This is a genomic window from Geobacillus sp. CX412 (assembly GCF_027942335.1).
Lineage (GTDB): Bacteria > Bacillota > Bacilli > Bacillales > Anoxybacillaceae > Parageobacillus_B > Parageobacillus_B toebii.
This window is the reverse complement of the sequence record NZ_CP103461.1, coordinates 1,556,384-1,614,054: the sequence shown is the minus strand read 5'-3', so window position 1 is coordinate 1,614,054 and position 57,671 is coordinate 1,556,384. Positions and strand designations below refer to the sequence as shown.

The window sequence follows — 57,671 nt, the reverse complement described above, 5'->3', positions numbered from 1 at the left end:
TGGATTGTCGTTGTATTTTCCGCCGCCACAGGGGCTCTTCTTTCCTTTGTTTCGTAAAATATCCGCCAGCAAAGCCGGATTCGCTTTTAAGGGAACTCGGCTTTTTCTAAATTTAGGGTCTTCACCATTTTCTGTGATTTCTACTCAATCCTAGTACATGTTAGCTGGATGAAATAGGTTCATCAGTCAGGATCCTTCTTCCGCATACAGACCACGAAGTTGGTAGAATGGAAACAGTCAAGTGCTTTCCTTGACGGGTTCCATTCTACCAACTATCATACCGATAGCGGAAGAAGGGAGCGCTTAAGCAGCCTGACTGCCTGTAGTGTTCCCTGTACACTCCAGAAATACACGCAAACGAAACCGTTCTCGATTTCGATAGCCATATGCCCGGCGTTTGATGTTTTTGATCTTGTGATTCGTCCCCTCAATTCGGGCATTCGTATATGGGCACAAAAAGTAGGAAAGAATAGGCTCCTTCCACCTTTCAAGCGTGTTGGCTGCTTCCTGAAAAGAAGCAAAAGGGCTCTGTTTGGCTAACTTAATCCATTCTTCCAAGCGTTCCTTTGCTTCATTATATCCATCGGTTCGGTAAAAATCCCGAAACAACTCTTTCAGATAATAAGCAATGGAAAGGCCGGATACTCCTCCAAGATATCGTCTAATCGAAGCCGTTGGTCCTTACGAAGCTTTTCACAGCCTTTTAAGAGAAGATATCGAGCCTTTTTCCATGGAGAAAATTCCTTTCTTGCTTGATCCAAGGCTTGTGTCACTTTTTGAACCACATGGTACAAGTGGCAAACCCACAATGAGGGCAACGTTCCTGTGTCTCTGTTTTCTCTACATGAATCGCATAACCAAAAGAAATTCGTGTTTAATCACTTTAAATTCTGGCAATCCTAGTGATATAGAAAGCACTTACGAGACCTCCTTAATGTTTATTTCACCGCTAACATTATTGCTAGGATCTCGTCAGTGCTTTCTCTTTTTTGTCACTAAATCACAAATCTTCACCTCCATATTTTTGAATGAAAGTCCCAGCATCACGATCTCTCCCAAAGCCGTTTTGTCACCATCCGCTCCCACCACTTCCACGGCAGCACATGTTTCAAGACAATTCCTAATTTCACGCCTTTGCCAACCGGATACCGCAATTTCGGATAGGGAGACTTCGCCACTTGCACAATCTGTCGGATCACTTCATCCAGAGCAGGTGCCGTGTCGGCAACCTGATTGACATATTTCAAAATCGCCTTCATCTCTTTCGCATAAGGAGAATTCGGATGGATCGTTACCGCTCCCAACCCTTTTGACCAGATATCTGTTTTATAGGACCCCGGCTCAATCAAAACTACATGAACGCCATACGGCAGCATCTCTAAACGCAAAGACTCGCTGAATCCTTCCACCGCAAACTTGGATGCCACATAAGGTCCCATAGAAGGGAATCCGATCCGTCCGCTGATGCTGCTTATATTCACAATCTTGCCGCTTCTGCGTTCCCGCATCGACGGCAAAACAGCTTTCGTTACTGCCACCAAGCCGAAAAAATTAGTTTCAAATTGCCGCCCCCATTCTTCAACAGCAAGTTCCTCCGTGAAGCCGCCCGCTGCATAACCCGCATTGTTCACCAACAGATCAATTCGTCCGTAGCGGCGAATCACATCCTGAATCACCGTTTCCACGGCGGAAAAATCGGTCACATCCAATTGGACAATCTCAATTCGATCTGTTACACCCGCTTCTTTAGCTGCCGCTTCCAGCCGTCCTTTGTTATTCAGGTTTCTCATTGAAGCCAGCACGCGATAGCCTTCGCCGGCAAGTACCACACTTGTCAGCAAACCAAAGCCGCTTGAAGCTCCTGTAACAAACGCAACCGGTTGTTTGTCAGAAGTCTGATCCACAAGATTCCCTCCAGCTATTAACTATTTCTAACTATTGGAATTGTATCATAAAAATAATGGAATAAATTTTGCGAAATTTGTTTCAAGAAGGATAATTGTATGCGAATGGTCGAACTGTATCTTCAGTAAGAGAAGCGATGCAAATAGAGAGGTGGTTCGGATGAACAGATCTTGGATTATATTGGTAGTCGTTTATATCCTTGGCTTTTCTTTTTCGGTATACCGCTACACACAACTTCCGCTGATAGTCGAGGATTCGGGAAAATTGCTGCCAACTTCGATTAAACAAATTCGCTCGGCTACTGATGAACGGTCTCTTCAAGAATGGATTCAAGCGGCTGCCAAACAAGGAGAAAAAATTTCTGTGGCTGGCATGCAGCACAGCCAGGGCGGACATACCTATTACCCCGGTGGGATCATGATTGACATGAAATCGTACGATAAAATCTTAGCATATCACCCAGAAGCAAAAATGATACGCGTTCAAAGCGGAATTACTTGGGAAAAAATCCAACAACACATAAATCCTGATGGTTTGGCGATACGAGTCATGCAATCGCAAAATATTTTCACCGTTGGCGGTTCATTGAGTGTGAATGTCCACGGTCGAGATATTCGCTATGGCTCTTTGTTGGATTCTGTGGAATCATTCCGTTTGCTGCAGGCCGATGGTTCTATTATTGAAGTAAGCCGAACGCAACATCCGGAACTATTTAATCTTGTCATCGGCGGCTATGGGTTATTTGGGATTATTTTAGATGTTACACTGAAATTGACAGATGACGAGCTTTACCAAATGTATACCCATAAAATAGATTACAAAGATTATGCCTCTTATTTTAAAGAGAAAGTACGAGCCAATCCTGCTATTCGGATGCATATGGCTCGCATTTCCGCTGCTCCTGAGTCTTTCTTAAAAGAAATGTATGTGACCAATTATTTATTGTATGAAGACCAATCCCTTCGTGAAAAATATCAACCATTGAAAAAAGAAACGATCATTGCCTTGCCGAAATTTTTGTTAGGATTATCACGATACAGTGATTGGGGGAAGCAAATACTCTGGGATACACAGCTTGCTTATTTCCAAAGCAAAAATGGCGACCTCATTACTAGAAATAACGTGATGCGCTCCGAAAGCCAATTTATGGAGTATGAAAACTCGAACAGAACAGAAATCCTTCAAGAATATTTTGTTCCTGTTGATGAATTCGCTTCTTATATCGATGATTTACGGAAACTTCTGAAAAGAGAGGACTTGAATTTATTGAATATCACCATACGGTATGTGGAAGAAGACAAGCAAGCGGTTCTTTCGTATGCGAAAGAAGACATGTTTGCCTTAGTGCTCTTAATCAATCAGGGGCGAAGCGCAAAAGAAGTAGAAAAGACGCAAAAGGTCTTGAGGAAGATGATTGATGTTACTTTAGATCACCGAGGTTCTTATTATCTCCCTTATTATCCGTATCCAACGAAAGAACAACTGCATAGAGCCTATCCAAGAGCCAAAGAGTTTTTTGAAAAAAAACGCCAATATGATCCCGATGAGGTTTTCGTCAATCTCTTCTACAAGGAGTATGGAAAATGAATTATCAACGATTTGTAGCAGCGCAAAGTTTCGTTATGACAGCAGGCAGCATTGTGTTTCCATTTTACTTATTATTTATTCGAAATATCGGTGATAGCTATTCGCAATTCGGCTTGGCTTATGGTTTATTTGCTTTGACAGCGGCTTTATCCCATGTATGGATTGGGAAGCTCACGGACCGTTATGGCGATCGCATAATGTTGTTAGTATATGCATGGGGGATGGCTGGGTTGATGTTATTGATTCCTATTTCAACAGAAATATGGCAAATATACTTTATCCAGATTGTGATGGGATTGCTTGGTGCCGTTCAAAAAACGACAGAAAAGACCAGCCTTTCCAGATTCACTGAACCCGCTACCGCTGGAAAAACAATTGGTTACTATCATTTTTGGACATCGATTTGGCCAGCAATCGCCGTCATTGCCACCGGCTATCTCATCGATTTCTTAACGATTGGGAGTTTATTTTATTTCGCGTCTTTGCTATATATGGCAGCCGCACTTAAATTAGCATCCACTGTTAATAGAAATTAGCGATGGATGGCCAGGATTTTTGGAAATTATACTTAATGTAAGATGGTAATTTAGAAATATTTTACTTTTTGTGAACAATTTGCAAATTTCGGACGTACAGAAAACAATGGAGTAACTCGTTTATCATTGTCTGAAGAGGATAAATTAGCTTGAGATTATTTTTGTTCTTGTTGCGAAGAATTAGGTATGTCCATAAAGATCGATGATATGGGGAATATTTATGCTACTTTAGAAGGGCTTGAAAACAGGCCGCCAATAGTGATAGGTTCGCATTTAGATACTGTAAAAAATGGCGGACGGTTTGATGGAGTCTTAGGAGTGGTTGCTGGTTTAGAGGTGGTACGAACTTTATTAGAAAATAATATTAAACCACAAATCCCACTCATGATTGAACGTGTTGCAAAACGCATAACGAATGCATAAATGCACATAAAAAATCCACCACCTTGGAAATCATATATAGTGATCAAAAAAACAACTCTCCAAGGGGTGGACACTATTATGATTTCCAATTGGAACAGCGAACATGCATGGACTTATGAAATTGACCCAATTTTAGAAGCATTATTTCGGTATATCGACTCGCTATCATTGCCGGAAACACCGTATGTGACAGGAAGACCGCCGGTGTCGAAAAAATCGTTGTTGAAATGTTTCTTTTTGAAAACCTATTTTTCCATTGATTCCTTGCGAAAATTAGTGCGCATCCTGCAGCGTTTTCGCTGTTTTCAACGGGCCTGTGGGCTTGGTGAAGTCCCTCACCTTTCTACGTTTTCCCGTGCGGCGAAGTGGTTCCGGGAACAAGGATTTCCTGTTTTTCATGCACAGCTGCTCAAAGATCTAGAAGTACGTTATCCGCAAATCGTGCTGATCGACAGCACGGCCCTTCGAAGCAGTCTTTACGATTCACAGGCGAAGTGGGGAGTGTCCACCCGATATCACTGGTTTAAAGGATATAAACTCCATCTCTGCACCACCGCCGAGGGAATCATTTTATCTCATGTGTTGACCACAGCGAATCGAAATGATGCGGCAGTAGCACCAGAATTGCTTGTTTCTTTAAAGCAGTGGGATATCGAATTGGTATTGGGCGATGCCGCGTATGACAGTGAAAAGGTTCGTCAAACAGCAGAGCAGTCAGGAATCCTATTCATTTCCCCTATCAACCGCCGCAATAGCAAGGAACGAAAAGATGCCTATGGCCGGGTTCTTCCTGTCTTTTTGAAAACGAGATTTGGCCAATGGCTGTTTGGACTTCGTCGTGAGATTGAACGAGTATTTAATGAGTTAAAGAGTGACGGGTTGGAACAGCCAAGATGGTATGGATTTCATCGATATGTACTGCATGTGTTATGTTGCATCCTTATGCATAACTTCGAGTTTTTACTCTAGTTTTGCAACACCATCTTTAAAAAGAAAAAAGACTAACGACTCGAGCTGTTAGCTAACACTGTTCCGTCAACTGGTTCAGGGGTTGTTTTAATTTGGTTCGGATCGCGTTTTTGAGCATGGATCTTAAATTTTTATACTTCTTCAATAACCTCATTTTTTTACTCTCCATCTTCATTGAAAAACAACGTATATATTTCGTTGATTAGTTCATCTTCTTGCTGTATGAAGTTTATTGTTTCACTTTTGTATTCCATTGATCACTTTTTCGAAAATCGTTTTAAAATCTTCAACAAGGGTTTAAAATATTACTTATCAAATACTCTGCATCGGCACCCACTCCTCCAATAAGAGAAGATCCCCTTCGATACTGCCACGGCAATCCCAAGAAGTACAGTCCTTGTACAGAAGTTACCCCTTTGGTGAATGGGCTTTCCTCTATTGTCTAAAACATTCGGGATTTGAATCCAACTGTAATCAGAAGAAAATCCAACATCTCCGATTCGATTTTCCTTCCAACAATAGCAAACAATATATTATTTTGTTTTAGATAATATCCCATCGCTAATCCCGCTTGACCCGCACCGATAACAAGAACATCAACGTTTTGTTGCATTTCAATCAGCTCCGAAAAGGGTTAGACTTTCATTTCCCCGTGATGGATTTGAGAGGTTTCAATTTGAATGGTTGTATGCAGAATCTTAAATTTTTCTTCAATCATGTGAATAGCATCTTGTAAAACCTTTTGGCTGTCTTGATGATCTTCAATCAAAATATGGCAACTTAATGAATCCAACCCTGATGTAATCGTCCAAATATGGAGGTCGTGAACGTTAATCACTCCTTCAATACTTTCTAAGGATTTTTTCACTTCATTTTGATCAATGGTAATGGGCGTTCCTTCCATCAAAATATGAACCGTATGTTTAATCACTCCCCAAGCGCCTTTCAAGATTAATAAAGCAACCAAAACGGAAATAATGGGATCTGCCACATACCAACCAAAGATCCACATGACAAGCCCAGCAACGATAGCGCCTACGGAACCCAGAGCATCACCGATCACATGAAGATAGGCACTACGAAGATTGACATTATTTTTCACATCCCCTTTTCTCATTAACGCCCAAGCACTTAAAAGATTGGCAAACAGACCAATGGACGCAATGATCATCATAGAGCCGCTAGCTACCGTTGGTGGGTTGTAAAAACGTTCAATTGCTTCCCAAATAATAAATCCAGCGATAACAAACAAGGTAACTCCATTAAATAAAGCGGCTAAAATTTCAAAACGATAAAAGCCATACGTTTTATTGGGGGAAGCTGGTTTGGTGGCAAACCAAATAGCAACTAGACTAAGAACAAGTGAACTGGCATCACTAAGCATATGACCAGAGTCAGAAAGAAGAGCTAGACTGTTTGTGATTAAACCTCCAAAAAACTCTAACAACATAATTCCAGCGGTAATGAGAAAGGCAATCGTAAGCCCTTTTTTATTCCGTTCTCTACTGTGATCATGATGGTGTCCGTGGTGATGGTGATGACCATGGTGGTCGTGAGAATGATGGTGGTGATGATGATGCATGATAAAACGCCTCCTTAATGATGTTCAGCATGGTCAATGGCTTGTTTTAATAATGAAATAACGTGTTCGTCATCACAGGAGTAAAACAGTGTTTTTCCTTCACGGCGATACTTAACCAGTCTCAGATTGCGCAACATACTAAGTTGGTGGGAAACGGCTGATTGTGAAATTTCCAACACTTCTGCAATGTGATTGACATTGCACTCTTCTTGCGATAACAAATAAAGAATTTTGATTCGTGTTGGATCGGCTAATACTTTAAATATGCGCGATACATTTTCAATGGTTTCAGATTTTAGGAAAGAATGGTCTTCGGTCTTCATGATGATTTCCCTCACTTTATTTATTATATATGAGCATATGTCATTGTATGTATCATATTTTACCTTCATTTTTTTGTCAAGTTTAGGAAATATTTTTTCATGAAAATGGGTGGTTTAGATAATAATGAATGAGGGGGAGACTGAGGACAAACGTTCAGGTGGAAAAATCGGACTTGCAACATGCCGATTTAAGGGGATAAAAAGGACAGCAGCAAACTGTCCTTTCCTAATATCAGCATTAAATTCTTCTTCAAGTTCCCGTATGACGTTATCCTCACTACTTGTTTGTTGTGTTTGTTCCTCTTTTTTCTTAGTTTCTTTCTTGTCTTTATCCCTATTCATTAGAAACCTCCGTATGAATGCAGTTTATCGATCGATTCAAAATGACCACTTTTTATTGTTCGTTTTCGATTTCATTTTTAGCATCCTTCTTGTTACGTTCTGTATACCATATCATCTTCACATTTCAATTGTGTCACATCCGCTTTCATACTTTTAGCGATGTCTTGAGTTCTGATGAAATAACAAAAACTCCCGAAAGAACCATTTTTGGATTATTTTCTCTACACATCCGCTAGATTATTCTTTGGGATAACATACAAAAAGGCACAATTTAACATAACGGGTTCGGTTGTTGAGTATAAAATTGAAAAAAGTAATACAAAAAGGAGTTCAATTCGCATATGAATTGGACTCCTTTTATTTGTTGATATATCAATGTTTTATTGAATTTATCACCATTAATCGCATTATAATTAGCAAGTGACTGCTGACCAACAGACAGTATTCCAAATATGTGTTAAAATTGATGCTAATTGGACATAAATTCATTGATGCCTTCCCTTTATCGTGTATTTGCCAAAGAAATTCGCTTATCTAATGCCCACCATTTTCTTTGTCAAACGGATAAAACAAAATCTCGGAAACAAGCTCGTGAGGAATTTATTCAAGCAGGAGTGGATTTAATCAACTGGGGAATTAACTTTGGTTATGATTACAAGTTCTTTGCAGAAATTGGCTTTTCTGAAACTGGAAGAATTATTTCATACACACCAATTTCATAAGAAAGTCATTTCAGGTGGCAGCAGTCATTATGAATACGCTGATAATTCGATTGAACATCCACTTGCGACAATTGACAGAGGATTTCGATGAATTGATTGTACAACCAATCTTTCATCATTCGACCCAAAGGACATTGCTAATCGTGAATGACAACGCCACGAGTACCTTTATCCAGCACATTCGAAGACGGCTATCTATTTTAGAAAGACCATTGATAACAGCTCGTGGTGACGGAAAAAGCTATATCTATTCAAACTTTAACTCAAAGTATGCTCAAATGGCTCTTACCATACTTCGGACTTACTACAATTTTTGTTTAGCATACAAAACAAAGGAGACAGTAGGAACACCTGCTCAACGATTAGGCATTGCAAAAAAACAATTTGATTTAAAAGAAATAATTCTATATGCAATAACCTTAAGGGATTTGATATTTTATAGGACCAAATCAGTATACGATTTGTTTTTTATTTTTTGCTGAAATATCAATATTTTTTGACTAAATCCTTTCTAATGATTTTGGTATTTTATGTTAAATTCAATATATAGATTACTCAGAAAGTTAGCAAAGGGAAAATTAACCCATGAGGGGGAAGTGTATGAAAAAGTTTTTAATTACATTATTAGTATTAATTGCGTTAGGCATTGGGGGGGATTTTGTTACTGAACTATTTAGTGCTAAACCACCTTTACCAACCATAACTGTTGGAGAAAAAAAGGTAGAAGTGGCACAAGGTTCGTATTGTTGGAATGGATTACTTAATTCTGTTTGTGCCGATACAAGTTCTCCGCCAGAACTCATTAAAAATCAAGAACTAAAACCTGTGGTTGTACCACCAGATTCCCAATTGAAAATAGAATTCAAAGATGATCCTAAAGAAAATACATTAGTAGTAAATAGATGGCTTACAAATGAAAAAACAGAAAATGTTCCAATAAATGATAATGTGATACTATTACCAAAAGAAAAAGGTGTATATGTGTATGATGTTTCAGCGAGATGGGAAAAGGGAGATTCAAGTTATGCCTTTGTAATTGAAGTACGGTAGTAACCTTTTAGTAACAGTCTTAATTTAACAAGTCAATATAATTTTAGTTTAAAACGCTTGGAATAAACCCAAGCGTTTTAATGTGCTTTTTACTTTGTTAAATTTGGTTCGAATTTTGTGCTAATTACGCTGTTATTTGTACTGTTTTTCTTGATTTTGTACTTCTGAACCGAACCCGTTAACTTAACATGCACCTTTTTAGTAAAGTCTTTTATAGAAAAACAAGTAAAATGAAACCAATACGATTATAGCCATGATAACGCAATATATTTTTGTAAACGTGCGTAAAGCTGTTCCAAAAATTTCTTTTTCCGTCACTGAAAGCATTACCCCCATCGCCAATCAGATAAAAATTAGGGAAACCCAATATCTAAGGGGTTCCCCTTCTAGCGCTCCAGTTAATTGAAGAAAGCATAAAGAATTTAAAGTATTACACCTGAAAAATCGCCTTTTAATACTACTTTTTCATTCTGATTTTTACATAAAAAGGATGCACTAATAGCTGTTCTATTATTTTCTTGCCTTTCGTATTTTTCAATTTTAACTTCACAAATTATTGTATCCCCTGTAAATACAGGTCTTAGAAACTCAAAATTCATCGTACGAGCCAGTACGTTATAATCTCCGCCAACTTTTGTCGGCAGAGTCGCCGTTAGTAACCCTTGAACTACAAGCCTTCCTTGTTCATCTAGGGTTATATGATGAATCCCTTTATCGCCTGAAATCTCTGTAAATAATTCAACATCCTTCACTGTAAAAGTCCGTTCAAACGTAATGATATCTCCTACTTTTAAAGACATATAAATCTCCCCCCCTGAAGTTTAAATACTGTTATGGTTACTTATAATCTGAATATTACAGCAATAATAAATAATGTTCAACTATTCAGAATATTATTTCGATGATGGCTACACATTAAATTTTGATAAGATAAGAATCATATTCGTTGCGATTTGTTCGATTTTTGGAGGCAATGCTAAACATCCCTTCTCTGTATTTCAAAATCCCGTTGACAATAAAGTAAACAATAATTTATTATGGTTCATCACCAAATTTTGTGATTTAGTGACAAAAAAGAGAAAGCACTGACGAGATCCTGGCAATAATGTTAGCGGTGAAATAAACATTAGGGAGGTCTCGTAAGTGCTTTCTATATCACTAGGATTGCCAGAATTTAAAGTGATTAAACAAGAACTTCTTTCCTATATGCGATTCATGTAGAGAAAACAGAGACACAGGAACGTTGCCCTCATTGTGGGTTTGCCACTTCCTCTGTCCACGACAGACGGACAAGAAAAGTACGGGATTTGGCGATTTTCCATCAACCGGTGTACTTGTTCGTAAAGGTAAAGCGCTATCGGTGCTGGAATTGTTCCCAAGTGTTTTCCGCCTCTTTGGAATCGATTCCACCCAATCAACACTACACCAATCGATTTTGTGAGTACTTGTATGAACTTTGCGAAGGCTCCACCATTCAAGAGGTTAGCCGAAAGCACCGCATCCCATATACAACATTGGAACGCATTTATTACTCCATCGCATCGAAAAAAGCAAAAGAGCGTCAAACAGCGATAGAAGCATCTTCTCAAGAAGGAATGGTGCTTAGTTTAGATGAAATCGCTGTAAAAAAGGGACATCAGTATGAAACTGTATTGATGGATGCCAGAGCCGGATCGGTCATGGGAATGCATGCCGATCGCCAATGTGACTCCGCCATCAACTTGTTGAGCCAAAATATCCTGTCGAAAGAAATGGTCCAAACGGTGATTCTTGACATGTGGGAACCTTATCATAAGGCGGTTCGCGCCCTGTTTCCATCTGCTTCGATTGTCATCGATAAGTACCATGTGGTTCAAAAAGTGACACAAGCCTTGGATCAAGCAAGAAAGGAATTTTCTCCATTGAAAAAGGCTCGATATCTTCTCTTAAAAGGCTGTGAAAAGCTTCGTAAGGACCAACGGCTTCGATTAGACGATATCTTGGAGGAGTATCCGGCACTTTCCATTGCTTATTATCTGAAAGAGTTGTTTCGGGATTTTTACCGAACCGATGGATATAATGAAGCAAAGGAACGCTTGGAAGAATGGATTAAGTTAGCCAAACAGAGCCCTTTTGCTTCTTTTCAGGAAGCAGCCAACACGCTTGAAAGGTGGAAGGAGCCTATTCTTTCCTACTTTTTGTGCCCATATACGAATGCCCGAATTGAGGGGACGAATCACAAGATCAAAAACATCAAACGCCGGGCATATGGCTATCGAAATCTAGAACGGTTTCGTTTGCGTGTATTTCTGGAGTGTACAGGGAACACTACAGGTAGTCAGGCTGCTTAGCGCTCCCTTCTTCCGCTATCGGTATGATAGTTGGTAGAATGGAACCCGTCAAGGAAAGCACTTGACTGTTTCCATTCTACCAACTTCGTGGTCTGTATGCGGAAGAAGGATCCTGACTGATGAACCTATTTCATCCAGCTAACATGTCTCTAGGATTGAGTAGAAATCACAGAAAATGGTGAAGACCCTTTATTATTAGGTTGGTTATAATTGTAAATATATATATTTACTTTTTTTAATTAATGTAAATATATATTTACTTTTTTTCTTTTGATCTAGTAAAATGCTTTACACAAAATTTTATACATCATCAAGCAAACTTCAACATTAGTTTCTAGTTTTAACTTCTTTTCTTTTACGCCTTTCTCCAATTATACCCTGAAATCCCAAAAAACATATGCAACTGTTTTTCCACTTCATCTAAAACACCGTTTCATCAAGAGATGTTCTCTTTGTTCATCGTGTCTGATTCTTGACATAATCCCACGGTATAACGACTAAAGCGGATGGATGATGGAACAGCACATCGTTCCATGCCATGGTGACATCCCCCTAAACAGGCGTGAATGATGAAACTTCTTTATTCCTATTTCGTATATAAATATAAAGCAATCTTATTGTAAAGGAGAAGGGCATATGTTAAAGAAAATCATCAAAGCATTGTTGAAAGAACACGTGCTTCATCAGCAACACCATAAAATACATTACAATAGCAGCGGCCATTATCCAAAGCATTATGCGAATATCCATCCTTCCCACTACGGCCATAAGCATTATAAAAAGAAACATCATAGCGGTAGTTTCTTTTCGAGCTTTTTTGGAAGCTAATGATGCGTTTTTTGTATCGTCACCCGGCGCTTGCTCGCTTATTTGAACGTCCGTATCGAAAAGGGAAGGTGATTCGGCGCCGCTATCAAATTATAGCAGAGCTTGGGATGGGAAGCTATGGCATTGCTTACGTGGCCACCGACTTGCAGACAGGCAGGAAAGTCGTTGTCAAACAAAGCAGAAAAACAAAAGGGAAAGAAAGCGAGCTGTCCTTAAAGCGGGAAGCAGATATATTAAGGCGGCTTAATCATCCGCAAATTCCAGCGTTGTATGATACGTTCCTGGAAAATGGAACCCCCCATCTCGTAATGGACTATATTGAAGGAGAGACAGTTGAAGCGCTTATTTTTGAAAAGGGAAAAACGTATACAGAACGTGAAGCGTTTCAATTATTGCGGAATGTGCTCGCCGTAGTCGAATATATTCATGCCAACAACATTGTCCATCGCGATTTGCGCATTCCGAATATTTTGCTGCGCGACGGTACCGTATTTGTGATCGATTTCGGATTAGCGCGTTTTTTTGGCGAGCCCGTTCCTCATATCGAAACGTATGTACCTGAAAAAAAGCTGCGGCGCGATACTCACCCAAAAAGCGACTTTTACGCGTTAGGGCACTTTACCTTATTTTTGTTATATTCCTCGTACGAGCCGAAAATAGAGGAAGAAAAAAGTTGGGAAGAAGAGCTGTCCATTTCCGAAGACGCCCGTTTCATACTGCGGAGAATGCTGCAAATTGATCAACCATACGATCATATTTACACGCTAATAAACGATGTAGATCAGCTGATTGGAAATGGGCCAAAACGCATTATCGTTTCATAGTGCGGCAATTAACTGTATAAATGAAGGAGCGCGTGTGAACCAACTGATCCATTTAAACCTTCTTTTATCGACGGGATTGGGCAGTTTTGCCCAATCGTTTATTTATGTTGGCGCTTACTATGTGGCTGCCAACTATACATAAATACTTTGGCTTCTACTGCTATTTTGAACATAATAAAACAGAAAAAAACTTGTGTACCGAAATCGATACACAAAGTTTTGACGTTACTTTTTCACGTAGAATAAGCGGGATACCAATAGTCCGATTGTACCTAAACCAATAAATAAGACTGTTCTCACAATAATCGTAACAAACTGAAGATCCACTAACACAATCTTACAAAGAGTGAGCAACAGAAGGATAATTCCGACTAAACGGATATTTTTCTTCCCTTTCACTACCCCAAAGACTACACCTGCTGCCGCGTATAAGGCCCAAGCAAAGGATAATGTCATCATCTGCATACTAATAGACCAATTTTCTGTGATGACGCTAGTAATAGAAGAAAGGAAGGCAAGGTGTATAAGCGCATTTACCCCTAACATGAGACCGCGTAAAACTTTGTCGGTTGCGTGATGAAGATTTACTAAGCGATAAAGCGCATATAAAGAACCGATTAAGGCAAGCCAACATAGCGTTTCTATACTTAGAATTTCTCTAATTTTCTGATCTGCAATAGTGATAAGCGCCCCTATCACATAGACAACACAACCGGTGCACTTTTGGAACGTAGTTTTGAAACGGTAACCTAAATAGATAGCTAAGGTTCCTTCAATCAAATAGATAATCGCTCTGAAAGCATTGTCATCTACAAGTTGATACACCAACAACGCCGCACTTAACGTACTGATCGCTAACCCTACCGCTGTTTGTTGATGCTCTTGCTTTTTCCCTTTATAAGCTAAGAAGCCATAACCACCTGCAGAAACAAGTAAAAACAGGTCCAATAAAATAGCGGTTTTTACATGCACTTGGAAAGGCGTTAATGTTTCTAACTCGTCATAAGACAAATTGAATTGAAATCCTTCAAAAGCCCATAAAGTTGTAATCACAAAACTCGTAAAGACAATAGGTAATACCTTGATCTTCTGGAACTTGCCTTTGAATCCAAAGTAACCGATTAAGATGTGCTGTATCACCGCTCCAAAAGCAGCGGACAACATGATTTTATCAGTATCTGTATTCCGTGAGAGTGTTGCTACATAGAACAGAACCACTACATGCCATAAAACACTTGCCGTATAGAAGAGTCGTTTATAACCTTGTTTCACTGCAAATAACAATAATAACGTGTAGAAGAACGTTTCATAGGCTATAAATAGCGTAGCAGCCTTTTCATGACCCTCAATTAAAAATGGAACGAGATACCCTGCAAAAGCGGTTAATATCGCAATCACTTCGGATTTATGGCGTTTCGCCAATTGCAGGCCCGCGGCAATCCACCCAACATTTAAAATAAATGCCAGCACTCCCGGCACCATATCATATAGTACATGCATCGCAAATGTGGTAAGAATCAAAAGAGAAATCGCGCCTGATAATAAAACTTTCCCTAAATTTTCTCTTTGTTTTTTGATTTGCTTTTCTCCTAACCACACAAGTAAACCAGAACCGGCAAACCCCATCAAAATTCTGACTGGTTCCGTTAATATTCCCATTGCAGCAGCAATCGTAAATCCCCATACCAATCCGAGCAAGAGAACGAAGATAAATATTCTAGGAAGCCACACTCTTCCGATGACATGCTCCCAATCTATCGGATCGGACTCTTTCTGCTGTGCTGGCGGAGAGACTACTATTTTTCCTTTCTTCACAGGATCTATGATTTCTTTTCGCTCTTGCGCTTGAGGTGCTTTTTGCGCTTCTTGTCCCCCTTGCAATATACTTTCAACTTGCCTCTTTAATACATTCATTTCTTTTTCGAGAACAACAATCCGTTGTTCTAGCTGTTCCATACGTTTTTGGTCCATTAGCTGTCTCCTTTCATTTTCAAGCATTTTCAAACGATAACGGATTCCTTGCTTCTTCAACTTTTCTGCACCCTTAGCCAACTATGAACGGGCTTCACCACAGATGATGAAAGTTAATTCGTTCTTTCATATTGGCTTAACAGGAACCTAAAAAATTCGTCTGAAGCTCTTCTTCTATCACCTTCATCGCCTTGTTATCCAAAAAAACTTTATAAGCCTTTGCCTTTGGCCTAGAACTAATTATATTGCTTATGTTTTGTCCAATATAATGAATGGCAACTGTTTTGTCCAATATAATGAATGGCAACTCCGTCATCCGCTGCAATACCAGCTTGTATGTCTCCAGAATAAATAAGTTTATGATACGAAGGTCTTCTATCTGGCTCACCATCATAATGAGGACAATGACTGCCTTTTAGAAAGCCTAAGCATTTAATTGGTTCTAACCCCTCTCCAAATGAATCTGTGACGCCTTCCTCGAATCAACATATAGAACCAGCACTAACGCCAGCTAAAACAATCCCTTGGTTCCAAGCTTTTCTCAAAATATTATCTAACCCCCACTCTTTCCATAAAACTAATAAGTTTCTTGTATTTCTCCCACCAACATATATAATATCCTTCTCCAGTATAAATTCCTCTAAATCCCTTGTTGGCGGTCTAAATAAAGATAAATGAGAAGGTTTGCAATTTTGTTTATTAAAGAAGCTATAATACCTTGATATATAATGATCTGAATCCCCGGGCAGTGGGGATAAAACAAACCTTTGGAGTAGTTTTCTTTGCTTGTTTCAATATGTAAAGATCTAATAACGGGTTATCCGGTTCCATTGAGAAACCTCCACCGCCTAGAGCGATGATTTGTCGCATCTTATCACTTCCTTATCTAAAAAGAACTATTTTCCATACCGATAATTTCTACAAATTAAAATCAAATCCTTTTTCAACTAACCTTCCCCACATTAGCCGCCTATGCCACACTTTACAGCACTACAGATTATGCAAGAATTTCCATTCTTCCATGGAAGACAACTGCCCCATAATTGCGGCACCATCAGAAAGATAAAAAATATTCATTTTCAGGTTAACCCCACATTTCGTGCTTATAGCACTAGCGAATGATGAATTATCTCAATTGTTTGTTTAAGCGGGGGGTCGCCGCTAAATGTGCTACACTTTTTATTATCATTTTTAACTCCGCAACTTTTCCCCATCTTTTTTCAAATTAAATGTTATTGTAATAGAATTAATTTTTTATTCTACTTCTACTTTTTTACAATATTCGTTAAAATAAAGTTGTCGAAATTTAGAAGAAAAAGGAGAGGCTTCTAATGAATCTTTCTTTCTGGATTAAAAAAGAAACCAAGCCACCTCATAAGGTTGCCACCGCGCTTCAAACCGAGCCCACACCTGTTCGCGTGAAAGACGCATCGATTAACAGGCAATTGGAAATGATCGAGCTCACGCATCGCGATTTAGCCATATTAGCACAGTTAAAACCATGGGTGGAAGAAAAAATCGATTGGATTGTCGGGCGCTTTTACGAGACGTTAGAAAAAGAACCATCTTTATTTGAAATTATTCATCGGCATAGTTCCATTGAACGTCTAAAAAAGACCCTTACTATTCATGTGATTGAAATGTTTGACGGACGCATTGATGAAGCGTTTATCGAAAAGCGTACGCGCATTGCGGTCACACATTTAAAGATTGAACTGTTGCCAAAATGGTATATGTGCGCGTTTCAGCAGCTTCAGTTGTCGATTTTGGAAGCAATCGCTTCACATATAGACGATCCTTTGTTATTGATTGAATCAGTAAAATCGGTCACAAAAATATTAAGCTTTGAACAACAGCTTGTTTTAGAACAATACTGGCAAGCGCATGAAGAAGTCCGAATGCAGATGTATCAAGTAAAAAATGATCTCAAATTGCAATTACAAGAGACAGCACAACAACTTTCTGACATATCCGAAGAGGTCCATGCTTCGGTTTCTGAATTGACAACGGAAGCGATGAATATTTTGCGATCTACTGAAGAAGCTGTTTCCATTTCGAAAAAAAGTGAACATCATTCTGCCGAGGGGCAGGACAAATTGCAAAAACAACTTTCTGACATTCACCATATTCAAGCAATGATGAAAAATATCCAAATAGAAATTCAAAGCTTACAACAGTCAGCCCGTGATATCGAAAGAATCAACAGCATCGTGACAAAGATCGCCGATCAAACAAACATGCTTTCGTTAAACGCTTCGATTGAAGCGGCGCGTGCGGGAGAACACGGAAAAGGGTTTGCCGTTGTTGCTAATGAAGTGCGAAAACTTGCCTTCCAAACAAAAGAATCTCTCGCTGATGTAACAAACATTTTAAATGAATTGAATAAAAAAGTAGAAGCTACTTCTGAATCGATGAATTCAGTCCATACCTTTATTGATCGTGGGACAACCGATATGGAGAGAATCTATCAGTTTTTTGAAACATTATCACAGTCGCTCCAGCAAATTCGCACCCAAAACAATCAAATTAACGAAAAGATGAAACGATACGTCGATGTTATTGCGGATATTAATGATGCCACCAACAATGTTGCTACGTCGGCTGAGAGATTAGAGCAATTAACAAACGGCTTATAATGAACAAAGCCTTTGTTGCTTGAACAAGCGGCAGAGGAATTTCTAAATTACCAGACGTACTTTCTACATATGGGTATCTTCAATTGTGGTTCATCACTAATGTACTTGTCAAACTATTGATTTGATGTCATATGGTTGCCACTTGTTATTCGTAATCCAAGGAATTAGCATATTTTGCAGAAAGCCAAGTGCATCTTTTGGCAAAGAGCCACATATAAGGTTATTTTGAGGGATAAGCACACAAAAAAGAGAAGGCTGGCGCAAGTCCTTCTCTTTTTTCAAAAAACATTTAGCCAACACTTCTGAGTTTTCCTTCAGAACACAACCATCCATCAACACGGATCAGTAGCAGCATTTTCACAGGGGTATACTAAGTGTTTTTTACGAATCTGCCTCAAGTATCATACAGAGCTTGAAAATTGTTGTGTCATATCACTTATTCAAAATCTTAAATCCGTATTTCTCAAAGATTTGGAGGAATCTTTCGTCTGTAGGTATTGATAGAAATCTTTAGCCTCTGTTTTATGCTTCGTATCCTTAATGATACCAACCGGATAAATAATAGGATCATGCATATTAGCGGCTGCTGTGTCGACCATTTTTACCTTATCAGATATTTGTGCATCGGTTTTGAATACAATTCCTGCATCCACGGTATTTGCTTCTACATACGATAATACTTGACGCACATCCTTTGTGTACACGATTTTCCCTTTTACTTTTGTCCAAAGATTTAGATTGGTCAGTGTTTGTTTCCCGTACTGACCTGCCGGAGTAGTTTCAGGATTCCCTATCGCAAATTGCTTTACGCTGTTGTCTGCCAAAGACTGAAATCCTTTTACTGTGTCTGCTTTGTCTTTTGGAACAATTAGAACGAGTTCATTTCCTAACAAGTTCTTACTCTCTTCCTTGTTAATCAATCCTTTGTCTACGAGAGGACGAAATTTATTTTCAGCAGCCGAGAAAAATAGGTCTACTGGCGCCCCTTGCTCGATTTGCTGTTGTAATGCACCAGAACTTCCAAAGTTAAATGATAGTTTTATATTTTCGTGTTCTTTTTCATACTTTTTCTGAATTTCCGTTAGGGCATCTTGTAAACTTGCGGCTGCTGAGATGGTTAATGTTACTGTCTGTTTTGCCTCTGCCTCCTTCGATTCCTGTTTTTCTTCTTGTTTCGTACAACCGAAAATAAAGAGGAGTGAAGCACACAAAAACACACTCATGATGATGCGGATAGAATGCTTCATGCTTTCTACCCCTTCCTTTCTTTTGAATTTTATAAATTATATGAATTATTACAAACTTATTATAATTATTTATAACTAGTTTGTACAGTATATAATTACTATTATTTATAATTAATTTATATAAGATATAATTTTATATAGAACTATGAAGTATCTCACAGTTATTTGGATAGATCCAACACAATGAAAAAAGCGCTCTATGTGGCGCTTTTTTCAGCTGGCGTTCTCCAGATCATACCGCCTTTTCAATAAAAGATTATTTTTTCGCTTATGCCCCACCCTGCATATCCCTTGATCAGGTTGGGTGAGCTACTAATGATCAAAAAAGCAATAGGAAAGCATAGCTACTTTTATTTCTTAGTCTTTTTACATACGAAAGAGATCTTTTGTGAAGTTGAAAAACAAAAGCCAAAGGTTTTTCTCTATTTTTAAGAAAAAACCTCTGGCTTTTTAATCAATTTCACTCTACTAGCTAGCTTTGTTTCAGTTTTCATAAACCACCTGTCCAGTTTGGGATAAATCATAACCACCTAGTGCTTTTAAATCGTTTTTAAAGTTATCAGATCTTAAAATTTGCAGGACTTGACTAATTAATTCTCTATTCTCATCGTTCTTTAAAATCACCAAATCATACCTTTCGTTAACTAGCGGAATGAAATCAACATCTTTTACTAAGTCTGCAGCTTTTTCAATTCCTACTCCGACATCGGCATCCCCTTTAGCGACAGCGCTTGCGACGCTTACATGATTGGTTACCTCATTGTCATAACCATTAATTTCAGATATAGGTATGCGATACTTTCTCAAACTTTCATCTAGTAAAACTCGTGCACCTGACCCTTTTTCCCGGTTCACGATTTTAATATCTTTTCTTCTTAAATCCTCCCAATGCTTTATATTCAATGGATTTCCTTTTTTAACATAAAAGCCTGCCTTCCTTGTTAGTAAATGAATCACGATATACTGAAAATTAACTAATATCTTGCTTATATATGGAACATTATATTCACCTGAAATTCCTTCGATTAAATGGGTGCTTACAATGTCTGAATATCCTTGATACATTGAAATTAGACTTTCTAAGCTTCCAACATAAGAACGTAATGGCCGGAACCTTTTCGAGGATTTTTCTAAGTAGTTAGCCAAAATATCTAAACTTATGTCTTGGCCGCTGATGATCAATTGCCTAACTTGCGAATACCCTTGTGCTTCACTCGTTGTTTCTTTGCTTAATAACTGTGAGGAGCTTGGCTGTAACTCTCCTTTTGACCTTTTTATATACTCTTCTAGATCGGAAGGATCAATTCTCATTTGCCGTCCGACACGATAAGCAGGTAATAAACCTTTTTTTACTAAATCATATACGGTTAGTTTTGAAACCTTTAATATGTTTGCGACTTCCTCGGTTGTATAAGAATGATTTTTTTCCATACTACTTACTCCTTCATTAGAAAATTTCGTTATAAGTAATTAAATTTAATTTTATATAATGTATTGATAGGTACCGTCAAGAATTTTGTGTAATGTAAATGGGGTAGGGTTTCTCTGAAATGGATTTGAATTGATAGGGGACTGATTTTCTCCACACAGGAGACTGAATATTCAGTCTCTTGTGTGGAAAGGGAGAATCCCCTTATCGTATTGGTTTGATATTTACATTATTTGGTTAATTGTAACGTTCTTCAAATATTCGCTCGAGGGCTTCCTGTGCTTCGGCAAATCCTCTTAACTTTCTCCCTGCCCATTTCTCATTAAAATCTTGAATGGTCAAATACACGATTTTTTCAGCGGCTTCTAAACTATTCAAACTGTTCATCGGTTTTAGGCGTTTCCGAATCTCCTTGATCGTTCGTTCGATGGCATTCGTCGTGTAAATCACACTTCGAATACTGCTTGGATAATCCATAAATGTAAGGAGGACATCCAACTCATTGGCCCAAGATTGAACTTCTCTCGGATACTTGCTGGACCATTTCGACTCAAACTGTTGAAACATTTGTAACGCCATCTCCTTATTCGGCGCGCGATAAATCAGCTTGAGATCCTCGGCCACTTCGAATTGGTCTTTTTTCCGAACACGGCTGAGGGTGTTGCGGACTTTGTGAACGACACAGCGCTGCACATCGGCTTTCGGATACACCGCCTTAAAGGCTTCCTCCAGCCCCGGTAGTCCATCGAATACGCCCAGAAGCACTTCCTTGACGCCTCTTTTGTAGAGCTGTTGGAGAATCTCCCGCCATCCATAGGCGCTTTCTTGTCCTCCCACGAAGAAATCCAGAATTTCGCGATACCCTTCTTCATTCACTCCTAACACCACATAAATGACTTCTTTCTCTACCGTATCGCGGCGAAGTTTCACGTACAAGCCGTCCAAATATAAGACAGAATAACGTTTGGATAGTGGACGATGGTGCCATTTCTCGATGTCTTCTTTCACGACATCGGTAATCCGGCTGATCGTCGCTGGAGAATAAGCATTTCCTAGAATTCGTTCAATAAACTTGCCAATTTCCCGTGTACTCATGCCACTTTGATACATCCTAATGATTGCTTCCTCCAGCCAGCCCGTGTGGCGTTGGTAAGGAGCGAACAATTGGGTTTGAAATTCTCCGTTTCGGTCTCTAGGGACCAAAAGACCTTCAATCCGGCCATATTGTGTATCTAGATTTCGTTGATAGTAGCCGTTTCTCATATTTGATGTTCCGGCCTGTTCTATTTCGAGGAAATTCTTGATTTCTTCCCGCATGATCAGTTCTAATTTTTCCTTTACAAACTGACGAATGACATTTTCCAGTTGATTTGCCCAGTCGACATTCGGTATACTTCTTTTAGACATAGGTAGGGTACTCCTTTCTCTAAGATTTTTGGTCCAATCAGAGAATACCCTACCTTTTTTCTTTTGGTCTAGCAAAATGCTTTACACAAAATTTTATACATCATCTATTGATAACCTCCATATCATGATTTATATTTAATTATAAATAAAATTAATTATATTTCTATTAAGTAAGAACTGGTTATGTATGAAATAGTTTATATTTAACCTTATTATATCATGTTTTGTTCGGCTCTTTGTTGTATATGATTCATTGTCTACACAGAAACACCTCAACGTTTGTATGTTGATTCTTATTTTATCATTGCTTCTGTTCCAAAGTTAATATAAGCAATAATTAAATATAACCATTTATAATGAAAAATAACCAATTTTACGAAAAGGTGAATGGCAAATATGAATTACTCTCCACTTATACTCTCTTTTAAAACTGCTACCATCTCAACGCTTATCGTATTTATTGCCGGGGTTGTGTTGGCACGATTGATCGGCCGTAGTTCCTTTCGAGGGAAAAGTATTATAGAAGCGATTATTTTACTGCCGCTCGTGCTCCCGCCTACAGTTGTAGGTTTTGGTTTATTGTATGTATTCGGTAAAAACGGCTTTATTGGTCGATTACTGCTCGACTGGTTTGATTTCCAGATTGTTTTCACTTGGTATGGTGTTCTGATCGCAGCAATAGTCGTATCCTTTCCTTTAATGTACCAAAGTGCAGCTGCAGCGTTCCAGCAGTATGACCCAAATATTGAAAATGCCGCTTATACGATGGGAGCATCTAAATGGAGAGTGTTTTGGACGATATCATTTCCACTTGCATGGCCAGGACTGTTATCTGGCTTAGTTTTATCCTTTGCACGGGCGTTAGGAGAATTCGGTGCCACCCTCATGATCGCCGGCTATATTCCGAATGTCACCGACACCATTCCTCTAGCCATCTATTTTGCGGTGGAGTCAGGTAATATGGAGGTGGCAAAATTTTGGGTGATCATTATCGTCGCCCTTGGCTTTAGCGCTATTTTATGGCTTAATTGGTGGAGCAAAAAGAACATGATGAAACATGTACACAAATGAAATCAATATATACAGCTTATTTGTGTGCGTAAAGGAGTTTTTCATATGCTTATTGTCGACATCCAAAAAAAGCTTTCCCATTTTGAATTAAATGTCAAATTTTCGGTAGCCAATGAGATTGTTGTTCTTTTTGGCCCTTCTGGTTCTGGAAAAACGACAATCTTAAATTGTATTGCTGGAATAAGCAAACCTACTGCTGGCATAATCCGATTAAATGACACCATTTTATTTGAAGATAAGAAGGTATTTGTTCCTATACAAAAAAGAAACATCGGCTATGTATTTCAGGATTATGCGCTTTTTCCCCATATGACCGTTTGGAAAAATATCGCTTATGGCATGAAAAACGAAAGCTTTGCAAAAGAATTAATGAAAGAGCTGCGAATTGAACACCTTAGAGACAAATATCCATCTGAAATTTCAGGTGGTGAAAAACAACGGGTAGCCATTGCACGAGCGATTGCAACCGAGCCGGATGCCTTGCTTTTAGATGAGCCATTTTCTGCTTTAGATGATCAAACACGGGCAAAAGGCCATGAGGAATTGTTACGTATCCATAAACTTTGGCGCATTCCAATTATATTAGTAACACATCATCATGAGGAAGCAAAAAAATTAGGGGACCGAATTTTATATTTACACGAAGGAAAAATTCATGACAATGAAATCCATCTGTGTAACATAAAAGAGATGTAAAATTGGTCGATGATTTCACGTTTAGTCCACCCTTCATACAAATATTTCTTCACCACGTCTAATTTATATTTACTGTAAAGTTTTTCTGATTTTTTCATAAAAAATATCCCCTTATAGTAAACAGTACATCGCTTTCTGTCTACTATGGGGATAAATATCATTACTACCCTTCCATTGTTTCAATCATCTAATAATTCCGGCAGTTTCATACAAATACCTTCCAGCTATTGTCGATTGCACGCTATCGATTAATGGGTGCTTCCCAACAGGCGTCCGACGCCGTGAATTTTCTCAAGAATCAGGATCAGCACCACCGAAATCAGAATCACAACACTTGATACAGAAGCGACGATTGGACTGTACGCATCCTGCATGTTCGAAAAAATCTCAAGCGGCAGTGTTCGCATATCGGAAGATACCATAAACAGCGAGACAGTTACGTTATCGAACGAAGTCAAAAAGGAAAACAGAGCCCCAGACAGAATTGCAGGCCGGATCAGCGGCAGCGTCACCCGCCAGAAAACGGTGACCGGACTGGCGCCGAGAATCGCTGCCGCTTTTTCGAGAGACGGATCAATGTTGTACAAACTGGTGGCAATGGACAAAATCATAAACGGCATATACGCGTTCGACAAACCGATGACAACCCCTGCTTCCGAAAACAAAAGTTTCAGCGGCGACTCGGTGATGCCAAGGCCTGTCAACAGTTGATTGACCGTGCCGTTGGGCAGCAGAAGCAAATACCAGCCAAAATTGCGAACCACGATGCTGATCAAAAGCGGCGATGCCACCAACAGGGTCAGCAATCCCCGGACGCGTGGAGAGCATTTTGCCATCGTCAGCGCCACTGGATAACCAAGCAGTAACGACACGATTACCGTGTACAGGCTCACTTTGATCGTCAGCCAGAGAGAATGCAAGTAATAGGAATCGGTGAAAAACCGGACATAGTTGTCAATGCTGTAAACCGCATTTGTCCCGCTCAGTCTTTCCGTGTCAATAAAGCTTAGATACAGGATATAAAGCATCGGAACCACAAAGAAACCGATAATAAACAGCAACAATGGCAGTAACAGCAGTACGGCGGCCAGATGTTTTTTCCAATTCCTGCGTTTTCCCAATACAGCCGGCTGCAACCGCAAGCTGGCTATTTCTTGACGATCATCATGTCTGACGGGTTCCATCCGACCATCACCTCAGTTCCTATCGTCCAGCCTGCTTCGATTGAGGGATGCAACACCTGCATCCGTTCACCTAGCAGTGACACTTCAATTTCCCAAGCAGAACCTAGATAATTCATCTGGACAATGGTGGCAGTGTGTGAATTGTAGTTGGAAGTCGGATTTTCCAACGGTTGGATCATCAACTTTTCTGGGCGGATATAGAGCTTGACCGCATCCCCCACCGTACAGGTGCGATCCGATCCCATCACATTCTCCGCTTCGACCAGTACCTGACCCCCGTCCGAGAGTTCCACACTGATCATTCGGCTGTCGAGCGATTTGACCCTGCCATTTAATTGGTTTGATTTTCCGATAAATTGAAAGACAAATTCGGTGCGCGGATGGGCATAGATTTCAGTCGGCGTTCCGACTTGTTCAATTTTCCCCTTGTTCATCACGACGATCCGATCGGACATGGAGAGCGCTTCCTCCTGGTCATGAGTGACAAAAATCGTGGTGACACCCACTTCTTTTTGCAATCGTTTGATCTCTATCCGCAATTCATGACGCAACTTCGCGTCAAGATTGCTCAATGGTTCATCGAGCAACAACAGTTTCGGTTGCACCACCAGCGCCCGGGCTATGGCAACGCGTTGCCGCTGACCGCCGGACAGTTCGCGTGGATAACGTTCTTCCAGCCCAGTCATTTTCACCAGTTCCAGCGCTTTCTGGATGCGCCGTTTTTTCTCGTTTTTCGGCACTTTGCGCAGGGACAGGCCAAAATCGAGATTTTCATACACAGTCATATGTGGGAACAATGAATACGTCTGGAACACCATTCCCAAATCGCGCTTGTAGGCGGGAACGTCATTCACCCGCCGCCCTTTGATAAATACATCTCCCTGATCGATGTCGAGAAAACCGGCAATCACGTTGAGCGTTGACGTTTTGCCGCAACCGGAAGGGCCAAGCAAGGTGAGCAATTCACCTTGCTTGACCTCTAGATCGATACCGTCTAGGATCACGTTTCGGCCGATTTGTTTGTAAACGCCGCGTATTTCCACGTCATTCGTCAACGCCTGCATCTTTTCGCCTCCTATCCCCCTATTTTTTCACTTTTTTTCCAAGTTCCGGTGTGACTTCTTTAGTCCATCTGTCCGTCCATTGCGCCCGAATCTCGGACAGTTTCTTCACATCCGGACGGAAGACAGGATCGCTGTCTTTCAAGCCGATCGATGCTTCATATTTAGGAGCCGCTTTCATTCCTTTCAGAACCGGATAGAACCCTCTTTCCGCAATCTGCTTTTGCGACTCTTCGCTAATCAGAAAATTGATAAAATCCATCGCCGCTTTTTTATGAGGGGCATTTTTCACAACCGTCGCACTGAACGCTTGCAACGGCGCCCCTTCTTTCGGGATCACCATTTTCAACGGTACACCGGAATCGATCAGTTCGGCGATCGCGTAGCTGCCCATCACCGTTACGTCGGCTGCCCCCTGTTGCATAGCCGGCATCATCTGGGTGGAGTTTTTGTAGAACGTATCCGAATACCTGGCGAGTTCTTTCGCCTTTTTCAAACCAGGTTCCAGATTGTCAAGGCTGCCGCCGTTTGCGTTCGCAAGGTTATAGAGCAGAGCGAATCCCCAGTCGTTGGCGATGTCGGCGAACGCCGTCTTTCCTTTGTAATCGGGACGAATCAGATCGTTCCAAGACGTTATCGGCGCCCAGCCGTTCTTCTCAAAGGTTTTCGTATTGTATGCAGGTGCGATTACCAATCCGAATACGGGAACTCCGATATTATCCACTACGACAAACCGCGGGTCAACCTTAGACATGTTGGGGATCGCCGCTGGATCCAATTGCTCAGTCAATCCTTTATCGGCCGCTCGCTGCACGTCAATCGGTACGTAAAACGCAACGTCATATTGAGGAGCGTTTTTCTGCAATTCGACTTTTGACAGGATTTCACCCGACAACCCTGGCACAAAGTTCACCTTGCACTAGCCAGTCCAGCAATAATGAATGATAAGATAACCGCAGGTCCCGAGTGTTCAGCTGCGGCTACACCTATTAACACAAAGATACCTACCCCAATGATGCCGCCTAAGCCAATCGCGGTAAGTTGCCATAGTCCTAATACTCTATTAAGCCCAGTGTTTTTAGCGCCATCTCGTTGCAATTGCTCAATAGATTTCTTTCTGAAAAAAGCATTCATAGATGTCTCCTCCCTACTTAATCCCCTTATAGCCTGGGGAGTTTTAAGATTTAGACTATTTTAGAATAATGGGTATTTTTGCATAATTGTATTATATGGAAGTTTATTCGCAAGCTATTGTGTTAGCCGCCTAACTAGTTATCAGATTTTCGTTGTCGATTCCAGAAAATTAGAATTAAAAAATATGTCGAAAAAAGTAGAAATATGATATAATAGCAAATTGCTTGGCGTTTTAAACTAATTGCATAAGAGAAGAGAGAGGAGACGTCATGAATTTACTTCAAAAAAAGTCAATTACTCACTTGTTAAGTCAAAAGAAAACATTGCAGAAGACATTAGGTGCCTATGATTTAATATTGCTTGGTATCGGGGCGATTGTTGGGATCGGCATTCTTGTGTTGACAGGTGTCGCAGCAGCAAATGATGCAGGTCCTTCGATTATCTTTTCGTTTATGCTGGCGGCATTAGTGTGTGGATTTGTAGCGTTTTGTTATGCGGAAATAGCATCTGCTCTTCCCGTTTCCGGAGGCGTCTATACATACGCGTATGTAACAGTCGGGGAAGTAGTTGCGTATTTAATAGGATGGACACAACTTTTAATTTATGTTTTGTCCGTTGCAGCGGTGGCAAATGGATGGTCTGCATATTTTCGCTCATTGTTGGAAGGATTTCATTTGCATATCCCGAAAATGCTAAGTGCAGTACCCCAGCAAGGCGGAATGATAAACTTGCCGGCTGTCTGCATTATTTTACTTATGACATGGGTGCTGTCAAAAGGTGTGCAAGAAAGTAAGAAAGTGAATAATACGATGGTTGCCATCAAATTATCTATCATTTTATTATTTATTATTGTCGGAATATTCTATGTTAGACCGGAAAATTGGGATCCATTCATGCCGTTTGGATGGAAAGGGGTTCTCGCGGGAACTGCTACGGTGTTCTTTGCGTTTTTAGGGTTTGATGCAGTTGCAACTGCGGCAGAAGAAGTGAAAAAACCGCAGCGTGATTTGCCAATCGGCATTGTTGTTTCTTTAGTTGTGTGCACTCTTTTATACGTTATTGTTTGCTTAGTCTTAACAGGAATGGTTCCATATCATTTATTAAATGTTTCGGACGCAATGGCATTTGCGCTTCATGCAGTCGGACAAGATTTTGCTGCAGGGGTTATATCAGTTGGAGCAATTGTCGGCATCACAACAGTTATATTTGTTTATCTTTACGCAACAGTGCGCGTTCTGTTCTCTATGAGTCGCGATCGTTTACTGCCAAAACCGTTTTCAGTAGTTCATCCACACTCTCAAGCACCTGTTTTTTCGACACGGATTGCAGGATTTACTGGAGCGGCAATTGCTGGATTTATTGATTTGAGAGCATTGTCCAACTTAATCAATATTGGTGCTTTGTTAACCTTTGTGATGGTGGCCTTATCCGTTATGGTACTGCGCAAAACACATCCAAATCTGCAAAGAGGGTTTAAGGCGCCGCTTGTTCCGTATCTTCCAATATTGACGATCGCGTGTTGTATCTTCTTAATGACTCGCCTTGCTCTTGAAACGTGGTTGTATTTCTGCATTTGGATGATTATAGGCTTGAGTATTTATTTTATCTATAGAACGAAGCGCCAAAAAGATTCTCACCAAGAGCAAGCGTATATGGTGAAAAAAGCAAACTAGAAAACAGAATAATCATAAGGTTATAAATAGGATGCTGATACAAAAATTTTGATGCCATTTATCAATCATAAGAATAAACAAACAGCCGAGCGCTTTTTCAAGAAAGCCTTGGCTGTTCTCATATTTCATATTTGTAAATCTAGTGTCGTCACAGTAGATAAGAATCTGGCTTGCCCTGACTAGACGAATACAAAAAATGTTTGTACAATTCCAAAAAAGTCGTTTAATTTTATTACTTTTAGCAGGCATGTCAACGTTAGATTTAACAAAAAAAGTTATTATTTTAAAAGGTCTTGCGCCATTCTTTATCATCTAATAGTACACCTTTTTTAACATAATTCATGGAAACCGTTCCGTGTTTTAATCCAGCATCCTTTTGAATAAATGATATGATCTCGTTAAAAATTTCTTCGTCCTTTTTATCCAGCTTTCTAGGTATAGATATCTGAATAAAAGGTGCCGCATCGTACTCTTTATAGCTACTTGGCTTATTAGGATTAACGTTATATGTTATTCCGGTTCTTTTATCGTATTCTACCCAAAATTCATCCAACGCTCCAAGCTTTTGCTCAATATAAGGACGTATATGGTTTTCTAATTCCTTTTCCCACTTCTCCGCAATATAGGTGTCTTCCATCTGTTTTGTTTCTTCATTGTAGTAGACTAAAAACTGTGTATGATCTTTTTTGTTCTCTGCTTTAGCAGCGTAATCAAATGTTGAGTAGTCACCCATATTATCAAATAGTGTATCATAAATGACAGTTTCATCTTCAAATGTATTTTTTATATATTCTTGTGCTTGTATTTTTACCTTTTTCACTTCATCCTCATCTGCTCTCATGCTTTGTAAAAATGCGAAAGCAAGAAATCCTATGCCTAATGCTATTATGACGAATACACCAATACCAATTTTTATTTTCATGATAATCTTCCTTTATCTTTTGTTCATTTTTACGTGATGAATCCGGTCTTCAACAAAATTTGTAATTTTCAACTGCAGTGCAAGCTCCTATTCGATTTAATTGGTACTCTTCAAAACCAATATTACGACTGTTGTGATGTTAAGAAGTGTATAAAAAAGAAACGTTTGTTTTATGAGTCATTTGAATTACTTTTTATCGAGCTGTTCTAAAATCTTATCAACTTTTTCCTCAACTCTTTTTAGCTGGTCATTCTTCATCTTTGAGTTACGGAACGTGATTACGATAAGTCCAATGATAAGTCCAATAATCACTAACCAAAATAGAATTGGGAATAATAAAAAAAGTTGAGAAATGTCCACTAATCTATCACCTCACTCCATAATTATAATAACTAATAATAGAAATATATGAAATATAATCCAATAACTTTTTTGATATCAACAATCTTTTTAAAGGCAGCGACGCCTTCCTTGTGATCCTCCGTCTGAACCATTAATGTTTGTATAAGCCGTTCTTCCTCCAGTATCTCTTCTAGTGTGGACGTAAAGGAATGTTCAATTAATTTCTTCTGTTTTCCAAATGCTTTGCTTGGGCCATGCGCTAATTTTAATGCTAGTTTGATGGTTTCTTCCTGAAGTTTTTCTAATGGAAAAAGATAATTAATGACGCCTAATTGATAGAGTCTTTCAGCTGGAATCGGTTCTGCGGTAAATAAGAATTGTTTAGCCAAATGCGGGCCAATTAATTTCGGCAGAAAATAAGAACCTCCGCCATCATGATACGAGGCCAACTTGAGAGAAGCTTAAAGCAAACTTGCTATCCTCCGCTGCGACAATTAGATCGCAAGCCAGCGCTAGATTGACCCCTGCACCAGCCGCGAAGCCGTGAACAGCAGCAATATCGTTTGTTATTTGATCAGCCAGCCGCCATCAACAAGTAAATCAGACCCAGTCATATAGGATGCTTCACTCGAGGCGACAAAAGCGATGACATTGGCAATTTCCTCTGGTGTACCGACTCTTTGCAGAGCTGTATTTCTCTGAATGGCCTTAACAAAACGATCATTTTGCAGCGCATCTTCTGTTAGCGGCGTTTCTATAAAGCCAGGAGATACGGAGTTGACGCGAATTCCGTATGGTGATAACTCAAGGGCAAGCGATCTGGTAAAATTAATGACACCTGCCTTGGCAGCGCTATAATGGGGAATTTCTGCGCCAGCTTGATGTCCGGAAAGAGAAGCAACATTTACAATCGCTCGGTCGCGTTTTTCCCTCTTTGCTCCTTCTGCCATCACTTTCCCAAGTGCTTTGGAAACAAGAAAGACACTTTTTAAATTGACATTTTGGACATAATCCCATTCTTGTTCAGACATTTGTAAAATCTTCGTGTGAGTAGAACCACCAGCGTTGTTCACTAAAACATGCAAATCCCCATATTGCTGCTCTACATACTCCGCTAATTTCCGGACATCTTCTCCATCGGTTACGTCCGCAGAGAAAATGTCAGCTATTGGAATTCCGCTGTTGCGGTTAATCTCCTGTGCGGTCTCTTCCAGCTTCGCTTTTGTCCTGCCAACTAAAATAACTTTCGCACCTTCCTTCGCCAAACGAAGGGCTGTTGCCTTGCCAATGCCACTTCCGGCTCCTGTTACTAAGGCGATGGTTTGTGAAAATCTCATCTTACTGCCTCCTTTGTTTTACCATAATTTAAAAAGTACTTTGCGGTCCTGTCCCCTTTTTGAACTTGAGTTTGTTGCCATGTGAAAGTCGTTAATTTTCATTATAATTTACATAATACATTTATGATAAACTATTCCTTGTGTTAAACTTCCATGAAGTTATCTTTTCCCGCTATTCTTTCATAAACGATGAGGAAAAGAAGTCCTCGCCTTTAGGAGTGGGAGAATTGCCCTCTCCCAAAATACTAACCAGTTGGTATGTTATAACACTATTATACACCTAAATATAAAATATTCAAAATCTTTTCTAAATATTCTAAAAAGAATTCCGCTGCTTCCGCTTTTCAAATTTTTTTATAGCCATTCTTCTAAAGAGAAGACAGTATTTTTCTCAAAATCACTAATTATTTCTGGAGTCAATAGCAATCTCAATTGCTCTTTAGTCAACCAGCGGTAATCAATGTGTTCCTTTGAGAGAACGACATCTCTATTATTGCTCCTACATAAGTAGGTAAGAATCACTACCTGTCTTGTTGGGTCAGTTTTGAATGTGGTTGCATATAAAATCTTTTCAACTGTAACATCTAACCCAACTTCTTCCTTGATTTCTCGTACAAGTGCAGTTTCCAAATCTTCTCCAAATTCTACTTTACCCCCAACTAATTCCCACGTTCCTCCGCCGATTTCATCATCTTTTGCACGTTGTACAATTAATACCTTACCTTCATATAAAATAAGACCTTTTACAGCTACAACCATTTTATTTGCATTTGTCATTTGAAGCACCTTTCCCTATTTATATAAATATTAACCCTACTTTCACAATAAGTTATAACCCTATCAATTCAATGATCACCAATTATGATTGCATTACCTTGTATTGTATTGCTTAAATTTATTTTAAATTCATAAAACAGCATCTTACAAATAAATTCTATTTCTATATCTATACAATAAATAGCTCCCACGTCGTTCTTAAAGCAGGGAGTTGTAGCAAACAACTCCCTTATTTCACTTTTGCGCCTGTTAAAATGAACGACTAATTACGGTTTCGGTTTAATCTTTAAAACTTTGACTTTGGCCGGATACGATTCTAAAATCTCTGAATACCACACTGTTACCTTTTGTCCATTTTCTATTCCCCTTAGAGTACCAAATCCTTTAATCCATAACTTACTCATAGTATATTTGTCTCTTAATTCTTGTATTGTTAACTTATCTGCGTCTTCCTGAACAAAATCTGGGTCTTCAACTAAATATACTTCGCCTTCTTTCATAATTATAAAACCTTCCAAAGTAGCTTCTTGATTAAGGGATTGGTTAGTTCTATATTCGTTAAAGAAAAATAATAATACTATAATACCTAAAATAATACCCGCTGAAATATATCTTTTCATACGCTTATCTCCTAGCTCTTACAGGTGACAGACACCTGTCGGTTATTTCTCCCTGTTTAACGTGTCCGTTTTCTTGACATAACACCATAATTAACTATCCCTATTACACACAACGAAAGAATCACAGTAAAAAAATATTACAAACAAAGCTAAGTCATTGAGTTCAAGTATTAATGTATAAAATTCCTTTGTGTCAACTTAAAATTTTGTGTCAAAAAGCTCTCGGAATCGGAATTTTGATTAATTTGTCATCATGTTGGGTTGGCGTCCCTCTTCCATCCGTGTTGTTTGTGACAAAAAACAAATGATCTTCCAAGATGAATACATCCCGCACGCGGCCTACGTTGGAAACGATTTGTTTATATGTTTTATTTTTTAAATCGAACGCTAAAACACCTTCCCCCCGCAGCTGTGCAACATATAAAATCCCGTTATGATAGGCAATTCCAGATGGCGCCCAAGTATGATCACCCGAATGGAACAATGGTGCGATCATTCCGTCTTTCGTTTCATCTCCTTGAATAAACGGCCAGCCATAGTTTCCTTTCGGTTTAATCAGATTGATTTCATCATGTGCACTGGAGCCATGTTCAGAGCTATAAAGCTGGCCCGTTTCATCCCATGCCAAGCCTTGTGGGTTGCGGTGCCCATAGCTATAAACAAGGGAGTTGGAGTAAGGATTATCGTCCGGTATGGTGCCGTCGAGATTCATTCGTAAAATTTTTCCGCCAAGAGATGTCTTGTCTTGGGCAATCATCGAATCTGTAGCATCCCCAGTTGTGATGTACAGTTTTTTATCCGGTCCGATTTTGATTCTTCCGCCATGATGAAAGTTTCCACTTGGAATTCGATCAAGCAAAACTTTTTGCTCAAACCATTCATTATTTTCTTCCCGTATTTCTACAACACGATTGAATTGCCCGTTTTCATCCTCATATGTATAGTAAAGAAAGGCGTAATCCTTTTTCTCGGGATGAAGCACAAAACCTAATACACCAGCTTCAGATGCCTTTGAAAGCTTCTTTTCTAAATGTAGATTCTGCCTAATTTTTCTGTCGCCTGTAATTTTTACAATGGAGCCAGTCCGCTCCGAAATATAAAAAGATGTCCCGTTCCAGTCGATCGCCCATGGCACACTTAAATCTTGGGCAATGATTTCCATATTGCCATTGTTACTTGTTTGTTCCACGTTTTGTGGGCTGTTTTCTTCTTGTTTTAAACAGCCGGTTAGAAGAAAAATGATGCTGATCATGATGAGAGGATATTTTTTCATAACATTTTCCCTCCCGATAAAAATGAATCTACAGCTTTTGTCATTCCGCTAAAGGTGAAGCGCCACCCCATCATCTACACCGAACTTGACCGCTACGATAAAAATGAATTTCTACTTCAATAATCTTATTCCCTTCCATTTAACTTAACTATGGATAACATATTTTTTTAAAAATATTTCATCGCATTAATTATTGGTCAATTAAGAGGCGGAAATTGAACTTTAGACGAATTTTATCAGGGAAGTCCCCCACAAAAACGGCTTAATATACTTGATGAAGTAAACCAAGGAATGAAGAGATAACGACCTTTTATTTTGAGTGTAAAAGAAGAAAGCGTCAGCATATGCCTAACGCTTTTTAATTCGTAGTAGTCTGTAAATATAAGCGGACGCTATATACACGCTTTTGATTTGTTATGATCCGTTTTTACCGTCTGATTTATCGTTGTTTTTTGTCTCCCAATAGCTTCCTTCTCCAAAAAACTCGGTACACACTCCATTTAGAGACTGTAGAATTTCAATAAATCCTTTTAAATCACAAGTGTGAAACATATCATGCAATTCGCGTTTTTCTTCAGTAACAGAATAAACGTGAACTTCCATACAACCGTCCCATCTTACATTCACATCGAATTGACCGTCTTCACTTTCCAGCTCAAGCGCAACGGTTACTCCATCCTCGTTCTTATGCTGGGTCTTAATAATCCACATAAAAACACTTCCTTCTTGTCGATGATACTCATTAGACCTTTTCACTTAACTTCTAGAGAAAGACAGTAAGAAAATGTGAGGGAGGCACTTTGCTCCCTAGTATTTAGTCTGTAATAGGATTTGATGCGGAGATAGGTGAACCGGTAGAAGTATGTTTATTTACCCATTCACGAGCTTTATCCAAAACTGCCGATTGGTTTGGAATTTGATCACTATGCTGTATAATCCAATTCATGCAGTACTGCGGGTCAATATTGTGCTCTAAGCACTTGGATAAGAAAGGCTAACGTTCGATTCATTACAGTTTTCCCATGTCCCGCACGTTTTGCGCCAAATGTTTTCCATTGTTTCCTGTACGGAAAGAGCATCCACGGAGTTTATCATTTCGTTTTCCTTTGTCATATCACTTCCACCTTTCATCCGTTAGCATCGTCATTTACAGTATGTGCAAAATTGGAGTTTATAGTAAAAATTAAACAGAGAGAAACGAAATTATCGGAAGCCTGGACAGAAAAGAGCATCCGCTAACCTTTCTTGATAGAAACACATAAATCCAATAGCATCGCGGGTTATTGTTTTTTTTTCAGTATCACGGAAGAAATTTGATGTAACTCTAAAAAAGACGATATCTACATAAAAATCATCCAAACCAACTTTCCCTCTTTTTATACCATATATTTTAAGTAATTGGTTATATTGGTAGGAGGTGTACTGAGATTCTTGGCCGATATTGTTTTCTTGGTTACTTACATATTTTTTACTTTAGTTACATTGATTATTTAGCACATAGTTCTATTTTTTTTATAATTTCTAAAATAAATAAACGGTGATTGCTTGACCTTGATTTAACATAATCAATAAATTTTTTGATGGCTGGAGAGATGTTTTTCAGAGATATTGCTGCTATCCCTACGGCACGATAAATGATCTCTTTCTAAACGAATAATACAAAACCTTCGAATCTTTTAGCTTTTTGTTCTCTTATCACTTTTTTACTATAAAGCAATAAAAGAAACTTGGCCTCCCCAAGTTTCCTTTATTTATTTTGATTCTACTTTCGCAAATTTTGTCCAGCTAATATTTTTATGTATGGAAGCCCATGGTCGATTATTTTCCCAATGAACTTTCATTGCCAATTGAAACGTCTCTGATAAACATTCATCGGTTAATACTTTCTCTTTTCGTCCCGCGGCTACCATTTGTCCCTCTTTTAACAATAATACATGTGTCATCTCTTCTATAATTTCTTCAATATAATGAGTGACATATAGTACGTGGCATTGTTGATGTGCAATAATTTCTTTCGTTAATGATAAAATATCTTCCCTTGCTAAAATGTCTAATCCTATAGACGGTTCATCTAATATAAGCAATTTTGGTTTTGCCATTAACGCTCTTGCAATAAGTACTTTTCTTTTTTCTCCTTCTGATAACGTGTCATACGTTTTCCCTTTTAAATGATCGATTCGCAAAAATGCCATTAGCTGTTTGGCCTGCTCTCGATCGTCATTGGTCACATTTTCATATAATCCTATTGAAGCAAATTTACCGCTTATCACAATATCCTCTACTGTTTCCGATCTTAACGTTTGATTGAAACGGTCAAGAGAACTGCTGACAAATCCAATTTGCTTTCGAAGCTCAGGCAAGTTCGTTTTCCCGAATTGATGTCCTAAAACAGAAACTTCCCCTTTTGTTGGATATTGATAGCCTGTTACGACATTTAATATGGACGTTTTGCCTGAACCGTTTAAACCTAGTATGACCCATTGTTCCTTTTCTTTTACTTCCCAATTTATATCCTTTAAAATAACCCGGTCTCCTCTGATCAAGGATACATTTTTCATGCTTATGATATTTTCCATTTCACACTGCCCCTCTATTTTTGAGAATATTATAACAAATCATTAGCAAAAATATAAGAATCCGTCTACATTTTTACAGGCTAGTAAGCAGTTCTAAATATGTGAATATTTCTCTTCTGTTTAACAAGATAAAATTGTAACAGTTGACAATTTGTGTCCGATTACAGATAATGTAATAGGAACATATATTCGCTCGATTCCCGGATTTTAAAGCAAGAATTCACTCATCTTGCTCATTAGCCTAGTCTATGGACACGTTCCTTCTTTGTCAGCACCGAAGGAAACGTATCAAGTGAAACCATCCAACGATATGTGGAAGAACAAAAAACAAGGGGGGGTGAAACGGTGCAAGCATTGACAATTAAAATTCGATTCTTTCCAGATAACCCTGAGCTGCTTCGTCAGTTGAGCAGAGAATATATCCATACCGTAAATGCTTTAACCGAACAAGCCGAGAAAGAAGGTTCTTTCCCGAAAGTAACAACAAAAGATGTGGACGCCCATCTTCCTTCGGCTGTTCTGAATCAAGCGATTCGTGATGCGAAAAGTGTATCAAAGAAAATGAAAAAAGAAGGGAAGCGCCCCATCCTCAAAAAACCGGTATATTTCGTCAATAATCAAAACTATACCATTGGCGAGCAAATGATCGCATTTCCGATTATGTTGGATGGAAAAACGAGAAAAACAAGATTTCGAGCGATGGTGACAGAGCGTGATAAAAACCTGATCCAACATGCCAAACTTGGACTGATGCGCATTGTGGAAAAGAGAGGAAAGTGGTATGCACAAGTTTCATTAGGCATCCCTGTGACTGAAAAGAAAAAGGAAAAGGTCATGGGTGTGGATCTCGGACTAAAAGTTCCTGCAGTAGCGGTGACTTCTAATGGAAAAACTCGTTTCTTCGGAAATGGGAGGCAAAACAAATATATTCGCCGTAATATTAATGGCGCTCCTGTTTGGCACATGGAAGGTAGTTTTCCTCGCAACATTTGTTTCCGCGATCCTATCGCAGTTCTCTCAGCCTTCAGGGATGAAGCTATTCAAAATACATGTTCCGGGAGAACAGATGCAGGCGGGTATGTCATTATTCCAGACAATGATGGCTATTTTTATGATCATCGGTCCGATATTAGGCACCTTCGTCTTTCAACAATTCGGTATATACATCTCTATGGCGGTAGTAGGTATAGCTTTTCTATTATCTGCTCTCGTACTGACCTTATTGCCTCCCGACCGGATGGAGGAAAAGGATGAAAGAGAAACATCGCTCTGGCATGAAATGAAGCTCGGCTTTCAATATGTGTGGTCGCGCAAGATTCTTGTGACTTTGGGAGGCGTCTTCATGGTTGCCGGATTAGGGCTTGGATTAATCCACCCGTTGGCCATTTTTCTGGTAACAGAGCGCCTTGGTCTGGAAGAGGGTTACTTGCAATGGCTGTTCGCAGCCCATGGAGCAGCGATGATCATCGGCGGTGCTGTGGCGATGGTATTCTCCAACCGGATTGCGCCGCACATCCTGCTGATGTTGGGAATGGGAAGCATGGCTGCAGGAATTTTTGTGATGGGTTGGTCCACTATGTTCTGGCTTACCTTAATGGCTGAGTTTGTCATCGGTCTATTCATGCCCGCTCTCCATATCGGCATTAATACAATTATACTGAACAATACCGACGAAACGTTCGTAGGACGTGTCAACGGAATATTGACTCCTTTGTTCATGGGTTCAATGGTGATCACGATGAGCTTGGCTGGTCTGTTGAAAGAACAATTCTCCCTATTCACGATCTATCTGGCCTCTGCCGCTCTCTTTGTCATTGGCATACTGGTCATGCTCCCGATGTTCCGAATGCTTAAAACGGCTGAAACTGAATAAATAACCACTAACAAAGCCCATTAGCCAGCCATGCTGCGGTACAGCATCACAAAGATGAAAATGTTGTTTTTGTGTCTAAAATAAGCTGTTTGACATAAATGTTCAAACAGCTTATTTTTATTGACAAATAATCCTCAATCGCCATAGATTGATTCCCGATATTCACTACTAACGTATGAATTTATGAACAGGCTCGAGACGGACATGCACCTACTTGAAAACAGAAAACCGACGATGATTACTAACGATTGAACTCCGTTAGCCCTTGACCTTCACCAGCGGAATATGGTTGTTTCGTATTGGAACTTTCAATCCATACAATTAGTGGCACTATATAAATCCAGTTTGAAATTCCGACATGTTTAATCAACCTGCATCCTTGTCTATACTGCTCCTAAATGAGTAAATCAAAGGAGCGGAAGAAGAATGAGGAAAAAAGGATTACAAATTACAAACGATCATGGTTGGACGATCGAACGCCTTCAAGAACAGGAACGCAAAATGAAAAAGGCGAACATGGCAAAACGAATTGCAGTCATTCGTCTGATTATGCAAGGCTTCGGAAAATTAATCTGAATCTATATAGTACCGCTCTAGCTTGCCAATCTAGAAAAGCCGCACTGTCTAATTTAGATCGTGAACACCTAAATTAAATCAAATGTACCATTATTCCTATCATATTGGGCAAATTGTCTACATCGCAAAACAAATAAAATCAAAAGATTGGAAGACATTAACGATACCAAGAAAAAAGCCATGAATTTTGACTTCCACGATCCGAGTGATGAAAAACTGTCCCTTTCACACATGATTCGTGCCTCCGTCTTTTAGGATGCACGAATCTTCGCTCCTATGATGTTTCAACGTGCCTTTCACACGCGGTACATGTCATATTCACTTAAACGATATTTACGTGTTAACACTGAAACACCTTCTATAATATTTCTCCTTATCATCCCCAGATAAAGTAAAAACCCTGCACGATAGTACAGGGTCAATGATTGTCAGGGCTAAATGGGGCCGCTTGCCTTTTTGTTCAATATATCAAATTGATAAATTCTTCTTTCTCAATATTTCCGAAATAATGCTTGATATCGACATCTTGCAACGCTTTTTCAATTTCAGATTTCTCATATCGTTTTCCGATAAGTTTCTCTTCGATTTCCGATACGTCTCCGGCGCCAAAAAAGTCGCCGTAAATTTTGCAATTTTCAATGATTCCCTTTTGAACTTCGAGTCTCACATCTATTTGGCCGGCCGGGAACCGGTGTGAATGCTGAAGATTAAATTTAGGCGATTTTCCGTAATTCCATTCCCAATTTTGATAGCGTTCTCTAGAGAGCTTGTGAATGTTAGCCCAATCCTCTTCTGTCAAGACATATTCAGGAATGTCCTTGTCTTTTCCAAAAATACTCTCTAACAGGACGGAACGGAACTCTTCTATTGTCATTTTTTCTTTTAGAAATTCAGAAATATTTGCCACCCGGCTGCGGATGGACTTAATTCCTTTTGATTCAATCTTATCTTTTTTTACATTAAGCGCTGAAACGATATTCTCTATTTTCGAGTCAAACAGCAGTGTACCATGGCTGAACATTCTTCCCCTTGTTGAAAACTGGGCATTCCCGGAAATTTTTCTTCCTTCCACAATAATATCGTTACGACCGCTTAATTCTGCATTAACACCAAGTTTTTTTAATGCTTTGATAATAGGTTCCGTAAATTTCCGGAAGTTAAGAAAACTGTCGCCATCATCTTTCGTAATAAAACTAAAGTTTAAATTTCCTAAATCATGATAAACGGCTCCGCCGCCTGACAGCCTTCTGACAACATGGATCCCGTTTTTCTCTACATACTCTGTATTAATTTCTTCAATAGTATTCTGGTTTTTTCCGATAATGATGGAAGGCTCATTTATATAAAACAATAAATACGTTTCATTAATATCAAGGTTTTTTAAGGCATACTCTTCGATTGCCAAATTAATTCTCGGATCTGTAATCCCCTTATTATCAATAAACAACATTTCCTATGCACCTCGACTTTATAATTATGTCAAAAAATAGAGATTTTTTTCTACCTCGCTCCGCTTGCTGGCCATGTTAGGAAAACAGATGACTCGTATGCCTTTTCATGTATCACTGGAGATGGCCATTACTAAAATGAACTCGTTGGTAATGATAAAAACACTTGATATGCTCAAAATCACTGTCTTTGGCCTTTTCCTCCTATTTTTCAAGAAAAACAAGCTCTTTCTTGATAATTACTGTCAACTACCCAACGGCTAAAGCCGTGGGCTTGCAACTAGCCTAATTGGCTGCCGCGTTCGGCTGGTTGACAGCAGCCCTGCGGATGTTTTCCGCAGCCACGTTGTCGGCAGGGGCAGCGTACCCACAAGCTCGACAACAAAACTGATCCCTTGACGGTCTGTTTTCTTTGGCCACATGTCCGCAAACCGGACAGGTGCGGGAAGTATTTTTTGGATGAACCAATACCACCGGCACGCCAGCGATCGCCGCTTTATACTCAATAAACTTTCTCAACTGATAAAAAGACCAAGAAGAGTGTTGACGACGCTGTTGCTTTTTAACCGTTTTCTCGGTGCGTTGGCGGATGCCCTTTAAATCTTCAAGGGCAATGCCGCATCCGAGTGCCTTTGCCTTTTCAACAATCTTCTTGCTAATGCAGTGGTTCACATCACGGGCAAATAGTTTTTCCTTCTTGGAACGCTTCTTAAGCAGGCGTTTCGCTGACTTGGTGCCTTTCTTTTGGAGTTTGGCGCGAAGTTTCGCATGGCGGCGGCGCAGCCCGTTGACCTTCGAGCCGGAAAATACCTCACCGGTGCTATCGACGGCGATATTAATGATGCCAAGGTCCACACCGATAAATCCGTTTTCGGAATTGGGCTGGCCTTCGGGAACGTCCACCACGAGCAGTAAATAAAAAATACCGTTTTGAAGGACTAAATCGGCTTGACCCCGAACACGGTTGCCGCACAGCAAACCTTGATGGTAGCGGCTAATGACCATAGGGATTTCCATTCTTCCTTGCAAGGTAAGGATGGAAGCATACTCTAACCCTTTAAAGGACAGGATTCTTTCATCATACACGATGGCACCGGTTTCTTTAAAGTTATGCAAGGTTTTTTTATCCAAACGATAGCTTTCCGACACTTTGCCGATGGCACGAACGGTCATTTGGGCAGAGAGGCCAAATTTTTCCCTGACGTCATAGTAGCAAAGCCGCTGGATTTTCGTTTTGGAAAAGGTTCTGGAGCGAAAAGCAATCTCGCTAATATAGTTGCATGCTTGGTTAAACCGTTTCATTGTTTCCAGCAGCGCATGAAACTGTTCAAGAGTTGGCATTAATTTAATCTTGAGAGTGCAGAGCATTCTTGATTCACCTACCTTTCTAAATCCAGTGTACTTATATTGAACGAAAAATTCAATATATACTGAAAATATAAACCCCGCCTTCCTCCCACAGCTAAAGCAGTGGGCTTCCAGCGGATGTTCTCGTGAAACGACCCCATGCAGGCATAATCGTAACAGCATCCTTAGTTTTATGATAACGTTTCTATATTTGACGTGTCCACTTTTTAGACCAACATTAAAAAACAATGACAATCGCAGCAGTTCTTTTGACCATACTAGCTGACCACGTTCTTCGCGAAGCTGAACACTTTTTATTCATGATTCGTGTTCTTGAAGAACGGTTAAAACAAAAACAGTATAATGATACTTGGTGAATTTTTTATGACATCCAAAAACGTCTTTTCGACAGTTAAGAATCCCCTTCGCCCACTACATTTTATACATACATGAATCTATACCCATTGTTAGTCGTCATCTTTTCTTCATATTTTCGCCACACTTCCGATTTGAAGTGTGATATAAATCACTTATGCTGGAAAATATTTCTTATATTTTTTAAAATGCCGACTATATTTAGGGAGGGGAAGTAATGTTTTGCCATCAGTGTGAACAAACGCCAATGGGAGGCTGCACCGTCGCTGGGGTATGTGGAAAAGATGAAACGATTGCGAGTTTACAAGACATTATCGTATTTGCTTTAAAAGGAATTGCAGAATTCCCAGGTGCTATTTTAGCGACGACAAACTGTGTCATGCCTATTAAAGGAACATACGCCGATCGAATGTTCTCGTATGATGTCGCAGGATTGGAAAATGTCCGAAAAATTGAAAATGATGATTTTACTCCATTGATCGAAAAAGCGTTAGAACTTCCTGAAGCGAATATTGAATCCGATGAAACGTTGCTGACTGGATTCCATCATGAGACGGTCATCGGCATCGCTCCAGAAATTATTCAGGCGGTAAAAGATGGTAAAATCCAACGGTTTTTTGTGATTGCTGGGTGTGATGCGCCTGGAAAAGGCGGTGAATATTACCGTTTATTTGTTGGTGTGTCCGCTTTTTAGACTAACATCAAATTTATGTCTTAATCAGAACCTTCTTCAGTGAAGGCAATAAAAAACTCCCACCCCTTAAATGAAGGTGGGAGAGGTCCATTTAGTTAACCGAGCTCAATTGAACTGCTTTTTTTACTGGTTTTTTCCAATATTGTTCACTTCCAGGTAAGTCATCAAACCAAGTGGCATCTTTTGGACAATCCAAAATCATAAACTTTCCATATTGTTCATCATCTCTTGACTGATGATATTTTAGATATGCTTTGCCATTTTCGATTGCCAATATTTCAATTTTTCCTGAGGAATGGCTCATAACGAGGCGAACGCGTTTGCCTAATCCCGATGTTCTTGCTTTTGCTTGTTCAACTATTTTGTATACTTCTTCCAGCGTTAATACAAAATCGCTGTTACCCGCTACCGGTCTATTAACAAAGAAGTAATACGGTGTTACTCCCGCCCATGACAGTTTATCTAGCAATTCTGCCAACACTTCAGGATCATCATTTATTCCTTTTAAAATAGGAGTTTGATTCACAACGATAACTCCAGCATCGTGAAGAGCTTGGAACGCTTTACGAGCTTCTTCTGTTATTTCACGTGGATGGTTTACATGTGCCATGACATAAATGCGTTTTTCTGGTGTGGAATATTGCCGGAACAGATCAAGCAGTTCTTGATCTTCATAAATTCTCATAGGGTTAAAGACAGGCAATTTTGAACCAAAACGGATGATTTTCACATGGTCAATCGCTCGCAATCTTTCTACAATATATCTAATTTTTTTGGTTGCCAAAATAAGAGAGTCTCCGCCAGTCAATAAAACGTTATTTATTTCAGGAGTTTGTGCAATATATTCTATACCAGGCGTTACATCTGACATAGCTTCTTTTACATCGTTACGGAACAAACGCTTCCGGAAACAGAATCGGCAATATGCTCCACAAACTTCTGAAACGATGAGTAATGCAGTCGTTTTATACTTGTGCTGGCATCCTGGCACCACATAGTTGGCCGCCTCATCTGAAGCATCCCAACTGCCATATTCATTTAATTCCCCTTCGTTCGGTATCACCAATTTTCGGATAGGATCGTTCGGATCATCCCAATTAATCAGATTAAGATAATAATCATTCACTCTAAATACAAATTTGTTAGTGATTTCTTTTAACTTTTCTCTCTCTTCCTTAGGGATTTGTGTGATTTTTTCGATATTTGTAATATACTTCGGTTGTGCCATCATATCACCCTCCCATAAAAACGTTTTTATAATAAAGCTAACAAAAGTATAAAAGAGATGCAGTTTAATAGTCAAATAATCGCAAAATCTCTCATATTTTAGTTTGTTTATTATTTGACTAACGCCGCGGGATGCGCATTCATTTTCGCAAGGAGTTTTCAAAAAGAAATATTTCAACAACGTATTTTTGCGTGTATAGATGCAATATTGAGTATCGACTACCCCTTTTTTATTTTTAACAATTATTTAACATGAAAAGTATTGTTTATATAAAAACATAATTATATATTTACTTTCCAATATATTGATTCGGTAGGAATTTGTGAACAAACCGATCAGTGCATAATCACTTTCAGAGTTAAATGGCAGCTGAATTTACTCAAAGAACTTGATATGGAGGTGATAATAAATGGAACTTATTCAAACGATGGCAGAGCATTTTAAGTTATTAGGCGATAAATCACGTCTTACCATTCTTGCCTTATTAAGAGAATTCAACAAGGATTTTAATAAAACCGGATGTTCTCTTGAAATCCCCGTTCCCTATTAACTGAGCTTTTACATTAGAATTGGCCATTTTTCCGTATTTGACTTTGTTAGGTTATATGATTATAAGTCAATATTTTGGACACGAAAAGTTAACATCATGAATTTATTTTGACTTAAAAATAGAGGCATTGCGAAAACCGCAATGCCTCTTTTAATGAATTACTTGAAACTAACAGTTGCCATCAGTTCCATCGTCGTGATAAGCAACAAGCTTTTTACTTCCACCGCACTGTGGACATGCAAACTTTACAGAAAGCTCCCATACAATGAAGCCGACGATGATCTCCATCATAATAAGCGGGAAAACTTATAGCGGAATCACCATGTACCATAATTATTTTTCCGTTAGTGAATGGCTATATGTACTCCCTAGCTCATACGCTCGATTGAAAAGACTTTCGTAATGTTTGTTGAATTCCTCTTCGTTTTCGATATCTTCCGCTAACGTATTATACAAAAATGCCACTTCCGACTGAGGAATACCTGTATAACCGGCTAAACCAACATTCAAATAATGGGAAATCATCGTATCGAAATTTCTTTTTTTAAGACTTTCCTCTGTCTCTCCGACAAGCGGAATCCACAATACCTTTTTGTGTGGGAGACGCGCTCCTCCATAAGCAAAACCATAGTTCCATACCCGGTCTATAAAACTTTATTCCCCTTTTGTACGTTTAAACCACGTATAAATTGTTTGTAAATCTTCTTTATCAAGGTCTATCACTTCCCCTTGAGCACCGCCAATTCCCGACATGACCGTTGCCGAAATGGTTCCTAGACCTTTCCTTTGCTGAAACCAATTATAAGAAAATTCCATGGATTGAATCCGATTGTTTAACATATATACGGTTCTGACATTCAAAAAGCGGCTTCTTAGCGCAAGCTGATAATTTGAAATCGACCAACCGGCAAACCGATAACTGAGATAGCCAAAATAAGAAGCCATTGGCAGTAATAGCAAAAGCAATAATCCCCACGGACGCAGCCAATAAGCTACTATGCAAACCGGTAAAAGCAAAAAGTATAAAGGACGGACCATGTAGCGGATGCGCGCCCGCTTTGGCGGTGCAATGAATTCATGATTTAAGCTATAATCCGGAAGACAAGATAGAATAACGGAAGCGATCCGCTCTTTTTCGATTAAAGGACAAAGGACAATACTCTCGGGATCGCCTTCATTGAAAGCTCCTCCTGCATGAATGATATAAACGGAAGCATACCCAAACCACCGTCGGATAATGTTTTCTTTTACCACAATGCCTTGCACCCGCTCTATCGGGATCACAATCTTTTTCCTTTCAAGAAGCCCTCTTGAGATAATGATGTTCTCCCCTGCTTTTTCCACCGTAAAAAATGCGTATCTCATCATATTTTGAATGATGGAGAGAATATAGGCAGCAATCAAAATCAATATGATGGTCACTACGGTATAAAACACGCCATGCGCAATAAATTTTTGCGCATCTTTATATAACTTCTCATAAGGAATGATGTCGTCAAATTGCAAGACAAAAATGACGATGGCGGAAATAACGCCAAATGCTCCTCCGCTAGTCACGGCTACTTGGAAAATTTCCCAAAAACTCATCGAAAAGATAATGTTTTTCGTTTCTTGTTCCAACTCTTGATCATTTTGTGCAAAAGACGTTGTGCTTTCATCTTGCGGCAGAATGTTCTCGATTGCTCCTGCTTTTTCTTTTGATTTTTGAATCAAGCATTGAAGCTGTTTCGCTTCTTCCCTTGTCACGGCTGTTAACACAGCCTCCGCTTCTCCCAACTGATTGCCAGCTGTTTCTACATTTACTTTTACAACACCAAACATTCTTTGCAGAAAGCCTTGTGATATGGAGATGCCTTGAATGCGTTCAAAAGGAATGTATCGTTTTTTTCTTACAAAAACACCATATTCGATTCGCAATTCCCCTTCTTCCAAACGATAGGTAAAACGAATCCATGAAACAATTCCAATGACAATCGTATAAATGATAATAGCAAACGGCACGGCGATATCCCACATGGAAGAAATCGTTTTATTCCCGACAATGATAACAAGAATAATCGGTAAAATCGCGTCTTTCAATTGTTTTAAGATATTGGCTACAACGGAAATGGGGTGCAGTCGTTTTTTCTTAGACATCTTCATCCGCCACCCTCGCCAATCTGGAAATAGAATAACGCAGCTCTTCCGCTTCCTCCTCATCAAGTGCCGGAATTTCATGCACCGTTGCGGCAGTGGAAATGGTGACGGATGCCAGTCTGTATTTTTTTAATAATGGCCCTTGACTTGAATCAACATGCTGGACCCGAATCATTGGAATCAATGTACGTTTCACGACAAACAGTCCTTTTTGAATCTCGATTTCCTGTTCACGCACTTCATAACGCCATCTCCGCCAACGCAATGCGGGAATAAAGAAGATAAAAAAATAGCCTTCTCCAATCAATATAATAATCAGCATCGGAATAATCCATTTCGGTCCGTCAAAAACGATAATAAGGACAATGATAGCCGCAAAGACGATAAAAGAAACGGCCAATCCGATCATGCCGTATATCCGCCATACCGATAGCGCTCGTTCGGAGATTCTTTTTCTAGGCTCTCCATTCATGATTTCTCTATCCCCCTTAAACAAAGACAATCCATCGATGTAATGGTTATACGTATTTAGTATACAAGAAGTTTCCATCTTTAACTATCTGTTACTGTAGAATAACAAACTTTTGGAAAAGCAGGAAAATGAGCATGTTTCAAGAAAAATTATAGGATCGAAGCCATTGGAGAACGTGAATGATAAACCACTACGCTTATATTGTTCGTTCGCTGCGAAACCATCGCCCTTGCCAAGGCATTTGGTTTATACTGCAGCTCCTTCATCACTTTTAATACTTTTTTCACGCGTCTCTGGACTTGCAACCCCTTTTCCCGAAATGATGCGCGAAACCGTCGACTTCGAAACACCAGCCCTCAACGCGATGTCTTTAATGGTGTAGCCCACTAAAGTTAGCCTCTATACCGTTTGGTCCGGTTCGTTTTCAAAGCCTCATTCCAAGATGGATATTATACATGCATTCATTTGTCAAATCATTTGCAACTTCGTCATGAAAAAAGGCACGAATCAAATCCGTGCCTTCCGCCGTAACGAATCTATTTTTTTTAAAACAGCGTCCATATCCGCGCTGGCTGTTTCTGTTTCCCATCGATGGCGTCATCGGATATAAACAAAAAAGCCAGGCGGTCATTTTGCCTATGCCGCATGGTTTAATGAAACAATCCGCTTTTTTTCGCTTTCGCATGCAGCGAATGCATGTATTTGTTCAACGGTTCTTTCAGAAGCGTACCTAATAAGAGAGCCAGGACGGCAAACATCATGAGACGAACCGCATCGTTTTTCACTTTTCCCCACACAATGCCGCCGACTGCTTCGCGCATCAAATCAATCGCATACGTAAACGGCAAAAACGGGTTGATGTTTTGGAAAAATTCCGGAATAAGCTGAACCGGATACGTCCCCCCTGCTCCGGCGATTTGGAAAACGAGCAGGACGATGGCCAGCGCCTTGCCGACGTCGCTGAATACTGATACGAGCGTAAAGACAATGACAATAAACACAAAGCTGCATAACAGCCCAAAGAGGATGAACCAGCCGGAGTCATGAATATAAATATTCTTTAAAAGAAATACATCTCCTAACGTGACAATAAGCGCCTGAATACTGCTGCATGTCCAAAACGTCAGCAGCCGGCCAAAATAAATTTCTCTGCTGGTATACCCTTCTGCCTCATAAGGTTCGGTAGAAAGCAACGACACTAACAGCAGACAGCCCACCCATATGGACAAGACGGTATAAAACGGGTTCATCCCCGATCCATAGTTCGGAAGCGAAAACAATCTATGCGTCTTTAAGTCGACGGGATGGGCCAAAAATTCACCTTTTGCTCTTGGATCATTTTTTAATAAACGAATGATGTCGTAGATGTTTGTCTCTTTTTTCAATTTTACAAGAAAGGAAGCGATATCGTTGACTTTCCGCGCAAGAAACGGATACTGATCGCTTGCCGTCTGCAACATTTCTTCCCCCTGCTTGAGACCGCTGCCGGCGTGCTGAAGAAACCGCTCTAATTCCAGAATGGTGTTGGCGATGTCCGCGAGTATGCGGCGGGCGTCTTGAAGCGTCTGCTTCGTTTCGTTCATTTTTTCTTTCATGAGTGGTGCGATATGTTGCTCGTATTCATTCATCACCCGATCGACTTGCTTTACCGCAGCTGCCGCCCGCTCATTTAGGTCGGTGAGAAGATGGTTGCCTAGCTGCGCCCCGTTTTCACTTTGCTCGTACGCTAACTTGGCAAGGCGTTGTGCTTCTCTTAAATTGGATTTTATGCCTGTCAGACGGCCGGACAATTGTTCCATATTGGCGGAAGCCGTGCGAGAGAAAGCTCGCTTTTCGATCATGTTATTGAATATGCGAAGCTGTGTTTGCGCTTCATCTGCCATTTGTTCCCCAGCTGCGGCCATGCTCTGGACGTCGGAAAGCCATTGCCGCTGCTGGGCAAGGGAAAGGTTTTCTTGCAGCTTGTTAGTTACGGCATAGATGGACATGGCGATTTGCTGCAGCGTACGCAAATTTTCCGTGATTTGCGGCGTCAATGTCTTTGCTTTTGCTTCCGCTTTCGTGAAAAACTGATTCATTTCATCAAGAAACGCAATGCCGCTGTTGACGATCCGTTTCGCTTCGGGAAGCGTTTTTTCCGCTTTATTGACGAGCCGTTCCGCCTCTTTCGCGTCGGACATCGATTGGTTTAACAGCCGCTTGATTTCCGGCAGCTTCGTCTGCAGCTGAAAAATCAGGGTCTCAAAATGGCGAATATCTGGCAGCTGTTGTTCTAATGCCACCCCCGCTTCATGAAAGATAGAAAACAAAACGCTGTTGACAACAGCGACAAATTGATCGCTTACTTGCTCGGTGATGGTGCTTGCTCCTTTGGATGTGATTCTCGGCGCAATCGCGTTCTTTTTGTCATTTTCATAGTAATGAATGACGGCCTGCTCCGGCCTATCTTGCACAATGGTAGCCAATTTTTCTGAAAAATCGCTTGGAATGACGATCGTCGCAAAATAATCGCCATAGCGGACGTTTTTCATTCCTTCTTGTTTGCCAACAAATTTCCAGCCTAAGTCATGATTGTTTCGTAGCGCCCTAACAATTTCTTTTCCGGCGTTAAACGCATGTCCTTGAATTTTTGCCCCTTTGTCTTCATTGACAATTCCTACTTTAATGTTTCTCGTGTTGGCATACGGATCAATAGAAGCTTCGATATTCACCCACGCATAAAGCGATGGCAGAAGAAGCAATCCGCCTACCAATACCGCCGCTACCCAGTTTGTTGCTATTTGCTTCATATCGTGAACATAAAGATTCCATATCTTTTTCACGAACCTCAACTTCCCTTTAGTGTGATTAAACTGCTTTTGTTAGTATAAACCAATGAAAAAAAAACTAAACATAAGCGGCGGATTGGAAACGAGCACAGTATGTTTACAAAAAACTGCTGGCTAACCAGCAGATGATGTATAAAATTTTGTGTAAAGCATTTTGCTAGACCAAAAGAAAAAAGGTAGGGTATTCTCTGATTTGGACCACAACACATTCCAGAGAAAGGAGTACCCTACCTATGTCTAAAAGAAGTATACCGAATGTCGACTGGGCAAATCAACTGGAAAGTGTCATTCGTCAGTTTGTAAAGGAAAAATTAGAACTGATCATGCGGGAAGAAATCAAGAATTTCCTCGAAATAGAACAGGCCGGAACATCAAATATGAGAAATGGCTACTATCAACGAAATCTGGATACGCAATATGGCCGGATTGAAGGTCTTTTGGTCCCTAGAGACCGAAACGGAGAATTTCAAACCCAATTGTTCGCTCCTTACCAACGCCACACCGGCTGGCTGGAGGAAGCCATCATCAGGATGTATCAAAGTGGCATGAATACGCGTGAAATTGGCAAGTTTATTGAACGAATTTTAGGCAATGCCTATTCTCCCGCAACAATCAGTCGTATTACCGATGTCGTGAAGGAAGACATCGAGAAATAGCACACTCGTCCACTGCACAAGCGTTATTCCGTCTTATATTTGGATGGTTTATACGTAAAACTTCGTCGCGAAACCGTGGAGAAAGAAGTCATTTATGTGGTGTTAGGGGTGAACGAAGAAGGATATCGCGAAATTCTTGATTTCTTTGTGGGAGGACAAGAAAGTGCCTATGTATGGCAGGAAATTCTTCAAAACCTCTACCAAAGAGGCGTCAAGGAAGTGCTTCTGGGCGTATTCGATGGACTACCGGGTCTAGAGGAAGCCTTTAAGGCGGTGTATCCGAAAGCCGATGTACAGCGTTGTGTCGTTCACAAAGTCCGTAACACGCTCAGTCGTGTTCGGAAAAAAGACCAATTCGAAATGGCGGAGGATCTGAAACTCATTTATCGTTCTCCGAATAAAGAAATCGCATTGGAGATGTTTCAACAGTTTCAATCCAAATGGTCTCGCGAGTACCCAAGGGAAGTCCAATCTTGGGCCAATGAGTTGGATGTCCTCCTTACATTTATGGATGATCCAAGCAGTATTCGAAGTGTGATTTACACGACCAATGCCTCGAACGAACGATCAAGGAGATTCGGAAACGCCTAAAACCGATGAACAGTTTGAATAGTTTAGAAGCCGCTGAAAAAATCGTGTATTTGACCATTCAAGATTTTAATGAGAAATGGGCAGGGCGAAAGTTGCGAGGATTTGCCGAAGCGCATGAAGCCCTCGAGCGAAAGTTGCGAGGATTTGCCGAAGCGCATGAAGCCCTCGAGCGAAAGTTGCGAGGATTTGCCGAAGCGCATGAAGCCCTCGAGCGAATGTTTGAAGAACGTTATCATTAACCAAATATTGTAAATAAACAAAATAAGGGGATTCTCCCTTTCCACACAAGAGACTGAATATTCAGTCTCTTGTGTGGAGGAAATATCCCCATTCTAAATCCATTTCAGAGATACCCTATCTATCTTACATTACACAAAATTCTTGACGATACCTGAAAGCTGGGAGGTAAGCGGAAGAAGTAGATAATGACGAGGCTTGGCATGTTGGATGGAATAATGAAGAATAATCTTCTTGTTCAACTAACGGAGCAGTATAATTCAACAACTAAATAATCAGCATTCACAGAAAATTATATTAAAGCCCAATCAAATTGACAAAAAGCCCCGTATTATAAACTGAGGGCAAATAAATGGAGGTGTAATTCAATGAGTGATGGAAGATATGCAGGTGCTGGATTTGCATTTTTCGTCGTTCTGTTCATCTTATTAATCATTGTTGGCTGTAGTTGTATGACCGGGGCTTTGGTGGCTACGGGAGAGGATATGGCTTTGGTGGTTATGGATTAGGATTTGGATTCTAGTACTACCCCCTTCTTATAAGGATTTGAGAATTGCTAAAGTGCTTACTTCCCATTTGGTTGAACAAGATGCACAAAAAATAGCATTAAAAACGGCACCCATTTTGGATGCCGTTTTTATTTCTCATAAACTTTTACAAAAATACTTCCAAATAACTTGTTTCCAATATAAGCATCTAACTTCCACATTCCACTCTTTGGCAGTGACATATTTGATGGAACGTGATGATCTGCTCCGTTATTAGGACCACCCAAACTAAGACCTTCTAATACAGTTATTGGTTCCCCGCCGGTTTCATGAGTGGCAATAACTTTCAGTCCCCCATTAAACTCTTTTTCATTTCCCCAAAAATGCCACATATATTTCTGTACCTTATTTGGATAAAACCTTGTAACTTCCGAATCATCATAAATAAACCCTAATCGTCCTTCTTCCCCAATCATAGTATAACCATTTGACTCAAACAAAGGACTTTCTTTCCAATCTTGTGTTTTCACATTTGGTAAATTTTCAGATGTAACTTCTTCTTTCTTGTTAGCAGCATCACTACATCCAACAGTAGTTAAAGAAATAATAATTGCAATAGTTAAAATAAAAAATTTCTTGAACATAAAATACTTACACCTCCCTAACATTAGACGATTTTAAACGGAATTAGTTTCATAATATTCTGATATTTATAGCACGGAATCACTTCCTCGATATTTCTATACCCCATAAATAAAAACGCTTTGCCAATAAATTTATATAAAACATGATTCGGTGTTATCGATGATTTCCCCTCCTTCAATCGTTTCCATTTCATATACCAATATACGCTTCCTTGCGCCAAAATTATTTCGAGTAGAAGAAAAGAGGCCCAAAATGAATAAAGGGAATACAATCGTAAATAAGTAAAAATTTTATTCATCGCAAAACTAATAAAGAAAAACAATATAACGGATGATAGTTCTCCTGTATACAGATAAGAGAATCTCTTTACTAATTTTTGTTTCAACTCGATCACCTTACTATGTTGAGAAGGAGTTTTTGTTTCACAGATTTCTTCATAAAGAACTTTTCATCGCGCACGAACCCTTTTCGCATTGACACATATCTATTGAATAATCTAAACGTTTTAGCGAGATAGATCATGAATAAACTGAATATTATTAATATTTTTTGCAAATATTTAATCCTTGAATCAGTATGACCATGCTTCCTATACGCTTCCCATCATCCGTTTTCTCCTTTGGAATGATAAAGCTCTCTACTGCTTTATAAATGGTCTAAATCCATAATGATATCGTTAGAACTTTGAAACGATCCATTTGACATTCTTGCTTTGCAAGTGGAATAAAACGATGACGGCAATAATTGCCACAATGATAATCCTAAGGATGGTTGTCTGTAGTACGAGATGTTGCAAATCGGGTGACACGTGATTGCCGAAAGAAGGCAAGATTTTGATCGTTTCTCTTTTTTGAATTTTCGGGAATTGTACAGGGACAAAAGCAGAAATAAAGCATAAATAATACAGTGACGACTAGTTTTGGGAGTGAAAAATAATGAAAAGGATGAACCATGAGAGAATGAAGCGAATACATGCTAAATTTAAGCGTGATTTTCAAACTTGTCATGTCGATAAAACGAATGATAAGCCTCAAATTGATTCTGCTTTTGAACCTGTGCATACTTCTGAATCCGGCTTTGTGGATAAAATGAATCATATACCTGCTAGAGAGAAGTTCGATGAAACCAATCGTACTGATGATATGAATCAATACGGAACAATACGTTCTATGACTATAAAAAGCCCATTCTCTACTTTTGTAGAAATTGACGATTTTCTTCACCCTCCTATCTTTGGAGGTAAAGCACAACATACAGCTGAATTTCTTGACCTAAACAATAGACAAACTCCTCAATTAGACACGAAACTATTTCATACGACGACTTATTATCTTGAACAGCCTTATTGTCATTTGATCTGCTCTAAAATTCATGAAATTATATTCTTCACTGACACTGTTCACACCTATAGCGCGAAGAACAAAAAAAACCTTTATAAATCGGTTGTGTTTCCCGTCCATGAGAAAAAAACAAATAATCAATCTTGTACTCATCATGATTTCATACAAATTAGAGTTCCGGTTGTAGTCGGGGAATACGAAATTGAAATATGTTTAGAAGAAGATGTGATGTTTGAAGAAGAGATTATGAAAGTAAACGAAATCTCTAAAGAAGTCGTACTGACAAATTGCAAATTCGTACCTACCCAATTTTCTTCATCATTCGGTAATGGAACATGTGCAGCATTAAAAGGAAATTTATTGATAGAAGGATATATACACCAAAATATTGAGTATACTGCAGTTTACAATAGAAATGCGGGTGCCATACAAAAAGAGCCAGCAGCTTCACGCCGATTACGCCAAAAAATCGTGTTGGATTTAATCATTCATTTACTACAAGTACAACAAGTTCGAGTCAGTTATGATGGTAAAGGCATCTAGAAAATCATCGAACGCATTGACCATTCGTGAAAATCCCTTCCTTTGATTAAAAATGAGCAAAATGATCATTGTATAAACCTATACTTTAAAATGAATGCTGAATATTGTATTAACGTAGAGCTTGAGAAAAGCTCAAAAAATAGTAAGGAGTGGATTTTTGATGAGCAACTCGCAATTTTGCAATAAGAATAAACAACCGATTTCCCAGCTTGTCCAGTAGAAGCAAATACACAATCCCATTTTTCCGATGAAGCTACCCCGGTAGTCGCTACACCAGGTCTTACGCCAATTCTTAAAGTTCCAGTTGTACTAGCGGAAAGAACCATTCAAGTTGTTTTAGAGGCAGATATTCCGCTTGATCCGGCTGCAACTGAAATTAAGAGAGTGACAAAGAATGTATTTTTAGAACAAGTGAAATTGGTGCCTGTTAGATTTGCGCGTATTGACGACACGGACTTCTTTAGAGTTACAAGAGCCAAATTATTTGTGTCAGGTTTCATTCGCAAAGATATTGAATATGCTTCCAATGCATGTAATGGAGCACTCCTAGATAGAATTGCCGATCTTCCGTTTTCTGGTTTTGCAGAACTTCTAGAAGGCGATTTCCTCACTTTCCCAATTATCGGTATTTCAGAAAACAGCAAAGCTTTATTCCTTAACGAGAAAAACGACTTAACTCCTCGCTTAGATAAATATTTCTTCCAAAATCTCGTCAAATATAATGAACAACCATACGGCGAGTTAATAGGCGCGAATTTCTACGAACTTGATTTTTCGCCAACTCATGTAAGCCCTGAGGGAGAGTTTAGCTCATTGCGCGAAAAAATCGTCATGGATCTTACTGTAAAAGTATTACAAGTCCAACAAATGCAAGTTGCGGCTACAGGAATAACTCCTGCTTTCCCTGAAGGTACTGTTGGTTACTAAAAAGTCTTTCATTCGGTCTGCCCATTTTTTAAAATAACGTCAGGGCTAAAAAGATGGTTAAATACATCTTTTTTCATATAATAAAAGAGCTGAATTCGTTACAGTTCAGCTCTTTTATTCTTTATAAAATAGTATAGGAACCAGACTGCATGATTTTGTCCATCTGCTGCTACACGGCGGAAATTTCTTTTATATATGGATTATTCAACTCTTCAGCAATATCTGGGTAAAAATCAACAGTTTTTCGTTCATCTTCTAGGTCATATTCTAACCCTTCAACATAGGTATTAGGACATAACTTTGACATCAAGCTGCATACCTGTCAGACTTACATATATTTTTTGTAAATCGTTGATAATGTTTTATTTCATCGTCACGAATTTCAAGAATTTGAACCCTTTCCTTATCCGTAGGAGCCATTTTTGCTAATTCTGCGTTTTTTCATCCAGCCATTTCCGTCGCTTGACATATTCCTCGTGAAAATATCCTAAATGAATTTCATATATCCCATTTTTGTCTTTCCATCCATCGATGACATTAACTCGTACAGTGCAAGTAAAAGCAGTTGTGAATTTCCGGTTGCAGGAAACGAGTCTTTTTATCAACAATCCCTCGATTTCATTATAATGGAAGAAAAAGGTGAATTATGAACACGCCCGCAAAAATCATCGCCGTCGTTAAATGAAATTTTCGACGAAAACCGGAAGCCTTTTTATGGCGGAGCACTCCTGCGAACAAAGTAAGTGCTAACATGAAAATCGCAAAATATCCCGTTATCATTTTTGGATGAAAAAATCCGATTATTTCTCCCAACTGAAAAAGCATAATCCCTGCATGGAGCGCGATAAGGCTTGTTCCTGCTAAAGCAATGGGAATATGTGCCCTCATCATTTTTCGCGACAGTTTGCTTAAGGCAACTTTCACGTTACGCACTTTCGATTTTCTAATGACAAGAAATATAAAGTACATGTTAACGTTAATGAGAAACAATAATATAGCTAGCTGGGCGAGCAGTTTTCCTAATAAAATGACAGTGGAATCATACGAATGAGCGCCCCATATATACAGTACAGAACCAATGATGAATAACACATTAATGATTATCCAAACATAATACGGCATACGAACCTCCAACGATTTCAGGATAAATAGGAAATAACAAACAACAAGTCGTCTCCCTATACATTTTGTCACACTTTTCTTTTATAATAAAATGATTAAAATGGTATTATCCTCATTTATCACGAAAAATAAAACAATCATTGCATTTCCTTCTTTTCTTGCTAAAATAATAAATGTTGCTTTTCTTGCCACACCATGTATACCGATGGTGCTTTTTTGTATATACCTTAACGATGTAAGGGGAGAAGCATATGAACATTAGAACGATCGTCGTCAACGGCATTTTAGCAGCTGTGTACATCGCGGTAACGATGCTGATTCAGCCGTTTGGATTTACTAATGTGCAGTTTCGCATGTCGGAAATGCTGAATCATCTCATCGTGTTTAATAAAAAGTATTTCTTTGGCATTGTGTTAGGCGTCTTTTTTGCCAATCTGTTTTTTTCGCCGATGGTGGCGTACGATCTCATTTTCGGGGTCGGGCAGTCGGTTATCGCCCTTCTGATCACGATTTTTTCGATGCGGTATGTGAAAAATGTATGGGCGCGGATGGCCGTCAATACGCTGGTATTTACGTTTACGATGTTTTTGATTGCGTGGGAGTTAAAGCTGGCGTTTGACCTGCCATTCCTTTTCACGTGGCTGACGACCGCCGCAGGCGAATTTGTCGTCATGGCGGTTGGCGCACCAATTATGTACGCGGTAAACCGGCGGGCCCATCTGGATAAATTAGTATAAATATAAAGCGGCAAGGGGTTACCTGCCGCTTTTTCTTACATTAGACGAATTTAGGCCGCTAGTTTCTCTACCACTGCTATC

49 protein-coding genes and 17 pseudogenes (1 of these 66 cut by a window edge) are annotated in these 57,671 nt (G+C 39.5%); 27 read left to right on the top strand and 39 right to left on the bottom strand.

Annotated features, from left to right (window positions below; genetic code table 11):
- Nucleotides 1-57 carry the end of a chromate transporter gene (locus NXM86_RS08635; protein ID WP_498958925.1) on the top strand. It extends 1,146 nt beyond the left edge of the window, so only the last 57 of its 1,203 coding nucleotides appear in the window; its start codon lies off the left edge, out of view; its stop codon occupies nucleotides 55-57.
- Nucleotides 58-303: 246 nt separating this feature from the next.
- Here the strand turns inward: NXM86_RS08635 and NXM86_RS08630 are convergent.
- Both NXM86_RS08630 and NXM86_RS08625 read right to left on the bottom strand, forming a co-directional pair.
- Nucleotides 304-791: pseudogene (locus NXM86_RS08630) on the bottom strand (ISL3 family transposase); the annotation flags it as partial.
- 252 nt (nucleotides 792-1,043) lie between these two features.
- Nucleotides 1,044-1,904 (bottom strand): oxidoreductase, encoded by an 861-nt coding sequence (locus NXM86_RS08625; RefSeq protein ID WP_498958923.1) that lies wholly within the window; start codon nucleotides 1,902-1,904, stop codon nucleotides 1,044-1,046.
- Between the two features lie 160 nt (nucleotides 1,905-2,064).
- Here NXM86_RS08625 and NXM86_RS08620 point away from each other — a divergent pair, with 160 nt between their 5' ends.
- From NXM86_RS08620 to NXM86_RS08605, 4 genes and pseudogenes are all read left to right on the top strand, one after another.
- On the top strand, nucleotides 2,065-3,492 hold the full coding sequence (locus NXM86_RS08620; protein ID WP_498958922.1) for an FAD-binding protein: 1,428 nt from the start codon (nucleotides 2,065-2,067) through the stop codon (nucleotides 3,490-3,492).
- A complete protein-coding gene (locus tag NXM86_RS08615; RefSeq protein ID WP_081189904.1) occupies nucleotides 3,489-4,028 on the top strand; it encodes an MFS transporter in 540 nt (179 codons plus the stop codon). Before NXM86_RS08620 ends, NXM86_RS08615 begins: the two co-directional genes overlap by 4 nt.
- A 72-nt stretch (nucleotides 4,029-4,100) precedes the next feature.
- Nucleotides 4,101-4,418: pseudogene (locus tag NXM86_RS08610) on the top strand (M28 family peptidase); the annotation flags it as partial.
- 111 nt (nucleotides 4,419-4,529) lie between these two features.
- Entirely contained in the window at nucleotides 4,530-5,420 is an 891-nt protein-coding gene (locus NXM86_RS08605; RefSeq protein ID WP_015863779.1) for an ISNCY family transposase, read from the top strand.
- Nucleotides 5,421-5,706: 286 nt separating this feature from the next.
- Here the strand turns inward: NXM86_RS08605 and NXM86_RS08600 are convergent.
- The 5 genes and pseudogenes from NXM86_RS08600 to NXM86_RS08580 all read right to left on the bottom strand — a co-directional run.
- A pseudogene (locus NXM86_RS08600) lies at nucleotides 5,707-5,920 on the bottom strand (oxidoreductase); the annotation flags it as partial.
- Nucleotides 5,863-6,033, bottom strand: coding sequence for a hypothetical protein (locus NXM86_RS08595; protein ID WP_328266980.1), 171 nt, complete (start codon nucleotides 6,031-6,033; stop codon nucleotides 5,863-5,865). The gene NXM86_RS08595 and the pseudogene NXM86_RS08600, both read right to left, overlap by 58 nt.
- A 21-nt stretch (nucleotides 6,034-6,054) precedes the next feature.
- Nucleotides 6,055-7,002 carry a cation diffusion facilitator family transporter gene (locus tag NXM86_RS08590; protein WP_498958920.1) on the bottom strand — a complete coding sequence of 316 codons (948 nt, stop codon included), beginning with the start codon at nucleotides 7,000-7,002 and terminating at the stop codon, nucleotides 6,055-6,057.
- Nucleotides 7,003-7,016: 14 nt separating this feature from the next.
- Nucleotides 7,017-7,325, bottom strand: a complete 309-nt coding sequence (locus tag NXM86_RS08585; protein WP_289642739.1) for an ArsR/SmtB family transcription factor — start codon at nucleotides 7,323-7,325, stop codon at nucleotides 7,017-7,019.
- A 114-nt stretch (nucleotides 7,326-7,439) separates the two neighbouring features.
- Nucleotides 7,440-7,667, bottom strand: a complete 228-nt coding sequence (locus tag NXM86_RS08580) for a hypothetical protein (protein ID WP_328266978.1) — start codon at nucleotides 7,665-7,667, stop codon at nucleotides 7,440-7,442.
- 491 nt (nucleotides 7,668-8,158) lie between these two features.
- Between NXM86_RS08580 and NXM86_RS08575 the strand changes: the two genes are divergently transcribed.
- Both NXM86_RS08575 and NXM86_RS08570 read left to right on the top strand, forming a co-directional pair.
- Entirely contained in the window at nucleotides 8,159-8,389 is a 231-nt protein-coding gene (locus tag NXM86_RS08575) for a hypothetical protein (RefSeq protein WP_254866620.1), read from the top strand.
- A 600-nt stretch (nucleotides 8,390-8,989) separates the two neighbouring features.
- On the top strand, nucleotides 8,990-9,439 hold the full coding sequence (locus NXM86_RS08570) for a hypothetical protein (protein ID WP_328266977.1): 450 nt from the start codon (nucleotides 8,990-8,992) through the stop codon (nucleotides 9,437-9,439).
- A 422-nt stretch (nucleotides 9,440-9,861) separates the two neighbouring features.
- Here the strand turns inward: NXM86_RS08570 and NXM86_RS08565 are convergent, their stop codons facing one another.
- The gene (locus NXM86_RS08565) at nucleotides 9,862-10,239 is read right to left on the bottom strand and encodes a hotdog domain-containing protein (protein WP_498958916.1); all 378 of its coding nucleotides are present in this window, start codon (nucleotides 10,237-10,239) and stop codon (nucleotides 9,862-9,864) included.
- 343 nt (nucleotides 10,240-10,582) lie between these two features.
- Between NXM86_RS08565 and NXM86_RS08560 the strand changes: the two are divergent.
- The 3 genes and pseudogenes from NXM86_RS08560 (at nucleotide 10,583) to NXM86_RS08550 (ending at nucleotide 13,421) form a co-directional block, all read left to right on the top strand.
- A pseudogene (locus tag NXM86_RS08560) lies at nucleotides 10,583-11,769 on the top strand (ISL3 family transposase).
- 636 nt (nucleotides 11,770-12,405) lie between these two features.
- Nucleotides 12,406-12,597, top strand: coding sequence for a hypothetical protein (locus NXM86_RS08555; RefSeq protein ID WP_097354516.1), 192 nt, complete (start codon nucleotides 12,406-12,408; stop codon nucleotides 12,595-12,597).
- A complete protein-coding gene (locus tag NXM86_RS08550) occupies nucleotides 12,597-13,421 on the top strand; it encodes a serine/threonine protein kinase (protein ID WP_498958915.1) in 825 nt (274 codons plus the stop codon). The genes NXM86_RS08555 and NXM86_RS08550 overlap by 1 nt, the downstream gene beginning before the upstream one ends.
- Nucleotides 13,422-13,646: 225 nt before the next feature.
- On the opposite strand, the gene NXM86_RS08545 is transcribed toward NXM86_RS08550, so the two are convergent.
- Nucleotides 13,647-15,452, bottom strand: a complete 1,806-nt coding sequence (locus NXM86_RS08545; RefSeq protein ID WP_498958913.1) for a DUF2339 domain-containing protein — start codon at nucleotides 15,450-15,452, stop codon at nucleotides 13,647-13,649.
- 76 nt (nucleotides 15,453-15,528) lie between these two features.
- Nucleotides 15,529-16,262 (bottom strand): annotated as a pseudogene (locus NXM86_RS08540) (Type 1 glutamine amidotransferase-like domain-containing protein).
- Nucleotides 16,263-16,723: 461 nt separating this feature from the next.
- Between NXM86_RS08540 and NXM86_RS08535 the strand changes: the two are divergent.
- Both NXM86_RS08535 and NXM86_RS08530 read left to right on the top strand, forming a co-directional pair.
- Nucleotides 16,724-17,224 (top strand): annotated as a pseudogene (locus NXM86_RS08535) (protoglobin domain-containing protein); the annotation flags it as partial.
- Between the two features lie 66 nt (nucleotides 17,225-17,290).
- Nucleotides 17,291-18,028: a methyl-accepting chemotaxis protein gene (locus NXM86_RS08530; RefSeq protein WP_420830753.1), complete on the top strand. Its 738-nt coding sequence runs from the start codon at nucleotides 17,291-17,293 to the stop codon at nucleotides 18,026-18,028.
- Between the two features lie 432 nt (nucleotides 18,029-18,460).
- Here NXM86_RS08530 and modA read toward each other — a convergent pair.
- From modA to NXM86_RS08515, 3 genes and pseudogenes are all read right to left on the bottom strand, one after another.
- Nucleotides 18,461-19,275, bottom strand: a pseudogene (gene modA, locus NXM86_RS08525) (molybdate ABC transporter substrate-binding protein).
- 483 nt (nucleotides 19,276-19,758) lie between these two features.
- The gene (locus NXM86_RS08520; protein ID WP_309218138.1) at nucleotides 19,759-20,706 is read right to left on the bottom strand and encodes a substrate-binding domain-containing protein; all 948 of its coding nucleotides are present in this window, start codon (nucleotides 20,704-20,706) and stop codon (nucleotides 19,759-19,761) included.
- A gap of 235 nt (nucleotides 20,707-20,941) precedes the next feature.
- On the bottom strand, nucleotides 20,942-22,111 hold the full coding sequence (locus tag NXM86_RS08515; RefSeq protein ID WP_190305451.1) for an IS256 family transposase: 1,170 nt from the start codon (nucleotides 22,109-22,111) through the stop codon (nucleotides 20,942-20,944).
- A 396-nt stretch (nucleotides 22,112-22,507) separates the two neighbouring features.
- Between NXM86_RS08515 and modB the strand changes: the two genes are divergently transcribed.
- The gene (gene modB / locus NXM86_RS08510; protein ID WP_498958911.1) at nucleotides 22,508-23,182 is read left to right on the top strand and encodes a molybdate ABC transporter permease subunit; all 675 of its coding nucleotides are present in this window, start codon (nucleotides 22,508-22,510) and stop codon (nucleotides 23,180-23,182) included.
- Nucleotides 23,183-23,227: 45 nt separating this feature from the next.
- The gene (locus NXM86_RS08505) at nucleotides 23,228-23,878 is read left to right on the top strand and encodes an ATP-binding cassette domain-containing protein (protein ID WP_498958909.1); all 651 of its coding nucleotides are present in this window, start codon (nucleotides 23,228-23,230) and stop codon (nucleotides 23,876-23,878) included.
- Between the two features lie 248 nt (nucleotides 23,879-24,126).
- Here NXM86_RS08505 and NXM86_RS08500 read toward each other — a convergent pair whose 3' ends face one another.
- From NXM86_RS08500 to NXM86_RS08485, 4 genes are read right to left on the bottom strand one after another with little or no spacing between them, the layout of a single operon-like run.
- Entirely contained in the window at nucleotides 24,127-25,062 is a 936-nt protein-coding gene (locus NXM86_RS08500; protein ID WP_498958908.1) for an ABC transporter permease, read from the bottom strand.
- A complete protein-coding gene (locus NXM86_RS08495) occupies nucleotides 25,026-26,126 on the bottom strand; it encodes an ABC transporter ATP-binding protein (RefSeq protein ID WP_328268209.1) in 1,101 nt (366 codons plus the stop codon). Before NXM86_RS08495 ends, NXM86_RS08500 begins: the two co-directional genes overlap by 37 nt.
- A 19-nt stretch (nucleotides 26,127-26,145) precedes the next feature.
- Entirely contained in the window at nucleotides 26,146-27,027 is an 882-nt protein-coding gene (locus tag NXM86_RS08490; protein ID WP_498958906.1) for an extracellular solute-binding protein, read from the bottom strand.
- Between the two features lie 5 nt (nucleotides 27,028-27,032).
- Nucleotides 27,033-27,257: a hypothetical protein gene (locus NXM86_RS08485; protein WP_498958904.1), complete on the bottom strand. Its 225-nt coding sequence runs from the start codon at nucleotides 27,255-27,257 to the stop codon at nucleotides 27,033-27,035.
- A 269-nt stretch (nucleotides 27,258-27,526) separates the two neighbouring features.
- Between NXM86_RS08485 and NXM86_RS08480 the strand changes: the two genes are divergently transcribed.
- Both NXM86_RS08480 and NXM86_RS08475 read left to right on the top strand, forming a co-directional pair.
- Nucleotides 27,527-28,930, top strand: coding sequence for an amino acid permease (locus tag NXM86_RS08480; RefSeq protein ID WP_375217329.1), 1,404 nt, complete (start codon nucleotides 27,527-27,529; stop codon nucleotides 28,928-28,930).
- Nucleotides 28,931-28,999: 69 nt separating this feature from the next.
- Nucleotides 29,000-29,107, top strand: a pseudogene (locus tag NXM86_RS08475) (IS6 family transposase); the annotation flags it as partial.
- 106 nt (nucleotides 29,108-29,213) lie between these two features.
- Here the strand turns inward: NXM86_RS08475 and NXM86_RS08470 are convergent.
- From NXM86_RS08470 to NXM86_RS08425, 10 genes and pseudogenes are all read right to left on the bottom strand, one after another.
- On the bottom strand, nucleotides 29,214-29,852 hold the full coding sequence (locus tag NXM86_RS08470) for a hypothetical protein (protein WP_498958903.1): 639 nt from the start codon (nucleotides 29,850-29,852) through the stop codon (nucleotides 29,214-29,216).
- Between the two features lie 186 nt (nucleotides 29,853-30,038).
- Nucleotides 30,039-30,212, bottom strand: coding sequence for a hypothetical protein (locus tag NXM86_RS08465; protein ID WP_498958902.1), 174 nt, complete (start codon nucleotides 30,210-30,212; stop codon nucleotides 30,039-30,041).
- Nucleotides 30,213-30,244: 32 nt separating this feature from the next.
- Nucleotides 30,245-30,752: pseudogene (locus NXM86_RS08460) on the bottom strand (enoyl-CoA hydratase/isomerase family protein); the annotation flags it as partial.
- A gap of 8 nt (nucleotides 30,753-30,760) precedes the next feature.
- Nucleotides 30,761-31,531 (bottom strand): SDR family NAD(P)-dependent oxidoreductase, encoded by a 771-nt coding sequence (locus tag NXM86_RS08455; protein ID WP_498958901.1) that lies wholly within the window; start codon nucleotides 31,529-31,531, stop codon nucleotides 30,761-30,763.
- Nucleotides 31,532-31,885: 354 nt separating this feature from the next.
- On the bottom strand, nucleotides 31,886-32,308 hold the full coding sequence (locus NXM86_RS08450) for an NUDIX hydrolase (protein ID WP_498958900.1): 423 nt from the start codon (nucleotides 32,306-32,308) through the stop codon (nucleotides 31,886-31,888).
- 266 nt (nucleotides 32,309-32,574) lie between these two features.
- A complete protein-coding gene (locus tag NXM86_RS08445; protein WP_171699434.1) occupies nucleotides 32,575-32,928 on the bottom strand; it encodes a DUF3221 domain-containing protein in 354 nt (117 codons plus the stop codon).
- 211 nt (nucleotides 32,929-33,139) lie between these two features.
- On the bottom strand, nucleotides 33,140-34,201 hold the full coding sequence (locus tag NXM86_RS08440) for a PQQ-dependent sugar dehydrogenase (RefSeq protein ID WP_498958899.1): 1,062 nt from the start codon (nucleotides 34,199-34,201) through the stop codon (nucleotides 33,140-33,142).
- A 414-nt stretch (nucleotides 34,202-34,615) separates the two neighbouring features.
- Nucleotides 34,616-34,912: a hypothetical protein gene (locus NXM86_RS08435; RefSeq protein WP_171699436.1), complete on the bottom strand. Its 297-nt coding sequence runs from the start codon at nucleotides 34,910-34,912 to the stop codon at nucleotides 34,616-34,618.
- Nucleotides 34,913-35,173: 261 nt separating this feature from the next.
- Nucleotides 35,174-35,314, bottom strand: coding sequence for a hypothetical protein (locus NXM86_RS08430; RefSeq protein ID WP_498958898.1), 141 nt, complete (start codon nucleotides 35,312-35,314; stop codon nucleotides 35,174-35,176).
- 638 nt (nucleotides 35,315-35,952) lie between these two features.
- Nucleotides 35,953-36,777, bottom strand: a complete 825-nt coding sequence (locus NXM86_RS08425; RefSeq protein ID WP_498958897.1) for an ABC transporter ATP-binding protein — start codon at nucleotides 36,775-36,777, stop codon at nucleotides 35,953-35,955.
- A 216-nt stretch (nucleotides 36,778-36,993) separates the two neighbouring features.
- On the opposite strand from NXM86_RS08425, the pseudogene NXM86_RS08420 reads away from it, so the two are divergent.
- The 4 genes and pseudogenes from NXM86_RS08420 to NXM86_RS08405 all read left to right on the top strand — a co-directional run.
- Nucleotides 36,994-37,113: pseudogene (locus tag NXM86_RS08420) on the top strand (transposase); the annotation flags it as partial.
- A 598-nt stretch (nucleotides 37,114-37,711) separates the two neighbouring features.
- Nucleotides 37,712-38,650: pseudogene (locus NXM86_RS08415) on the top strand (MFS transporter); the annotation flags it as partial.
- Nucleotides 38,651-39,076: 426 nt separating this feature from the next.
- Nucleotides 39,077-39,226: a hypothetical protein gene (locus tag NXM86_RS08410; protein WP_198008004.1), complete on the top strand. Its 150-nt coding sequence runs from the start codon at nucleotides 39,077-39,079 to the stop codon at nucleotides 39,224-39,226.
- A 79-nt stretch (nucleotides 39,227-39,305) separates the two neighbouring features.
- Nucleotides 39,306-39,410: pseudogene (locus NXM86_RS08405) on the top strand (DUF1572 family protein); the annotation flags it as partial.
- Between the two features lie 276 nt (nucleotides 39,411-39,686).
- On the opposite strand, the gene lplA reads toward NXM86_RS08405, so the two are convergent.
- Together lplA and NXM86_RS08395 are read right to left on the bottom strand one after the other, a co-directional pair.
- Nucleotides 39,687-40,676 carry a lipoate--protein ligase gene (gene lplA, locus NXM86_RS08400; RefSeq protein WP_015863948.1) on the bottom strand — a complete coding sequence of 330 codons (990 nt, stop codon included), beginning with the start codon at nucleotides 40,674-40,676 and terminating at the stop codon, nucleotides 39,687-39,689.
- A 283-nt stretch (nucleotides 40,677-40,959) separates the two neighbouring features.
- The gene (locus tag NXM86_RS08395; RefSeq protein WP_015863580.1) at nucleotides 40,960-42,042 is read right to left on the bottom strand and encodes an RNA-guided endonuclease InsQ/TnpB family protein; all 1,083 of its coding nucleotides are present in this window, start codon (nucleotides 42,040-42,042) and stop codon (nucleotides 40,960-40,962) included.
- Between the two features lie 571 nt (nucleotides 42,043-42,613).
- Here NXM86_RS08395 and NXM86_RS08390 point away from each other — a divergent pair.
- Nucleotides 42,614-43,063: pseudogene (locus NXM86_RS08390) on the top strand (hypothetical protein); the annotation flags it as partial.
- A gap of 118 nt (nucleotides 43,064-43,181) precedes the next feature.
- On the opposite strand, the gene NXM86_RS08385 reads toward NXM86_RS08390, so the two are convergent.
- Nucleotides 43,182-44,318 (bottom strand): KamA family radical SAM protein, encoded by a 1,137-nt coding sequence (locus NXM86_RS08385; protein WP_041269672.1) that lies wholly within the window; start codon nucleotides 44,316-44,318, stop codon nucleotides 43,182-43,184.
- 409 nt (nucleotides 44,319-44,727) lie between these two features.
- On the opposite strand from NXM86_RS08385, the gene NXM86_RS08380 reads away from it, so the two are divergent.
- The gene (locus NXM86_RS08380; protein WP_244319594.1) at nucleotides 44,728-44,868 is read left to right on the top strand and encodes a hypothetical protein; all 141 of its coding nucleotides are present in this window, start codon (nucleotides 44,728-44,730) and stop codon (nucleotides 44,866-44,868) included.
- Nucleotides 44,869-45,201: 333 nt separating this feature from the next.
- On the opposite strand, the gene NXM86_RS08375 is transcribed toward NXM86_RS08380, so the two are convergent.
- The 5 genes from NXM86_RS08375 to NXM86_RS08355 all read right to left on the bottom strand — a co-directional run bounded on the left by NXM86_RS08375 (nucleotide 45,202) and on the right by NXM86_RS08355 (nucleotide 50,298).
- On the bottom strand, nucleotides 45,202-45,516 hold the full coding sequence (locus NXM86_RS08375) for an NAD(P)H-dependent oxidoreductase (protein WP_235603732.1): 315 nt from the start codon (nucleotides 45,514-45,516) through the stop codon (nucleotides 45,202-45,204).
- Between the two features lie 6 nt (nucleotides 45,517-45,522).
- Complete coding sequence (locus NXM86_RS08370) at nucleotides 45,523-47,004, bottom strand: PH domain-containing protein (RefSeq protein ID WP_498958896.1); 1,482 nt, start codon at nucleotides 47,002-47,004, stop codon at nucleotides 45,523-45,525.
- Nucleotides 46,997-47,476 carry a PH domain-containing protein gene (locus NXM86_RS08365; protein WP_081189914.1) on the bottom strand — a complete coding sequence of 160 codons (480 nt, stop codon included), beginning with the start codon at nucleotides 47,474-47,476 and terminating at the stop codon, nucleotides 46,997-46,999. Before NXM86_RS08365 ends, NXM86_RS08370 begins: the two co-directional genes overlap by 8 nt.
- Nucleotides 47,477-47,722: 246 nt before the next feature.
- The gene (locus NXM86_RS08360; protein ID WP_321164205.1) at nucleotides 47,723-47,863 is read right to left on the bottom strand and encodes a LacI family DNA-binding transcriptional regulator; all 141 of its coding nucleotides are present in this window, start codon (nucleotides 47,861-47,863) and stop codon (nucleotides 47,723-47,725) included.
- Between the two features lie 263 nt (nucleotides 47,864-48,126).
- Nucleotides 48,127-50,298, bottom strand: a complete 2,172-nt coding sequence (locus NXM86_RS08355) for a YhgE/Pip domain-containing protein (protein ID WP_498958895.1) — start codon at nucleotides 50,296-50,298, stop codon at nucleotides 48,127-48,129.
- A gap of 239 nt (nucleotides 50,299-50,537) precedes the next feature.
- Between NXM86_RS08355 and NXM86_RS08350 the strand changes: the two are divergent.
- Both NXM86_RS08350 and NXM86_RS08345 read left to right on the top strand, forming a co-directional pair.
- Nucleotides 50,538-51,790 (top strand): annotated as a pseudogene (locus tag NXM86_RS08350) (IS256 family transposase).
- A 366-nt stretch (nucleotides 51,791-52,156) separates the two neighbouring features.
- A complete protein-coding gene (locus NXM86_RS08345) occupies nucleotides 52,157-52,297 on the top strand; it encodes a YjcZ family sporulation protein (RefSeq protein WP_498958894.1) in 141 nt (46 codons plus the stop codon).
- A 128-nt stretch (nucleotides 52,298-52,425) separates the two neighbouring features.
- Here the strand turns inward: NXM86_RS08345 and NXM86_RS08340 are convergent, their stop codons facing one another.
- Entirely contained in the window at nucleotides 52,426-52,920 is a 495-nt protein-coding gene (locus NXM86_RS08340) for a DUF4871 domain-containing protein (RefSeq protein WP_089097681.1), read from the bottom strand.
- A gap of 149 nt (nucleotides 52,921-53,069) precedes the next feature.
- Nucleotides 53,070-53,306 (bottom strand): annotated as a pseudogene (locus NXM86_RS08335) (general stress protein); the annotation flags it as partial.
- A gap of 550 nt (nucleotides 53,307-53,856) precedes the next feature.
- On the opposite strand from NXM86_RS08335, the gene NXM86_RS08330 reads away from it, so the two are divergent.
- Complete coding sequence (locus tag NXM86_RS08330) at nucleotides 53,857-54,804, top strand: BC_2427 family protein (protein ID WP_245842405.1); 948 nt, start codon at nucleotides 53,857-53,859, stop codon at nucleotides 54,802-54,804.
- A gap of 207 nt (nucleotides 54,805-55,011) precedes the next feature.
- A pseudogene (locus NXM86_RS08325) lies at nucleotides 55,012-55,731 on the top strand (CsxC family protein); the annotation flags it as partial.
- 98 nt (nucleotides 55,732-55,829) lie between these two features.
- Here NXM86_RS08325 and NXM86_RS08320 read toward each other — a convergent pair.
- Nucleotides 55,830-56,166: pseudogene (locus tag NXM86_RS08320) on the bottom strand (ferritin-like domain-containing protein); the annotation flags it as partial.
- A gap of 186 nt (nucleotides 56,167-56,352) precedes the next feature.
- Entirely contained in the window at nucleotides 56,353-56,853 is a 501-nt protein-coding gene (locus NXM86_RS08315; RefSeq protein ID WP_062754634.1) for a hypothetical protein, read from the bottom strand.
- Between the two features lie 251 nt (nucleotides 56,854-57,104).
- Here NXM86_RS08315 and NXM86_RS08310 point away from each other — a divergent pair, with 251 nt between their 5' ends.
- Complete coding sequence (locus tag NXM86_RS08310; RefSeq protein WP_015863956.1) at nucleotides 57,105-57,590, top strand: QueT transporter family protein; 486 nt, start codon at nucleotides 57,105-57,107, stop codon at nucleotides 57,588-57,590.
- Nucleotides 57,591-57,671: the final 81 nt, after the last annotated feature.

Excerpts from the sequence above, each read along its gene's own strand:
- NXM86_RS08315 (WP_062754634.1), bottom strand. The coding sequence starts at position 56,853 with ATGCCGTATTATGTTTGGATAATCATTAATGTGTTATTCATCATTGGT.
- NXM86_RS08480 (WP_375217329.1), top strand. The coding sequence starts at position 27,527 with ATGAATTTACTTCAAAAAAAGTCAATTACTCACTTGTTAAGTCAAAAG.
- NXM86_RS08615 (WP_081189904.1), top strand. The coding sequence starts at position 3,489 with ATGAATTATCAACGATTTGTAGCAGCGCAAAGTTTCGTTATGACAGCA.
- NXM86_RS08555 (WP_097354516.1), top strand. The coding sequence starts at position 12,406 with ATGTTAAAGAAAATCATCAAAGCATTGTTGAAAGAACACGTGCTTCAT.
- NXM86_RS08565 (WP_498958916.1), bottom strand. The coding sequence starts at position 10,239 with ATGTCTTTAAAAGTAGGAGATATCATTACGTTTGAACGGACTTTTACA.
- NXM86_RS08605 (WP_015863779.1), top strand. The coding sequence starts at position 4,530 with ATGATTTCCAATTGGAACAGCGAACATGCATGGACTTATGAAATTGAC.
- NXM86_RS08495 (WP_328268209.1), bottom strand. The coding sequence starts at position 26,126 with ATGCAGGCGTTGACGAATGACGTGGAAATACGCGGCGTTTACAAACAA.
- NXM86_RS08310 (WP_015863956.1), top strand. The coding sequence starts at position 57,105 with ATGAACATTAGAACGATCGTCGTCAACGGCATTTTAGCAGCTGTGTAC.
- NXM86_RS08395 (WP_015863580.1), bottom strand. The coding sequence starts at position 42,042 with ATGCTCTGCACTCTCAAGATTAAATTAATGCCAACTCTTGAACAGTTT.
- NXM86_RS08580 (WP_328266978.1), bottom strand. The coding sequence starts at position 7,667 with ATGAATAGGGATAAAGACAAGAAAGAAACTAAGAAAAAAGAGGAACAA.
- NXM86_RS08570 (WP_328266977.1), top strand. The coding sequence starts at position 8,990 with ATGAAAAAGTTTTTAATTACATTATTAGTATTAATTGCGTTAGGCATT.
- NXM86_RS08585 (WP_289642739.1), bottom strand. The coding sequence starts at position 7,325 with ATGAAGACCGAAGACCATTCTTTCCTAAAATCTGAAACCATTGAAAAT.
- NXM86_RS08425 (WP_498958897.1), bottom strand. The coding sequence starts at position 36,777 with ATGGAAAATATCATAAGCATGAAAAATGTATCCTTGATCAGAGGAGAC.
- NXM86_RS08365 (WP_081189914.1), bottom strand. The coding sequence starts at position 47,476 with ATGAATGGAGAGCCTAGAAAAAGAATCTCCGAACGAGCGCTATCGGTA.
- lplA (WP_015863948.1), bottom strand. The coding sequence starts at position 40,676 with ATGTTGTTTATTGATAATAAGGGGATTACAGATCCGAGAATTAATTTG.
- NXM86_RS08470 (WP_498958903.1), bottom strand. The coding sequence starts at position 29,852 with ATGAAAATAAAAATTGGTATTGGTGTATTCGTCATAATAGCATTAGGC.
- NXM86_RS08485 (WP_498958904.1), bottom strand. The coding sequence starts at position 27,257 with ATGAATGCTTTTTTCAGAAAGAAATCTATTGAGCAATTGCAACGAGAT.
- NXM86_RS08445 (WP_171699434.1), bottom strand. The coding sequence starts at position 32,928 with ATGAAAAGATATATTTCAGCGGGTATTATTTTAGGTATTATAGTATTA.
- NXM86_RS08380 (WP_244319594.1), top strand. The coding sequence starts at position 44,728 with ATGGAACTTATTCAAACGATGGCAGAGCATTTTAAGTTATTAGGCGAT.
- modB (WP_498958911.1), top strand. The coding sequence starts at position 22,508 with ATGAATTACTCTCCACTTATACTCTCTTTTAAAACTGCTACCATCTCA.
- NXM86_RS08450 (WP_498958900.1), bottom strand. The coding sequence starts at position 32,308 with ATGACAAATGCAAATAAAATGGTTGTAGCTGTAAAAGGTCTTATTTTA.
- NXM86_RS08440 (WP_498958899.1), bottom strand. The coding sequence starts at position 34,201 with ATGAAAAAATATCCTCTCATCATGATCAGCATCATTTTTCTTCTAACC.
- NXM86_RS08385 (WP_041269672.1), bottom strand. The coding sequence starts at position 44,318 with ATGGCACAACCGAAGTATATTACAAATATCGAAAAAATCACACAAATC.
- NXM86_RS08515 (WP_190305451.1), bottom strand. The coding sequence starts at position 22,111 with ATGTCTAAAAGAAGTATACCGAATGTCGACTGGGCAAATCAACTGGAA.
- NXM86_RS08500 (WP_498958908.1), bottom strand. The coding sequence starts at position 25,062 with ATGGAACCCGTCAGACATGATGATCGTCAAGAAATAGCCAGCTTGCGG.
- NXM86_RS08575 (WP_254866620.1), top strand. The coding sequence starts at position 8,159 with ATGCCTTCCCTTTATCGTGTATTTGCCAAAGAAATTCGCTTATCTAAT.
- NXM86_RS08520 (WP_309218138.1), bottom strand. The coding sequence starts at position 20,706 with ATGGAAAAAAATCATTCTTATACAACCGAGGAAGTCGCAAACATATTA.
- NXM86_RS08410 (WP_198008004.1), top strand. The coding sequence starts at position 39,077 with ATGAGGAAAAAAGGATTACAAATTACAAACGATCATGGTTGGACGATC.
- NXM86_RS08530 (WP_420830753.1), top strand. The coding sequence starts at position 17,291 with ATGCAGATGTATCAAGTAAAAAATGATCTCAAATTGCAATTACAAGAG.
- NXM86_RS08330 (WP_245842405.1), top strand. The coding sequence starts at position 53,857 with ATGAAAAGGATGAACCATGAGAGAATGAAGCGAATACATGCTAAATTT.
- NXM86_RS08455 (WP_498958901.1), bottom strand. The coding sequence starts at position 31,531 with ATGAGATTTTCACAAACCATCGCCTTAGTAACAGGAGCCGGAAGTGGC.
- NXM86_RS08595 (WP_328266980.1), bottom strand. The coding sequence starts at position 6,033 with ATGCAACAAAACGTTGATGTTCTTGTTATCGGTGCGGGTCAAGCGGGA.
- NXM86_RS08620 (WP_498958922.1), top strand. The coding sequence starts at position 2,065 with ATGAACAGATCTTGGATTATATTGGTAGTCGTTTATATCCTTGGCTTT.
- NXM86_RS08340 (WP_089097681.1), bottom strand. The coding sequence starts at position 52,920 with ATGTTCAAGAAATTTTTTATTTTAACTATTGCAATTATTATTTCTTTA.
- NXM86_RS08550 (WP_498958915.1), top strand. The coding sequence starts at position 12,597 with ATGATGCGTTTTTTGTATCGTCACCCGGCGCTTGCTCGCTTATTTGAA.
- NXM86_RS08435 (WP_171699436.1), bottom strand. The coding sequence starts at position 34,912 with ATGTGGATTATTAAGACCCAGCATAAGAACGAGGATGGAGTAACCGTT.
- NXM86_RS08370 (WP_498958896.1), bottom strand. The coding sequence starts at position 47,004 with ATGTCTAAGAAAAAACGACTGCACCCCATTTCCGTTGTAGCCAATATC.
- NXM86_RS08505 (WP_498958909.1), top strand. The coding sequence starts at position 23,228 with ATGCTTATTGTCGACATCCAAAAAAAGCTTTCCCATTTTGAATTAAAT.
- NXM86_RS08590 (WP_498958920.1), bottom strand. The coding sequence starts at position 7,002 with ATGCATCATCATCACCACCATCATTCTCACGACCACCATGGTCATCAC.
- NXM86_RS08430 (WP_498958898.1), bottom strand. The coding sequence starts at position 35,314 with ATGACAAAGGAAAACGAAATGATAAACTCCGTGGATGCTCTTTCCGTA.
- NXM86_RS08345 (WP_498958894.1), top strand. The coding sequence starts at position 52,157 with ATGAGTGATGGAAGATATGCAGGTGCTGGATTTGCATTTTTCGTCGTT.